Origin of the sequence: Pseudomonas nicosulfuronedens (genome assembly GCF_005877905.1) — a bacterium.
In the GTDB taxonomy this organism is placed as follows: Bacteria; Pseudomonadota; Gammaproteobacteria; order Pseudomonadales; family Pseudomonadaceae; genus Pseudomonas; species Pseudomonas nicosulfuronedens.
Map to the genome: position 1 here is coordinate 1 of NZ_SWDV01000026.1, position 41,117 is coordinate 41,117.

Annotated in this window: 39 protein-coding genes; 16 read left to right on the forward strand and 23 right to left on the reverse strand. The window is 63.6% G+C overall.

From position 1 onward, the window contains the following. From FAS41_RS19570 to ppsA, 7 genes are all read right to left on the reverse strand, one after another. Positions 1 to 301 (reverse strand): sigma-70 family RNA polymerase sigma factor (locus FAS41_RS19570; protein ID WP_138525111.1); only part of this gene is annotated, 301 nt, incomplete at its 3' end. Between the two features lie 73 nt (positions 302 to 374). Next, positions 375 to 1,199: a mechanosensitive ion channel family protein gene (locus FAS41_RS19575; protein WP_045208529.1), complete on the reverse strand. Its 825-nt coding sequence runs from the start codon at positions 1,197 to 1,199 to the stop codon at positions 375 to 377. Between the two features lie 2 nt (positions 1,200 to 1,201). Further along, complete coding sequence (locus tag FAS41_RS19580) at positions 1,202 to 1,450, reverse strand: CrfX protein (protein ID WP_138525112.1); 249 nt, start codon at positions 1,448 to 1,450, stop codon at positions 1,202 to 1,204. Positions 1,451 to 1,504: 54 nt separating this feature from the next. Continuing rightward, complete coding sequence (locus tag FAS41_RS19585; protein ID WP_138525113.1) at positions 1,505 to 2,503, reverse strand: zinc transporter ZntB; 999 nt, start codon at positions 2,501 to 2,503, stop codon at positions 1,505 to 1,507. Positions 2,504 to 2,604: 101 nt separating this feature from the next. Next, positions 2,605 to 3,093: a ribonuclease E activity regulator RraA gene (gene rraA / locus FAS41_RS19590; protein ID WP_138525114.1), complete on the reverse strand. Its 489-nt coding sequence runs from the start codon at positions 3,091 to 3,093 to the stop codon at positions 2,605 to 2,607. A 96-nt stretch (positions 3,094 to 3,189) separates the two neighbouring features. Continuing rightward, positions 3,190 to 4,164 carry an alpha/beta fold hydrolase gene (locus FAS41_RS19595; RefSeq protein WP_138525115.1) on the reverse strand — a complete coding sequence of 325 codons (975 nt, stop codon included), beginning with the start codon at positions 4,162 to 4,164 and terminating at the stop codon, positions 3,190 to 3,192. Between the two features lie 65 nt (positions 4,165 to 4,229). Beyond that, complete coding sequence (gene ppsA / locus FAS41_RS19600; RefSeq protein WP_138525116.1) at positions 4,230 to 6,599, reverse strand: phosphoenolpyruvate synthase; 2,370 nt, start codon at positions 6,597 to 6,599, stop codon at positions 4,230 to 4,232. A gap of 166 nt (positions 6,600 to 6,765) precedes the next feature. On the opposite strand from ppsA, the gene ppsR reads away from it, so the two are divergent. The 6 genes from ppsR to FAS41_RS19630 all read left to right on the forward strand — a co-directional run bounded on the left by ppsR (position 6,766) and on the right by FAS41_RS19630 (position 13,645). Continuing rightward, positions 6,766 to 7,584 (forward strand): posphoenolpyruvate synthetase regulatory kinase/phosphorylase PpsR, encoded by an 819-nt coding sequence (gene ppsR, locus FAS41_RS19605; RefSeq protein WP_017516884.1) that lies wholly within the window; start codon positions 6,766 to 6,768, stop codon positions 7,582 to 7,584. Positions 7,585 to 7,989: 405 nt separating this feature from the next. Beyond that, the gene (locus FAS41_RS19610) at positions 7,990 to 9,387 is read left to right on the forward strand and encodes a DUF3300 domain-containing protein (protein ID WP_425049174.1); all 1,398 of its coding nucleotides are present in this window, start codon (positions 7,990 to 7,992) and stop codon (positions 9,385 to 9,387) included. Between the two features lie 10 nt (positions 9,388 to 9,397). Continuing rightward, positions 9,398 to 10,291, forward strand: coding sequence for a DUF2950 domain-containing protein (locus FAS41_RS19615; protein ID WP_138525118.1), 894 nt, complete (start codon positions 9,398 to 9,400; stop codon positions 10,289 to 10,291). A gap of 284 nt (positions 10,292 to 10,575) precedes the next feature. Continuing rightward, positions 10,576 to 11,118, forward strand: a complete 543-nt coding sequence (rloA, locus tag FAS41_RS19620) for a retropepsin-like aspartic peptidase RloA (protein ID WP_024765709.1) — start codon at positions 10,576 to 10,578, stop codon at positions 11,116 to 11,118. 4 nt (positions 11,119 to 11,122) lie between these two features. Beyond that, complete coding sequence (rloB, locus tag FAS41_RS19625) at positions 11,123 to 12,655, forward strand: osmotic stress tolerance membrane protein RloB (protein ID WP_138525119.1); 1,533 nt, start codon at positions 11,123 to 11,125, stop codon at positions 12,653 to 12,655. Between the two features lie 3 nt (positions 12,656 to 12,658). Continuing rightward, positions 12,659 to 13,645 carry an alpha-L-glutamate ligase-like protein gene (locus FAS41_RS19630; RefSeq protein WP_138525120.1) on the forward strand — a complete coding sequence of 329 codons (987 nt, stop codon included), beginning with the start codon at positions 12,659 to 12,661 and terminating at the stop codon, positions 13,643 to 13,645. A 282-nt stretch (positions 13,646 to 13,927) separates the two neighbouring features. Here FAS41_RS19630 and FAS41_RS19635 read toward each other — a convergent pair whose 3' ends face one another. From FAS41_RS19635 to FAS41_RS19665, 7 genes are all read right to left on the reverse strand, one after another. Then, complete coding sequence (locus tag FAS41_RS19635) at positions 13,928 to 15,064, reverse strand: MalM family protein (RefSeq protein WP_425049027.1); 1,137 nt, start codon at positions 15,062 to 15,064, stop codon at positions 13,928 to 13,930. 55 nt (positions 15,065 to 15,119) lie between these two features. Next, on the reverse strand, positions 15,120 to 16,718 hold the full coding sequence (locus tag FAS41_RS19640) for an outer membrane protein transport protein (RefSeq protein WP_138525122.1): 1,599 nt from the start codon (positions 16,716 to 16,718) through the stop codon (positions 15,120 to 15,122). An 18-nt stretch (positions 16,719 to 16,736) separates the two neighbouring features. Further along, the gene (locus FAS41_RS19645; RefSeq protein WP_138525123.1) at positions 16,737 to 17,741 is read right to left on the reverse strand and encodes a transporter; all 1,005 of its coding nucleotides are present in this window, start codon (positions 17,739 to 17,741) and stop codon (positions 16,737 to 16,739) included. 48 nt (positions 17,742 to 17,789) lie between these two features. Continuing rightward, positions 17,790 to 18,551 (reverse strand): C39 family peptidase, encoded by a 762-nt coding sequence (locus FAS41_RS19650; protein ID WP_138525124.1) that lies wholly within the window; start codon positions 18,549 to 18,551, stop codon positions 17,790 to 17,792. Positions 18,552 to 18,639: 88 nt separating this feature from the next. Next, positions 18,640 to 19,095: a DUF6160 family protein gene (locus tag FAS41_RS19655; protein WP_138525125.1), complete on the reverse strand. Its 456-nt coding sequence runs from the start codon at positions 19,093 to 19,095 to the stop codon at positions 18,640 to 18,642. Between the two features lie 231 nt (positions 19,096 to 19,326). Beyond that, positions 19,327 to 22,050 carry a winged helix-turn-helix domain-containing protein gene (locus FAS41_RS19660; protein ID WP_138525126.1) on the reverse strand — a complete coding sequence of 908 codons (2,724 nt, stop codon included), beginning with the start codon at positions 22,048 to 22,050 and terminating at the stop codon, positions 19,327 to 19,329. Position 22,051: 1 nt separating this feature from the next. After that, positions 22,052 to 24,760 (reverse strand): winged helix-turn-helix domain-containing protein, encoded by a 2,709-nt coding sequence (locus FAS41_RS19665; RefSeq protein ID WP_138525127.1) that lies wholly within the window; start codon positions 24,758 to 24,760, stop codon positions 22,052 to 22,054. Between the two features lie 162 nt (positions 24,761 to 24,922). On the opposite strand from FAS41_RS19665, the gene pabB reads away from it, so the two are divergent. Beyond that, complete coding sequence (pabB, locus tag FAS41_RS19670; RefSeq protein ID WP_138525128.1) at positions 24,923 to 26,266, forward strand: aminodeoxychorismate synthase component I; 1,344 nt, start codon at positions 24,923 to 24,925, stop codon at positions 26,264 to 26,266. 127 nt (positions 26,267 to 26,393) lie between these two features. Here pabB and thrH read toward each other — a convergent pair whose 3' ends face one another. Beyond that, on the reverse strand, positions 26,394 to 27,011 hold the full coding sequence (gene thrH, locus FAS41_RS19675; RefSeq protein ID WP_138525129.1) for a bifunctional phosphoserine phosphatase/homoserine phosphotransferase ThrH: 618 nt from the start codon (positions 27,009 to 27,011) through the stop codon (positions 26,394 to 26,396). Positions 27,012 to 27,200: 189 nt separating this feature from the next. On the opposite strand from thrH, the gene FAS41_RS19680 reads away from it, so the two are divergent. The 3 genes from FAS41_RS19680 (at position 27,201) to FAS41_RS19690 (ending at position 29,629) form a co-directional block, all read left to right on the forward strand. Further along, a complete protein-coding gene (locus FAS41_RS19680) occupies positions 27,201 to 27,935 on the forward strand; it encodes a phosphoadenylyl-sulfate reductase (protein WP_138525130.1) in 735 nt (244 codons plus the stop codon). Positions 27,936 to 28,020: 85 nt separating this feature from the next. Next, a complete protein-coding gene (locus FAS41_RS19685) occupies positions 28,021 to 28,365 on the forward strand; it encodes a hypothetical protein (protein WP_045208573.1) in 345 nt (114 codons plus the stop codon). 79 nt (positions 28,366 to 28,444) lie between these two features. Beyond that, a complete protein-coding gene (locus tag FAS41_RS19690; RefSeq protein ID WP_138525131.1) occupies positions 28,445 to 29,629 on the forward strand; it encodes an MFS transporter in 1,185 nt (394 codons plus the stop codon). 207 nt (positions 29,630 to 29,836) lie between these two features. Here the strand turns inward: FAS41_RS19690 and cysB are convergent, their stop codons facing one another. From cysB to FAS41_RS19715, 5 genes are all read right to left on the reverse strand, one after another. Further along, positions 29,837 to 30,811 (reverse strand): HTH-type transcriptional regulator CysB, encoded by a 975-nt coding sequence (gene cysB, locus FAS41_RS19695; RefSeq protein ID WP_024765699.1) that lies wholly within the window; start codon positions 30,809 to 30,811, stop codon positions 29,837 to 29,839. Between the two features lie 167 nt (positions 30,812 to 30,978). Further along, a complete protein-coding gene (locus FAS41_RS19700) occupies positions 30,979 to 31,464 on the reverse strand; it encodes a universal stress protein (protein ID WP_138525132.1) in 486 nt (161 codons plus the stop codon). A gap of 96 nt (positions 31,465 to 31,560) precedes the next feature. Continuing rightward, positions 31,561 to 32,472, reverse strand: a complete 912-nt coding sequence (locus FAS41_RS19705; RefSeq protein ID WP_138525133.1) for a 5'-nucleotidase — start codon at positions 32,470 to 32,472, stop codon at positions 31,561 to 31,563. A gap of 17 nt (positions 32,473 to 32,489) precedes the next feature. Next, positions 32,490 to 33,437 (reverse strand): putative 2-dehydropantoate 2-reductase, encoded by a 948-nt coding sequence (locus FAS41_RS19710; RefSeq protein WP_138525134.1) that lies wholly within the window; start codon positions 33,435 to 33,437, stop codon positions 32,490 to 32,492. Then, positions 33,437 to 33,823, reverse strand: coding sequence for a YbbN family protein (locus FAS41_RS19715; protein ID WP_138525135.1), 387 nt, complete (start codon positions 33,821 to 33,823; stop codon positions 33,437 to 33,439). Before FAS41_RS19715 ends, FAS41_RS19710 begins: the two co-directional genes overlap by 1 nt. On the opposite strand from FAS41_RS19715, the gene FAS41_RS19720 reads away from it, so the two are divergent. Continuing rightward, entirely contained in the window at positions 33,822 to 34,241 is a 420-nt protein-coding gene (locus tag FAS41_RS19720) for a PilZ domain-containing protein (protein ID WP_138525136.1), read from the forward strand. The genes FAS41_RS19715 and FAS41_RS19720 overlap by 2 nt on opposite strands. Before the next feature lie 180 nt (positions 34,242 to 34,421). After that, the gene (locus FAS41_RS19725) at positions 34,422 to 35,498 is read left to right on the forward strand and encodes a 3-deoxy-7-phosphoheptulonate synthase (RefSeq protein WP_138525137.1); all 1,077 of its coding nucleotides are present in this window, start codon (positions 34,422 to 34,424) and stop codon (positions 35,496 to 35,498) included. Between the two features lie 209 nt (positions 35,499 to 35,707). Here FAS41_RS19725 and FAS41_RS19730 read toward each other — a convergent pair whose 3' ends face one another. Together FAS41_RS19730 and FAS41_RS19735 are read right to left on the reverse strand one after the other, a co-directional pair. Continuing rightward, positions 35,708 to 35,992: a GNAT family N-acetyltransferase gene (locus tag FAS41_RS19730; protein ID WP_024765462.1), complete on the reverse strand. Its 285-nt coding sequence runs from the start codon at positions 35,990 to 35,992 to the stop codon at positions 35,708 to 35,710. A gap of 23 nt (positions 35,993 to 36,015) precedes the next feature. Then, on the reverse strand, positions 36,016 to 37,290 hold the full coding sequence (locus tag FAS41_RS19735; protein ID WP_138525138.1) for a hypothetical protein: 1,275 nt from the start codon (positions 37,288 to 37,290) through the stop codon (positions 36,016 to 36,018). A 237-nt stretch (positions 37,291 to 37,527) separates the two neighbouring features. On the opposite strand from FAS41_RS19735, the gene FAS41_RS19740 reads away from it, so the two are divergent. The 4 genes from FAS41_RS19740 to FAS41_RS19755 all read left to right on the forward strand — a co-directional run bounded on the left by FAS41_RS19740 (position 37,528) and on the right by FAS41_RS19755 (position 40,152). After that, entirely contained in the window at positions 37,528 to 38,217 is a 690-nt protein-coding gene (locus FAS41_RS19740; protein WP_138525139.1) for a crotonase/enoyl-CoA hydratase family protein, read from the forward strand. A gap of 158 nt (positions 38,218 to 38,375) precedes the next feature. Further along, positions 38,376 to 38,567 (forward strand): hypothetical protein, encoded by a 192-nt coding sequence (locus FAS41_RS19745; protein WP_138525140.1) that lies wholly within the window; start codon positions 38,376 to 38,378, stop codon positions 38,565 to 38,567. A 306-nt stretch (positions 38,568 to 38,873) separates the two neighbouring features. After that, on the forward strand, positions 38,874 to 39,095 hold the full coding sequence (locus FAS41_RS19750; protein ID WP_138525141.1) for a hypothetical protein: 222 nt from the start codon (positions 38,874 to 38,876) through the stop codon (positions 39,093 to 39,095). A gap of 85 nt (positions 39,096 to 39,180) precedes the next feature. After that, positions 39,181 to 40,152, forward strand: coding sequence for a magnesium and cobalt transport protein CorA (locus tag FAS41_RS19755; RefSeq protein WP_138525142.1), 972 nt, complete (start codon positions 39,181 to 39,183; stop codon positions 40,150 to 40,152). A 193-nt stretch (positions 40,153 to 40,345) separates the two neighbouring features. Here FAS41_RS19755 and FAS41_RS19760 read toward each other — a convergent pair whose 3' ends face one another. After that, a complete protein-coding gene (locus tag FAS41_RS19760; RefSeq protein ID WP_138525143.1) occupies positions 40,346 to 41,083 on the reverse strand; it encodes an amidotransferase in 738 nt (245 codons plus the stop codon). Between the last annotated feature and the right edge of the window lie 34 nt (positions 41,084 to 41,117).

Genomic DNA, 41,117 nt, shown 5'->3' on the forward strand with positions numbered 1-41,117 from the left:
ACTGGGTAATGCACTCGTTGTAAGTGATGCTGTACAGCCAGGTCTTGAACTTCGACTTTCCCTCGAAGTTCTTCAGACCATACAGCACCTTGAGCATGACCTCTTGACACACATCATCGGCGTCCCGGTCGTTGCCCAGATAGCGCGCGCAGACGTTGAAGAGCGTGCGCTGGTAGCGGCGCATCAGCTCTTCATACGCCCGCGTCACGTGGTAGAGCTCCTCGTGGGAACGCTCCACCAGCTCCTCGTCGGTGAGCTGGCGCGGGTCATAGCGCAAGGACAGTGATTGCGGCTTGTTCAAGTCGGGTCGGGCCAGGTCAAGTCAGCGTCCGGCGCGGCTTTCGGCAAGCCGTACCGGTAATCGGTCATCATCTTCAGCGACTGGTTACACGCTGATCGAGCAGGATGCGGTTGGCGATCGACACCAGCTCACCCTCGTCTGTCAGCAGGATAGTCTTGATGGTACCAATTTCCTCGATGATGCCTTCGACATCAGCCACTTTCACCTGTTGTCCGACCTGATACAGCTCCCGCACGTATATGCCTGCGATGATCTGCCCCGCCACCTCGCGGCTGCCCAGGCCCAGGGCCAACGCAGCAGCCAGGCCGATGGTGATCAGCACGATGGCAATGATGTAGTTCAGCAGGTCGGTCTTGACCTCGAGCTGGCCGATGGCCACCGAGATGCTGATGATGATGACCAGCCACTGGGCAACGCGACCCAGGCCGTTGGCGTACTCGAGGCCGACTCCGTCGGCAGCGCCGCGCACCAGGCTGTTGGCCAACTGGGCAAGCAGGATGCCGACGATCAGCACCAGCGCCGCACCGAACACCTTGGGCAGGTACAGCGCGAGCATGTCCAGGGTTGCCGAGACGCGCTGCAGGCCGAGGGATTCCGCCGCGGAAACGAGGAATACCAGCAGCACGAACCAGTAGATGATCTTGCCGATCAGGGTCGAGACCGGCACCTGGATGCCGGCACGGGCCAGCAGCTTGGTCAGGCCGGTGCCCGCCATCAGGCGGTCGAGGCCGAGCTTGGCCAGCAGCTTGGAGAGCAGCGCATCGAGCAGTTTGGCGACGACGAAGCCGAGCAGCACGATCACCAGCGCGGCGAGCAGGTTCGGGATGAACCCGGCCAGCTTGCCCCACAGGGTGTTCATGGCGGTGAGCAGGCTTTGCGTCCAGATGTCGAATTGCATGTTCAGTCGGCCTTGTCAGCGGAAGGGGCGGAATTCTGCGCGTGGCGCGTGACGGGTGCAAGGTGCGCGGCGCCACGGCTCACGCCAATGGACAGGGCCTGGAACCAGTGCCCCATCAGGCTGAACAGATCGCCTGCGCCCACCTGGCGGTTGGCGGTCTTCAGGACACGATCCAGGCGCGAATCGTCTCCCGGCTGTTCCGGGGGCATTCGCAGCAGATCGCGCAAGGATTCTTCAAATGGGTCGTGCATACGCACCTCGCCTGTGTGAGGTGCTTGACGCCCCCATCACCTCAAAAGTCACACCTAGAGCCAACGCATGCGGCGGAAGATCCACCATTGGAAAGCCACTATCCCGAGGATCACCACGCAAGCCGCGGCAAAGCCGTAGGGTGCGTCGGAGCCGGGAATGCCGCCGACGTTGATGCCCAGGAGACCGGTCACGAAGCTCATGGGCAGGAAAAAGCCGGTAATGATACCAAGCAGGTACATGGTGCGGTTCATCCGCTCGGTAATTCGACGATGTTCGGCTTCCTGGATCAGGCTGATGCGCTCGCGCACCAACTCCAGCTCTTCCAGGTTGCGGGTCAGGCGGTTGTAGAGCTCGTTCCAGTAATCCGCGTCGTCGGCCACTGTCCAGGACGCCTTGAAGCGAATCATCTGTGAGTAGATTTCCCGCTGCGGCGCCAGGTAGCGGCGCAACCCCGCGGCACGTCGTCGCAGGGCGCGCAACTGGTGCTGGTCGGGAATGCTGCGCTCGTCCTCCTCGATGGCCTCCTCCATGGCGTCGAGCTGGTCGGCGAGGCCGCCGATCAGGGTATCGACGCGATCGGTAAGGTAGTGTGCGAGGTACAGCACCACCTCCGAAGCCGTCTTCGGTCCGCGCCCGGCATCCAGGTCGGCACGCAGGTCAGCCACCGCCTTGAGCGGACGCAGACGCAGGGAAATCACCCGTTGCGACTCGGCGTAGACACGCAGCGAGACCATGTCCTCGGGCACAGCGCCGGGGTTCAGGTTGACCCCTCGCAGAAACAGCAGCAGGCGCTCGCCGCCCAGGTCCACCAGGCGCGGACGGGTGGCCTCCTCCAGCAGGAGGTCGCAGGCGAACTCATTCAGGCCACTGGACTCGCGCAGCCACAACTGAGCCTCCGGCACACCACGATCCCAGTGTACCCAGAGGCTTTCCTCGGGCTTGAGATCCAGCAGCGGCAACTCACTGCGGGTGATCCGCCGGCCGCCGCCGTGACCGTCCAGCACGAAGCCATCGATCAATCCGCGCTCCGTGCCGCTTTCGTACTGCTGCATGCCCTTTTCCTTCGCTCAAGGTCGCGTTCGCGAGGCTCCATGAAAAATGCCGGAAGCTTTCGCTTCCGGCATTGACCTGAACCTTAGCTGGAAGGTTCGAATTATTCCGGCATTTTCAACGCTTTAGGCGAAACGATAATGCCGTTGTTGTCGGCATAGACGAACTCGCCCGGGCGGAAGGTGATGCCACCGAAGGTCACGGCGACGTTCAGGTCGCCGATGCCACGCTTGTCGGTCTTCATCGGGTGGCTGGCCAACGCCTGCACGCCCAGGTCGGTCTGCGCGATCACGTCGACGTCACGGATGCAGCCGTACACCACGATGCCTTCCCAGCCGCTCTTGGCAGCCTTCTCGGCCAGCATGTCACCCAGCAGGGCGCGGCGCAGCGAGCCGCCGCCATCCACCACCAGCACCTTGCCCTTGCCGTCCTTCTCGACCTGCTCCTTGACCAGCGAGTTGTCTTCGAAGCACTTGATGGTGACGATCTCGCCTCCGAAGGAGTCCCGCCCGCCGAAGCTGCTGAACATCGGCTCGACGACCTGGACCAGCTCCGGGTAGGCATCGCACAGATCGGGGGTGACGTAATGCATGGAGAAGCTCCTCTTGATGAAATCCGGCAGGGCTTCAGGCCTGGATGTGACCGAAAGCCGCAATGGCGTCACAGTCTACTCCCTGCCACGCCAAGCTCAAGCCTGCGCCAGAGCGCCCTGCCCCTCCGGCAATCCAGCGTGGTCCAGCCAGTGTTGCAGCAATGGCCAGACTTCGCGCTGGGCGCCCTTGCTGATCAGCATCTCGATGTGACCGAAATCCTCCGAGAAGCCCTGGCGCCGCCCCAGGCGCAGGTACTCGCGCACCTCGGAGCCAAACTGCTCCAGCAACTTGCGACAGGCCCAGGCCGGGTCCTGGACATCACCGTCGGAGGCCACGGCCAGCACTGGCACGCGAACATTCTGCAGACCGCCCCACCAGTCGTTGTCCTTCTCGCCGAAGCGACCGAACAGGCTGTACCAGTGCAATGCCTCCAGGGCGAGCCCCAGCGGCTCGTCTTCCGGCCCGCGCTTGAGCCGTGAACCAGACAGGCCGCCCATGCGCCTGAGCAGGAAGCGCCCGCCCCAGGCCACCGGGGGCAGTTTCAACGGCCAATAGGTACGACTGACCTGGCTGCCACACAGCGCTGCGGTGGCGGCCTGCCGCTCATCCAGGTAGCCGCCCCCCAGGGCGGCTGCCAGGGTTACGCCGCCCAGGGAATGGCCGATCCAGTGCGGGGCCTGCCCACTCTGCTCGACAACGAAGTTGGCGATGGCCGGAAGATCGAAGCGGGCGTAATCAGCCACGCGATTGTGATCGTAGTCCTCGTTGCGCGGCGACAGGCCGTGGCCACGCATCTCTGGAATCCAAACATCGAAACCGGAGCGTGCCAGATGGGCACCCAGCCCAATCCCCTTGGGTGAGAACCAGAAGCGTCGATTGGAGAAGCTGCCGTGCAACAGGATCACCGGCACGCCGCGGCGCCCATCCGGAAGCCCCAGACGAGTGACGGCCAGCTCGACGCTGGAGTCCGGGCTGTTGTTGGGCTTGAGGCGGTAGACGTCTTCGGTGAGGTCGCCGCGCAGTTCCGCACTCAGGAGAGCGACGGGAAAGAGTTGACTGCTGCTTTGCATGGAATCGCTTGCATAAAAAAGGGCGGGTGAAATCACCCGCCCTTTTCAGGATGGTAGAGAGGCTGTCAGGACTGGCCTTCAGCGAGGAAGAACCAGGTATCGAGGACCGAGTCGGGGTTCAGCGACACGCTCTCGATGCCCTGCTCCATCAGCCACTTGGCGAGGTCCGGGTGGTCCGACGGGCCCTGGCCGCAGATGCCGATGTACTTGCCGGCGCGGTTGCACGCCTGGATGGCGTTGGACAGCAGCTTCTTCACCGCCGGGTTACGCTCGTCGAACAGGTGCGCGACGATGCCCGAGTCACGGTCCAGCCCCAGGGTCAGCTGGGTCAGGTCGTTGGAGCCGATGGAGAAGCCGTCGAAGAACTCGAGGAATTCGTCAGCCAGCAGGGCGTTGGACGGCAGCTCGCACATCATGATGACGCGCAGGCCGTTCTCGCCGCGCTTGAGGCCGTTGGTGGCCAGCAGGTCGACGACCTGGGAGGCTTCGCCCAGGGTGCGGACGAACGGCACCATCAGCTCGACGTTGGTCAGGCCCATCTCGTTGCGAACCTTCTTCATCGCGCGGCATTCGAGTTCGAAGCAGTCGCGGAAGGACTCGCTGATGTAGCGCGAGGCGCCACGGAAGCCGAGCATCGGGTTCTCTTCTTCCGGCTCGTAGAGCTTGCCGCCGATCAGGTTGGCGTATTCGTTGGACTTGAAGTCCGACAGACGCACGATGACCTTCTTCGGCCAGAAAGCGGCGGCCAGGGTGCTGACACCCTCGACCAGCTTCTCGACGTAGAAGCCGACCGGATCGTCGTAGCCGGCGATGCGCTTCTCGACGCTTTCCTTGATATCCGCCGGCAGGCTGGAGAAGTTCAGCAGCGCCTTGGGATGCACGCCGATCATACGGTTGATGATGAACTCCAGACGGGCCAGGCCCACCCCTTCGTTCGGCAGCTGGGCGAAGTCGAAGGCGCGATCCGGGTTGCCGACGTTCATCATGATCTTGAACGGCAGGTCAGGCATGGCGTCGACCGAATTCTGGCGGACGTCGAAGCCCAGTTCGCCTTCGTAGATCAGGCCGGTATCGCCTTCGGCGCAGGAGACGGTCACGCGCTGGCCGTCCTTCAGCGCCGCGGTGGCGTTGCCACAGCCGACGACTGCCGGGATACCCAGTTCACGGGCGATGATCGCGGCGTGGCAGGTACGGCCGCCACGGTTGGTGACGATGGCGCTGGCGCGCTTCATCACGGGCTCCCAGTCCGGGTCGGTCATGTCGGAGACCAGTACGTCGCCCGGCTGGACCTTGTCCATCTCGGAAACGTCGTGGATCACCTTCACGGGGCCGGCGCCGATGCGCTGGCCGATGGCACGACCCTCGACCAGGACCTTGCCTTTTTCCTTGAGCAGGTAGCGTTCCATCACGTTGGCGCTGGAACGGCTCTTAACGGTTTCCGGACGGGCCTGCACGATGTACAGCTTGCCGTCGTCACCGTCCTTGGCCCACTCGATGTCCATCGGACGCTCGTAGTGTTTCTCGATGATCAGGGCCTGCTTGGCCAGCTCGGTCACTTCGGCGTCGGACAGGGCGAAGCGGGCGCGGTCTGCCTTCTCCACGTCGACCACCTTGACCGATTTACCGGCCTTGGCTTCGTCGCCGTAGATCATCTTGATGGCCTTGCTGCCCAGGTTGCGACGCAGGATGGCCGGGCGACCGGCTTCCAGGGTCGGCTTGTGGACGTAGAACTCATCGGGGTTCACTGCGCCCTGTACCACGGTCTCGCCGAGACCGTAGGCGCCGGTGATGAACACCACGTCACGGAAACCGGATTCGGTGTCCAGGGTGAACATCACGCCGGCAGTACCGGTTTCCGAACGGACCATGCGCTGCACGCCGGCGGACAGGGCGACCAGCTTGTGGTCGAAGCCCTGGTGTACGCGGTAGGCGATGGCACGGTCGTTGAAGAGGGAGGCGAAGACTTCCTTGGCCGCGCGGATCACGTTGTCCACGCCGCGGATGTTCAGGAAGGTCTCCTGCTGGCCGGCGAAGGAAGCGTCCGGCAGGTCTTCGGCGGTGGCGGAGGAACGCACGGCCACGGCCATATTGTCGTTGCTGCCGGCCATCTCGGCGAAGGCCTTGCGAATCTCGGCATCCAGACGCTCTGGGAACTCGGCGTCCATCACCCACTGGCGAATCTGCGCGCCGGTCTTGGCGAGTGCGTTGACGTCGTCCACGTCCAGGGCGTCGAGTGCCGCGTGGATGCGATCGTTCAGGCCGCTCTGCTCGAGGAAGTCACGGTAGGCCTGGGCGGTAGTGGCGAAGCCACCCGGTACGGAAACGCCGGCACCGGCGAGGTTGCTGATCATTTCGCCCAGGGATGCGTTCTTGCCCCCCACATGTTCGACATCGTGGACGCCGAGCTTATCGAGGGAAACTACGTACTCTACCAAGGTGATCTCTCCACTAAGTGTTGGAAAAGGTCATACAAGTCGGTGCGGCCCCACCCTGTCTGGCCGGAGCCGGAAAAATGGGTGAGAATGCCCCGGCAAAGGGCCTTGCAAACGCGGGGCCTATCATAACCAGGATTCGATCCTACCTATAAGGCCCGCAGCGCACATGAAACGAACTGCATTCTTCATTTCCGACGGCACCGGCATCACTGCCGAAACCCTCGGCCAGAGCCTTCTGGCGCAGTTCGAGAACATCAATTTCACCAAACTGACACGACCTTACATCGATACCGAAGAAAAGGCGCGCGTCATGGTACAGCAAATCAACCGGGCTGCGGAGGCGGACGGGGCAAGGCCAATCATCTTCGATACCATCGTCAATCGTGAGATCCGTTCGGTCCTTGCGCAATCCAACGGTTTCATGATTGACATCTTCTCGACCTTTTTGTCACCGCTCGAGCAAGAATTATCCTCAGACTCGTCGTATTCCGTCGGAAAATCCCACAGCATCGGCCATAACCCGCACTACATGGAGCGGATCGATGCGGTGAACTTCGCCCTCGACAACGACGATGGTGCCCGCACTCACTACTACGACAAGGCCGACCTGATCCTGGTCGGCGTCTCACGCTGCGGCAAGACGCCCACCTGCCTCTATATGGCCCTGCAATACGGCATCCGCGCGGCAAACTACCCGCTGACCGAAGAAGATATGGAGCGCCTGCAGCTGCCCAACGCGCTCAAGCCCTACAAGCACAAGCTGTTCGGCCTGACCATCGACCCCGACCGGCTCACCGCCATCCGCCACGAGCGCAAACCCAACAGCCGCTACGCCAGCTTCGCCCAGTGCGAATTCGAGGTTCGCGAGGTGGAGAACCTGTTCCGCCGCGAGAACATCGCCTACATCAACTCCACGCATTTCTCGGTGGAGGAAATCTCCGCGAAGATCCTGGTGGAGAAAGGCGTCGAGCGTCGCCTCAAGTAATCACCAACACCTTGCTCACTTTCCTGCTTGCAGCGGCTGCCCCTACCGGCCGCTGATCTTTCCGGCAGCCTTTCGCCGCTGCGCCTATCATTCTCCAGACCCACGATTTACCCGTGACCTATGTCATGGGGCGGGCATTCCACTGCACCGGCACAGGAGAGCGCCATGCGAGGATGTCAGTATCTGGTTCTGGCCGTACTACTGGCGCTGTCGGGTTGCGATTCGGACGAGCCGCCCAAAGCCAAGACAGCCACCACGAGCCCCCCAGCCGCCAATCAACCCGCCGCCGAACCAGCGCCTCCGCCGGCTCCGGCACCTGCTCCCGCGCAGCCCGCTGCAGCGCCACCCGCCCCCGCGGCAGAGCAGCCCAGCCAGGCGGTGTTCACCCCCGAGCAGTTGGACCAGATGCTCGCCCCCCTGGCGCTGTATCCCGACTCACTGCTGGCTCAGGTGCTGATGGCGACGACCTACCCCGGCAACGTGGCCGACGCGGCAGCATGGTCGAAGGCTCACCCCAAAGTCAGTGGCGATGATGCCGTCAAGCAGGTGGCAGATCAGCCATGGGACCCGAGCGTCCAGTCGCTGGTTGCCTTCCCGCTGGTACTGGCCACGCTGGGGCAGGACCCGGCCTGGGTCCAGCGCGTCGGCGATGCCTTCCTGGCCCAGCCCGACGCAGTGATGGACTCCATCCAGCGCCTGCGCCGCCAGGCCCAGGCCGCCGGCAACCTGCAATCCAACGAGCAGCAGACTGTCACCGTGAAACCGGCGCCACCGGCCACCGCTCAGCCGTCTACGGCAGGCGGCACCGAGGTGGTGCAGCAATCGGCACCCGCTCAAACGATCATCATCGAGCCTGCCGATCCGCAGGTGGTCTATGTCCCCAGCTACAACCCCACGCAGGTCTATGGCTCCTGGCCCTACCCGGCCAGCCCACCGGTCTACTACCCGCCACCTCCCGAATACCCCGTTGCCACCGCACTGGCCACCGGCCTGGCGTTTGGCGCAGGAGTTGCCATCGTCGGCTCGCTCTGGGGTGACTGTGACTGGGATGATCACGAGATTGACGTCGACGTGGAGCACTACAACAACTTCAACAGCAACCGGAACGTCAATCGCAACGTGAATCGCGAGTTCAGCCAGAACATCAATGGCAATCGGGCAGCCTGGCGCCATGACCCGACCTATCGTAATGGCGTTCCCTACCGCGACGCCCGCAGCCGCGAGCAATACAACCGGCGCCTGTCCGGTGGCGAGCAGCGCGAAGCCATGCGCGGATTCGACTCGGCCCGCGCGCAAGAGCGCTCCCGTGCACGGGAAAGCCTGACGCAGCGTGGCATTGCCCCGGCAGCGAACAACCAGCAGGCGCGCGAGCGAGCTCAGGCGGCGACCCGCGATCTGCGTGACAACCCGCAAGCCCTCCAGCGCGCCCAACAGGCCAACCGTGAACCCCGCGACGCCAGTCAGGCCCGTGAACGCGCGCAGAACGCCACCCGCGAGCTGAAGAACAACCCTGAGAACCGGCAGCGGGCGCAGAACGCCATGCAGAACCGTAGCAATCAGGTACAGCAACGGCCCCGGGCGCAGAACAACCAGCAGATCCGCGAACAGGCGCGCCAGCAGCATGCCCGCACCCAGGCTCCGCGCAACAATGCCTTCGCCGGCGCCAACAACCCGCGACAATCCCGCGAATTCGCCAACCGTGGCCAGGTCAGTCGCGCTGCTGCCAGCCGGCCGCAGGCGGCACGCGCCGGCCACACCGTGCAACGCCCCGCCCGCGCCCCGCGTGGCGGCGGACGCCGATAGGAGACGAGCCATGCCCATCGCCTCGCGCCTGCTGGCGCTCGCGCTCCTCGCCGTCCTCCCCGCCAGCCTGCTGGCCCAGGACAGTTTCCCCACTCCCGACGCGGCCGCCGACGCCTTCATCGCTGCGCTCGGCACCGAAAAAGCCGACCCCGAACGACTGGCCGCCCTGCTGGGCAAGGACTGGCAGAGCTACATTCCAACCGCCGGCATCGACCGGGACGAAGTGGACGCCTTCCTCGCCCACTACAAGGACAAGCACCAGATCGAGCAGGACAATCCCCACCTCGCCCACCTGGTCGTCGGCAACGATCCCTGGACCCTGCCCCTGCCGATCGTCCATGAGAAGAACGGCTGGGCCTTCAACGCCAAGGCCGGCGGCGAGGAAATCCGCATTCGCCGGATCGGCCGCAACGAGGAATCGACCCTGGAGGCGGTGCAGGCCTACCACGATGCGCAGATGGACTACGCCGAAGTGGACCGCAACGGCGATGGCGTCCTGGAGTACGCGCAGAAGTTCGTCAGCAGCGACGGGCACCATGATGGGCTGTACTGGCCGGAGGAAGATGGCGGCGAGGAAAGCCCGCTTGGCCCGCTGTTCGGCGACGAACTGCCGGGCGACGGCTGGCATGGCTACCACTACCGCATCCTCACCGCCCAGGGCCCCTCGGCACCCGGTGGCGCCTACGACTACCGGATCGGCGGCAGGATGACCCGCGGCTTTGCCCTCATCGCCTGGCCAGTGAAGTACGGCGACAGTGGCGTGATGAGCTTCATGATCAGCCACGATGGCGAGATCTTCTCCAAGAACCTCGGCCCGGAGAGCGACAAGATTGCCAAGAAAATGAGTCGTTTCGACCCGGACAGCAGCTGGACCGAGGTCACTGCGGAAGAAGAAAAGCCCTGAGTGACTGAACCTGTCCGGCCGCCCGCCGGTCGGACGGGTTCACGGCAGGCCCGTCACGCGCACTGGCTCCCGGCAGGCTCGCGCAGACCTGTCATGAGCCTGAAACAAATACCCTGCCAACGCGCCAACCGACTGTCGCCAGCGAAAAACCACATGATAGAATTCGGCGCGCTATTGCCTGGCGTCACCAGGCCACGCCAGCCGGCATACCGGCCAAAGCCACATGGGGTGACGACCGGGGCGTTTCTTTTCAAGGCTTTGCGGCCACTCACTCATCAAGGCCCATGAGACTCAAGCCCACTGCCCTGCTCCTCTTCCTGAGCATCTTCCTGCTTCCCGGCATCAGCGCCGCTGCCGGCAAGACCGTCTATGGCCTGAACGAATACGCCCGGATCAACGACCTGGACATCGAACTGGCCGCCAAGCTCGACACCGGCGCCAAGACCGCCTCCCTCAGCGCCCGCGACATCAAGCGCTTCAAGCGCGATGGCGAGACCTGGGTGCGCTTCTACCTGGCCACCGACACCGCCGACAGCCAGCCGATCGAGAAACCCCTGGCGCGCATCAGCAAGATCAAGCGTCGCCACGGCGACTACGATCCCGACGAGGGCAAGGCCTACACTGCACGTCCGGTCATCGAGCTCGAGCTGTGCATGGGCAAGGCCCTGCGCACCATCGAAGTGAACCTTACCGACCGCAGCGCCTTCCAATACCCGCTTCTGATCGGCTCCGACGCGCTCAAGCGCTTCGGCGCCCTGGTCGACCCGAGCCTGAAATACGCTGCCGGCAAGCCCGGCTGCCAACCCGTAGCGAAACCTGCCGAGTAATCCCATGCGCTCTCTTACCCTGCATCTGAAGGTCCTGATCGCCATCCTGCTGACGCTGGGCGTCGCGATCACCGCCTACCAGATCTTCGTCCTCGGCATTCCCATGACCGAGGCCGAGACCGACGACCTGTGGAACATCGACGCCAAGGTCGAGTTCGTCGCCACACCGAAGACTCCGGTGAAGGTGCAGATGTTCGTACCGCCGCTGACCCAGGATTACATCAGCCTCAACGAGAGCTTCGTCTCCAACAACTACGGCGTTGGCATCAACCGCTCCGACGGCAATCGCAAGGTCACCTGGTCCTCGCGCCGCGCCAACGGCCAGCAGACCCTCTACTATCGCCTGGTGCTGACCAAGCGCTATGCCGGCGCCACCGAGAAGGCCAAGGAGAAGGGCCCGATCTTCCGCGACAGCCTGCCCCTGGAAGGTCCGGACAAGATCGCCGCCGAAGCCCTGATCGCGCCCATCCGCCAGCACTCGGCGGACGTCGAGACCTTCGTCAGCGAAGCCATCAAGCGCGCCAACAACCTCAACGATGACAACGTGAAACTGCTACTGGCCGGCGACACCAGCCTGGACAAGCGTTCTCACGTGGTCGAAACCCTGCTCGCGGTGGCCCACGTGCCGCTGGAGCGCGTGCACACCATCCGCCTGGTCGCCAACCAGCCGCAGCAGCCCGAGCTTTGGCTGCGCAGCTACAACGGCAAGGAGTGGCTGTACTTCAACCCGGAAACCGGCGAACGCGGCCTGCCCAACGACCGCCTGATCTGGTGGCTGGGTGACGAGAGCCTGCTGTCCATCGAGGGCGGCAAGAAAGCCCAGGTCAGCTTCAGCCTCAACAGCAGCGAGATGAACGCCATCCGCCTGGCCAAACTGTCGGACGAGAACACCGACGCGGCCTTCCTCGAGTACTCGCTGTACGGCCTGCCGCTGTCCACCCAGCAGACTTTCCAGATCATGATCATGATCCCGTTCGGCGTACTGGTGATCCTGATCCTGCGCAACCTGATCGGCCTGCAGACACTGGGCACCTTTACTCCGGTACTGATCGCCCTTGCCTTCCGCGAGACCGGCCTGCAGTGGGGCATTGGCCTGTTCACCGTGATCACCGCGCTCGGCCTGTCGCTACGCTCGTACCTGGAACACCTGAAGTTGCAGATGCTGCCCCGCCTGTCGGTAGTGCTGACCTTCGTGGTAGTGATGATCGCCGCCATCAGCCTGCTCAGCCACAAGCTCGGCTTCGAGAGCGGTTTGTCGGTCGCCCTGTTCCCGATGGTGATCCTGACCATGAGCATCGAACGCCTCTCGATCACCTGGGAAGAGCGCGGCGCGGCCCACGCCATGAAGGCCGCCATCGGCACCCTGTTCGCCGCCGCCCTGGCGCACATCCTGATGCGCGTACCGGAGCTGGTGTACTTCGTGTTCACCTTCCCGGCCGTACTGCTGATTCTGGTGTCGTTCATGCTGGCGATGGGTCGCTACCGCGGTTACCGCCTGACCGAACTGTTCCGCTTCAAAGCCTTCCTCAAGGACTAAGCCATGTTCGGCCTGATCAAGCGATGGAAAGCCCTGGAAGCCAAAGGCATCATGGGCATCAACCGACGCAACGCGGACTACGTGCTCAAGTACAACCAGCGGCACCTGTACCCGATCGTCGACGACAAGATCATCACCAAGCAGCGCGCCATCGAGGCGGGCATCCACGTACCGGAAATGTACGGGATCATCTCCACCGAGAAGGAGATCGAACGCCTGCCGGAGATCATTGGCGAGCGCAGCGACTTCGTCATCAAGCCGGCGCAGGGCGCCGGCGGCGACGGCATCCTGGTGATCGCCGACCGCTTCGAGGAACGCTACAAGACGGTCTCAGGGCGGATCATCAGCCATGAGGAAATCGAGCATCAGCTGTCGAGCATCCTCACCGGCCTGTACTCCCTGGGCGGCCATCGCGACCGCGCGCTGATCGAGTACCGGGTGACCCCGGACCAGATCTTCAAGAGCATCAGCTACGAAGGCGTGCCGGACATCCGCATCATCGTACTGATGGGCTATCCGGTCATGGCGATGCTGCGCCTGCCGACCCGCCAGTCCAACGGCAAGGCCAACCTGCACCAGGGCGCCATCGGCGTGGGCGTGGACCTGGCCACCGGCTTGACCCTGCGCGGCACCTGGCTGAACAACAAGATCAGCAAGCACCCGGACACCACCAACGCGGTGGACGGCGTGCAGTTGCCCAACTGGGACGGTTTCATGAAGCTCGCCGCCGGCTGCTACGAACTGTGCGGCCTGGGCTACATTGGCGTGGACATGGTGCTGGACCAGGACAAGGGCCCGCTGATCCTCGAGCTCAACGCCCGTCCCGGTCTGAACATCCAGATTGCCAACGACTGTGGCCTGACCCTGCGCACCCATGCCGTCGAGGCGCGCCTCGCCGAGCTGGAGGCCAAGGGTGTGAAGGAAACCGTGGAAGAGCGCGTGCGCTTCTCCCAGCAGCTCTTCGGCCACGTGCACCCGAAGGAAGTCTGAGGCGACCTACCCCATGAAAAAGCCCGGCCATTGCCGGGCTTTTTCATGGGTGACCACAGGGAAGCAGACCCGTAGGGCGCATAACCTGGAACAGGTTATCCGCCGGATACTCTATGGCGGATAACGCTGACGCGTTATGCGCCCTACGCAACTTCGGCAATGAGCGTTGGCGTGAAACTGTAGGAGCGAGCTTGCTCGCGAACGGATTCACGGGCAACTCCGCCGCTGCCCGGTTCGCGAGCAAGCTCGCTCCTACGAAAAAACATCGCCCCCGCGCACAACTCAGCGCACCACGGCCAGCTCGAAGCCTCCCTGGTCACCGTGCTCGCGCACTTTCATCCCCGCCTCGTTCACTGCCAGGTCTTCCAGCGGACGCTTGTAGGGCTTGTTGTCGAGGGTCTGCAGGCTGCGGTCCTCGTCGGTGGTCAGTAGCAGCACATAGCGCTCGCCTTGGTTGGCACGCACCGGAATGGTCCCTTCGATGAACGCATAGCGGTACCAGGTCTCCGGATTGAGCTTGTACACCGCGTCGCTCACCAGCCGGGTCGGGCGCTTCTGTTCGTCGAGGAACAGTAGCGACGGATAGACCACCTGGTGGTTGGCGAAGCTGCGCACACGCAGGCCGTAAACGCGCTGGGAGCTGGGCAGCTTCATCGCGACGAAGTAGCTCTTGCCCATGGGGAAGTCGAAGCTCGGCGAGAACCTGTTCAGCTCCTCGTAGCGTGGCTCCTCGGCCGACAGCTCGGTGAAGTCGCCATCGCCCATCTGATCGCAGCAGCGCCGCTGCAGGTCGACGTAAAGGTCGTCCAGGGTCTTGCCGCTGCCCTTGAGCAGCGCCTTCATGGCGTCGGTCTGCTCGCCGGTGCCATCGAGCCCCGGCAGGTTGTTCGGGCGCGCCTTCAGGTCGACCTGCCGGCCCTCGGTGAAGGCGATATTGCTGCCATCCTGCTCGCCCCGACGGAACGTCTCGCCGCGCTGCTGCGCGGTGATCGGCGAGTTGCGCACCTGCCCCTTGTCATCGACCCAGGTGAAGTATGGGTTGCCATTCTCGCTGCGGACGAAACCGCGGTCCTCATAGGATTCCGCGTCGATGTACTCGGCTGAATGATCGCCGTTGGGCAGCACGTAATCGGCACGCCCGGGCGCGACCTGGCCGGCGGCATAGAAGCTGTTCTGCAGGTTGCCCTGGGCATCGACCCAGGTGAAATAGCGACGCTTGCTCTCCCCCGCCGGCTTGCTACCTGGCCATTGCGTGGCGCTGACATCGATCAGCCGCGCGCGGTCGCTCTGATCGATGCGCTTGTCCGCCTGGCGTTGCTGTTTGGCATAGCTGTCGTCGACGAAGGTGTTGTGCACCTGGCCGCTATCGTCGATCCACGACAGGTAGCGGCCGCTGGCTGCGTGCACTGGCGCGCTCATGCCGGCGGCGGCGACGCAGGAAATCAGGAGGGTCAACCTGCCCATGTCCATGCCCTCAGAAGGTGGTGCGGTAAGTCATGGCGAAGACGTAGGCCTTCACCGTGGTGCTGACATCGAGACCGGCATAAGGGTTGTACACCAGGTTGTCGATGCCGGTGCAGTTCAGGTTGCAGCTGGTGCCCGCCTTGATGCTCTGCTTGGAGACGAAGTAGTTGAAGCCCAGGTCGATCACCGTGTCCTTGTCCCACTGGTAGCCCAAGCCCAGGCCGTAGAGGTTGGCATCGCCGATGGGCACCAGTGCATCGGCCTTGTCCTTGGGAATCGCCGAGGGGCGATATTCATAGCCGGCGCGCAGTTGCAGGCGGTCGTTGACGTCGTACTGCATGCCCATGGCATAGCTCCAGGTGTCCTGGTAGCCACGGTCAAGGATGATGCTGTGGTCGGTGGCGCCGTTGGGGGCGAAGTTCTTGGCGATGCGCAGCAGGTCGAGTTCCTTGTCGAACTCGATTTCCAGCTTGTTCCAGTCGCTGTAGTCGGTCCACTTCAGGTCGAAGTTGAACTGCCACTTGTCGAACGGGCGCACCTTGATCCCGGTGGAGAAGCTGTCCGGATTGACCATGTTCAGCGTCGCCACGCCGTGCTCTTCCTCGGCGTTGCCATAGGGGAACAGCGGGCTCAGGAAGGCGCCGAACACCGAGCTCTGCATGCCGGACCAGAAGCCCTGCCAGTCCTTGGTGTAGTCGACGCGGTACTTGCCCTTGAGGTGCATGCGCGACTCGCTCTGGTAGGTCGCGCCCCAGGCGAACCAGTCGTAGGGCTCCCAGAGCACACCCAGGTTGAAGCTCGGCGAGAGGGTCTGCTGCATGTCCAGCTTGAGGTTGGCCAGCGAGTCGTACGGGCCGATCCGCCCGCCGCAGACGTTGAACACCAGCTCGACGATTTCCTGCGCGCCGGGCACGCAGGTGGTGTCGTGCAGGGTCTGCAGCAGGCCGGTGAGCAGGCCGGGGTTGCGGAAGTCGGTATCCAGCGCCATGGCCTGGTGCGAGAAGCCGATCGAAAGGCCCGCCGACAGCGTGTCGTTGACCTCGTAGCCCACCGAGGGCGAGAAGTAGGTGATGCGTTGCAGCGAGACGCGGCGGCCTTCGTAGCGCGCCGGATCGCTGTCCGAGTCTCGCGAATAGCCCAGCGCCTGGGGCGCGTAGACGTTGGTGGCGAAGGTGAACTTGGAGCCCGGCGGGTTGATCGACAGGCCCGCCAGCGGTGCCACCAGCAACGGCATGTCGGTCATGCCGCCGAGGCCGGGCAGGTACATGGTCGGGGTCAGGGTGCGGCTGTTCTCGCCAGCCACCGGGTCATCGTCCAGGCCGAAGGCAGACGAGCCGTAGTCCGGCGGTGCCTTGAAGCCGGCGCGAATATCCATGACCCCGGTGATCAGCTTGATCTGGGTCTGGCGGCCCTTGAGCTTGGTCAGTGCGGCCGGGTTGTAGTGCACCGCGTCGATGCCAGTGGAATCGGCCGTCACCGCGTTGGCCATGGCCATGGCCTTGGGGTTGCCGATGGTCAGGTCATTGGCCAACTGGGCGTTGGCGAGCGTCGCCCAGCCAAACCCCACCCCTGCCATCGCCACCGCGAGGGGCGAAATGCGCATAGTCATGTAGTGGTCGCTCGTCGGTTACTGGGCTTTCAGGCCTTGGATATCCAGGGGAAGGGAAACCCCCAGCAGTACATCCGGCGAGTCTTCGGTCAGACCGAAACCGGCGTTCACGTTGACGATGTAGTCCGGCGATGTTCGCAGGCCGAGCGAGAAGTTCATGATCGCGCTGGTCTGCTCGGGCGCTTCGACCGTGCGGTCGTTGAAGTAGTACTTGTTCTTGAACGAGTAAGCCATCTGGTAGGAGGTGGCCAGGGAAACGTCGTAGGACAGCGCGTAGGCCATGCCCATGGCGAAGTTGACCGTGTCGCCCGGCACCACTTTCTCCAGTTCTTCGCCGTACTGGTTCTGGTGGATGTCGTCGACCTTCATGTTGTAGGTGTACCCGAGCGAGCCGTAGAGCACGACCGGATCGATCACGTAGGACATGTTGGCCCCGGCGCCCAGGCTGTAGAAGCCGTTGCCGGTGGAAACGTCGTCCTGCACGTTGCCCTTGTAGGGGCTGTCGCCGGTCGGCAGGCCGAGGGTGGCGTAGAGCGTGGTGACCGGACGGCCACGGCCCGCCGCCCAGGGTTGCCAGCGCAGGGTCGCGGAAATGTCGCCCAGGCTGTAGGCATGGATGTCGCGCTCGGTGTCGTACTTGGCCACGAACGGCAGGCGCATGCTGAAGGTCAGGTTGTCCCAGATGCCGTAGTCGAAGGTGAAGGAGTTGGTGAAGGTGTGCTGCGCCTCGCTCTGGGCCAGCACGCTGTAGACGTTCTCGCCGCTGCGCACGGCCTGCAGGCGCGTGTCGCGCATCAAGGTGTAGTCGAAGCCGTAGGTCAGCTGGCGCTCACCCTTCTTGAGCAGGGTGTAGCTCTTCTCGGCGGCCTGGAATACCTGTTCCAGCGCCTTGGCGCTGTCGGCGTCGGTTTCCTTCTTGGCCAGCGCATCACGCGCGTCTTCATTTGTCGCTTCTTCGGCGATGGCGATGGTACTTGCCAGCAAGGCCAGAGCGGCAACGCACGCAAACCCCTTGAAATCCATGTTGCTATCCCCTGGTCTTGTTCTTATTCGTATGGGCCGATCGGGCGGTCACTTGCGCCGGATGTACTGCACGTCTCCATTCGTGGCGGCTTCGCCAATCTGGTTCTGGGTAATCTTGCTCATCTCCGGGAACTCGCGGAACGCCAGCAGGCTGACGGTCCGGTCGTCCACCAGGCGCAGGTCGGCCTCGCGCAGCTCCAGGGCGTTCCTGGGCTCCTGGCCGCTGGGGTAGATGACGAAGAGCACGTTCTGGTCCCAGATTTCCTCGAAACGGGCGCGGGTGAAACTGATGTTGCCCAAGGCAGGATCGGCAACGAAGACGTGGTCGTTGTAGACATCGCGGACCACGACGAAATGCTTGAAGCCGGCATAGTGGATCGGCACCAGCGCCGGGTGTTCGAGCGAGTCCAGGTCGGAGAACTCGGCACGGAAGCCGCCACTCTTGTAGCCGAGTGCGGCGGCATAACGCTTCATGTCCAGAAGCGAGAAGCCACGGCGCTGGACGATCTTGTCGGCCTCGCCGTACTTGATCAGGCCCTCCATGACCTGACGCTCTTCCAGGTTGCGACCCAGGTAGTAGTCCAGCAGCGTGGTCAGCGCCGCCGAGCCACAGCTGTAGTCGTAGGCCTGGCGAATGACGTTGCGGAACTGCACCTGACTCATCGGTTCGAGCTGGACCGACTCGCGGAAGGGACCGTTGGGCGTGAGCGGCTGCGAGATGTTCACTGTGCCCTGCTGTTGCGGCTTGGTATCCACGGCCTGGGTAAAACCGAACAGGCCCAGCAGGCTTCCCAGCAGAATCTCGAACATCCCACCCCTCTCTTCAATATTGGAAGTCAATCCTGGAAGACCCTTGCCGGCATGCGCCGGCAAGGGGTACTGCGCTTCAACCTCGGGATCAGTGACCCCAGACCTTCACGGTCGAACCAGCCAGGTTCAGGTTGGAAACGGTCAGCGAGCCAATGCTGGCGCCGTTGGTGCCAACCTTGACGGCGTCGATGGTCACATCGCCGTTCACGGTGGGAAGGCCGATGGCGAGCTGTTGGGTGGCAACAGCAGTGGTGCCGCCGACAGGGGTGATGCTGGTGGTCACCACGTCGACAGTCATCGGGGCGTTGTCGGCGATGGTCACGCTCGGCAGGTGGATGCCCTGCAGCACCAGGGAGCCGCCGCCGGTATCGGCGTCCTTGTAGGTGACAGCGCCGATGGAGGCGTTGAAGGTACCGGAAATGCTGATGCCATCCTGGCCGGTGATACCGGACAGTGCAGCGTCATCCATGGATTTCATGTCGGCATGTGCCAGGAACGGAGCGGCCAGAACTGCGCTTGCAAGAACCAGTTGCTTGATTTTCATTGTTATAACTCTCCAGTGTTCAGGTGGGGTTGCCCCAGGCACTGCAAGGGGCGTCCTACCCCGCTGCAGGTTGACCGGCTGCTGCCGATCTTCCAGACCCCCGACTTCTTCCTTAGGCGCCGCGGGTATGGATTCGTGAAGCACAAGGCTTCGCGTCCTGATCTCCAAGCTACTGACCCGCCGTGAACCTGCCAGCCCATCCAAGGGATGGCGCAAAACCAACCTTCTGACTCAAGCTTCGCTGAGCAGTCCCAGACTCTTCCCCTTGAGTACCGCCTGGGTCCGGCTACGCACGCCAAGCTTGGCGAACAGGTTGTGCAGATGCCACTTGATGGTGGCCTCCGACAGATGCACCGCCTGGGCGATATCCCGGTTCGACAAGCCCGCTGCCACGAGTCGCAGGATCTCTCGCTCCCGATGGCTAACATCTTGATTTTCATCGAAACTTTCAGGATCGACAGACAACCTGCGGCACTGCTCGCGAAGCATCTCGGCGACCCCCTGCCAGGCCGATGCACGCTTGGGTTCGGCGGCCTTCCAGGCCTCCCAGAGCGGCAGCAGCCACAGAGCATCGTCCTGGAACAGGCGTCGGTAGCCCAGGTTCCAGGCTTCCTCGAGGGTGGGCGCGAACAAGGCGAAGGCTTTTTCGCTGTTACCTTTCTGCCAATACGCCACAGAAAGTAACAGCGAAAGACGCAGCCGCCGGTCGCGCTGATAGGGCGAGGTAAAGCCCGCCAGGCACGATTCCAGACGCTGCTGAGCTCGCTCGGCGTGGCGCTCGGAAAGTGCCAGGCGCGCCTCCGCCATCACCAGCGCCGCATGGGCATCGGCATAGCGTTCGGCGTTGAGCCCCGACAGGTGCCGCGCCAGTTGCAGGCACACGCGCTCGGCCTCGTTGGGCCGTCGCATCCACAGCAACAGCTGCACCTTGCAACTCATGGCCAGTGCATGCACCCGCTCGTAGCCCGGCGACTGCAGGCCAACCAGCCATTCGTCGAGCTGGGCCAACCCTTGTTCGGCCTCGCCGGCGAAGAACCGCGCCTTGGCCATCACCAACTGGCCGCGGCTGATCAGCTCCACCGGCGTGGCGACGTCGCGCCAGGTGGTCGCCAGCGGTAGTTCGGCAAGGATCGCCGCGTGGCGATCCTGCTCGTACAGCAGGTCCGCGTAGGCCAGCGACAAAGGTCCGCCAACGCGGCTGCGCCGGCCGAAGACCCGCTCCACGCGGCTGCGCGCGCTCTCGGCGATAGTTCGACCGCGCTCCAGCTCGCCGCGCTCCTTGCAGATCAAGGCCTCGATCATGCTGACCACGACCTGCAGGTACTCGCTGTCGGCAATGCGCAGGCAATCGCGGGCGACACCGATGGCGTTGGCCGCTTCGGCGTAGTCCCCCAGCAGCGCATAGGCCGCCGCCTGGATGCACGACAGGCTGGCGCGGAACACCGGCTGGTTGCCCGGCACCAGCGCCAGCCACTGGCGCGCCACCTTCAGGCAAGCTTCCAGTTTGTCCTGGTAGAGCAGCACCAGCGCCTTCAGCACCTGGGCCACCGCGAGCAACTCCGCCATGCCGAAGTGGCGCACCTTGCCCTGCCCCTGCAGCAGCCGGACGCTGAGCTCTTCGATCAGCGCCTCGGCCTCGGCGAACTTCTGCTCGAAGGCCAGCTGCCAAGCGTAGAAAATCTGGAACACCGGGTGCTCGCGGATCACCTCGGCGGGGATGCTGCTGAGCATGCCGAGGATGCCGTAGACGCGGTTGCCGGCGATCAGCTTGGCGCCCTGGCGCTCCAGCAGGTCGGCGGCGAAGGCATAGTCACGGGCGCGCAAGGCGTACTTGATCGCACGGTCGGCCATGTCACGCCCCTCACACCAGCGCGCGGCAGCATGCAGCAGCGGTGTCGGATCGGAATTGCGCGCCAGGCGGCCCTGGAGGAATTCGGCGAACAGGTGGTGATAGCGGAACCACTCGCGCTGGTCGTCCAGCGCGATGATGAACAACTGCTCGTTCTGCAGCCGCATCAGCATATCGAGGCCATCGCGGCGCCCGGTCAGGGCATTGCACAGCTCAGCGCAGAACTCGTCGAGCACCGAGGTCTGGTCGAGAAACTGCTGCAGCGGTTCGGGCAGGCTGCACAGCACGTCCTCGGCGAGGTAGTCGGCAAGGTCGCGCTCGGTGCCGGAAAGCCCCTTGAGCAGCGCCGCGCGGTCCGGGTTGCGCGCCAGCGCCAGGGCGGCTAGGTGCAGCGCGGTAATCCAGCCTTCGGTGCGCTTGTGCAGCAGCTTGAGCTCGCTGTCGCTCAGGGCCAGGCCCTTGAGCTGCGTGAGGAAGGTGTCGGTTTCCTCGCGGGTCAGGCGCAGGTCGTCGCCGCTCAGGCAGAAGGCCCAGGGCGCCAGGCCCGGCTCGTCCACCAGGAAGCGCGGGCGGTAGCGGGTGCTGGTGACCAGCCGTATGTTGTCCGGCAGGTGCTCGATCAGGTAGCGCGCCCCATGGGCCAGCGCCGGATGGCGGATCTGATGGAAGTCGTCGAGCAGCAGGTAGAGCGGCCCGTCGAGACGGCGCAGGTCGGAGAGGAAGGCGTCGATGATGCCTTCCAGCGGCAGGGTCATGTCCGACTGCAGCAGGTTCGAGGTATTGGTGCCGAAGTCCGCCTCGACGCTGCGAATGCTCGCCACCAGGTACTGCACCAGGCGTTGCGGCTCGCTGTCCCCCTCATCGCAGGACATCCAGGCGACCCGCGCGCCACCTGCCAGCAGGCGCTCGCGGAGCAGACTGAGAATGGTGCTCTTGCCGAAGCCGGCCGGTGCGCTGAGGATCAGCACGCGCTGCTGGCGGTTGGCATACAGGCGGTCGATCAGGGCACGACGCGGCAGCAGCGAATCGCTGTCGGTGCGCGGTGGAAACAGCTTGGTGCGCAGCAGCGGCATGGGCTGCTGCGGCAGTGTGGTCAGGGTCGTCATGTCAGAGCAGACTCAGCTCGCGGGCACGGCGTATCGCTTGGGTCCGATTGCGCACCTTGAGCTTCTCGTAGATGTTGTGCAGGTGCCATTTGACGGTGCCCAGCGCCAGCGACAACTGCTGGCCGATCTCCTCGTTGGAGAGTCCCTGGGCCGCCAGGCATACCACCTCGCGCTCGCGGTCGGTCAGACCTTCTTCGAGCACCTCGGGCGACCTGCGTGCTTCCTGCCCCGGCCAGACGGTCAACATTCCGCGAATGAAGACCTGCAGCGCCGGTTGTCGCTCGGTGGACTCCAGTTGCTGCAGCAACTGGCGAATCCCCTCGCCTTCCTCGATGAAAATGCTCCGCACCCCTTCCCGCTCGGCGCCGACCAGGCATTGGCCGAGCAGGCTGTGGGAACGTTCCTGGTAGCCCAGGCGCTGGTAGCTCAGGGCCGCCAGCAGGTCCAGGCGCAGCCGTTGCAGGCCGTGCCAGCCCGGCTGCAGCATGCCGCGCAGCTGGGTGATTTCGTGCAGCGCCTCGCTGAAGTGTCCGCGCGCCTGCAGCAGCCGCACCCGGCTGATGCCCTGCACCCAGAGCACCGGGTTGAACGGCATCTGCTTGTAGTGGCTGGCCAGCTTGGCCCAGTCGATGGCCTTGAGCCGCTGCTCGGCGCGCTTGCAGCGGTCGGTGGCGGTCTCCTGGAGGATCAGGTTGATCTCCTCGCCCACCGCCATGGCAAAGAAGCGCCAGGACTGATTGCGCGAGGCCAGGGTCTGCATCAACCCCAGGGTAGCCAGGGCCTCCTTGCCGCGCCCCTGCAGGCGCTGGATGCGCGCCAGGCATTGCATGCCCTGGGCGTACAGGTCGATGGGGTTGACCACGTCGACCCGACCCAGCGCCCAGCGCAGGCGCTCTTCCAGGCCGTCCAGCTCGGTGCGGTAGTAGGCGGTCAGCGCTTCGGCGATGGCCGGCAGCGCCAGGGCCTGGGAGCGTTTGTCGAACAGCGGCATGGCCTGCTCGCGCACGCGTTCGATGAGCATCTGCGCCTGCTTGACCTGGCCCTGCTCCAGCGCCAGCACCACTTCGATGGTGCACTGCTGCATGTGCAGGTAGCGGCCGTCGAGGAAATGGTTGCGCTGCTGCGCCAGCCCCATCAGGCGGCGCGCCTGCTCCGCGTGCCCGCGGATGACCTGGGCGAAGGCGCCGATCAGCAGGATCGCACCTTCGAGAAACGCCGAGTTCTGCCCCAGCTGGCTTTCCACCTTGCGCGCCAGGGTGATGCACTGTTCAAGGTCGTCCTTCTGCAGCGCCAACACGGCTTTCACCGCCAGCGCCGAGAGGTACTGATTGCCCATCGGGCCGTTGCCGCGCGAGTCGCCCCAGCGCGCCAGCAGCTCGTCGATCATGCGGTTGGCTTCGGGCAGGCTGAGCTCCGTGGCACGGGTCCAGACGTCGCTCAGCACGAGGATCGGGTAGCGCTCGGCGATCTCGTTCGGCACGTGCTTGCGCCAGCGCGAGATCAGGTAGAGCTGGCCTCGGTTGATCAGCTCCAGGCCGCAGCCGTCGACCAGCGCGGCGAGCATTTCCGGGTCCTCGGCGAGGCAGGCGTGCTCGATGGCCAGGGTCGGCATGTGGTGATTGGTGAACCACAGGCTGGCATTGAAGTGCAGTTGCTTGAAGCGCTCCGGGTCGCGCTCGCGCAGGCGGGCGCGGAGGAAGTCGGCGAACAGCTGGTGGAAGCGGTACCACTGGCGGTCACGGTCCAGCGGCAGAAGGAACAGCTGCATGCTGTCCAGGTGTTCCAGCAGCGCCTGGCCGTCCTGGCGACCGGTCAGGGTGTTGGCCAGGTCGCCATTCAGGCGATTGGCAATCCCCAGGGACAGCAGTGCGCCCTGCACATCGGCGGGAAGACGCTCGAACACCGCGCGCAGCAGGTAATCGCCTACCGCCGCCTTGTCGCTGCTTAGCAGCTTGAGGTCTTCCGGAGCACCCGGCTGCTGGCGCAGCCACAGGCTGACCAGATGAACCCCCGCCATCCAACCTTCGGTCTGGTTGTGCAGCGACTGCAGGCAGCTATCTTCGAGTTGCAGGCCATCGCGGGCCAGGTATTCGCGGGTTTCGTCGCGGGACAGGCGCAGCTCGTCCTGGCCGATCTCCAGCAGCAGCCCCTTGGCGCGCCACGTGGCGAGGTTCAGCGGCGGCTGGGAACGACTGCCGATGGCCAGGGTGAGGCCGGGCGGCGCGTACTGCACCAGGCGATTGAGGCCGGCGAAGACGTCGGAATGGGTGATCTCATGCAGGTCGTCGAGTACCAGCAGGACCTTGCGCTCGTCGCGGGCGAGGTCCATCAGCAGGCTTTCCATGACCGCGACCACGGGCACACGCATAGTGTTGTGCACGTAGCCCAACGCATCCTCGCCAGTGCCGGGCACGGCGGTGGCGAGGGACTGGATGAGTTTCAGGCAGAAACGGCCGGGATCGTCGTCGTCGCTCTCCAGGGAGAGCCAGGCAACCTGATGTCCCTCGCTCGCACGCTTGCCGGCCAGTGCCGCCAGTGCGGTGGTCTTGCCGAAACCGGCGGGAGCCGAAAACGACAGTATCGAGGCATAAGGATGACGGTCCAGGGCATTCTGGACCTCGGGACGAATCAAATAATCAGCAGGCACCCGAGGGGGTGTTAATCTGGAGCGCAGAAGGCTGCCGGCTGCGGGCTCTAGCACTACATCCACGGCCTGTATCCCTATGTCATTATCGTTGTTGGTACGGAGCACTGTCCGCGTGGGATTCGTCACTTCTTATCAGAATGCTTTTCCTACGTAAACTGAAGAAATAGCTCTAGGATCGACACTTCAGCCGACCTGATCACCTCATTTGCCTGCACGCTGTTACCCATGCCTGACTGTTTTTTGTACCCGCTTCCTTACCGGGAAGACCCGGGCGAACGCTTCGCCCTGATCCATCGGGCACCCGGCGCCGTACTCCTGGACGCCGGTCGACCCATTGCCACACGTGGACGCTATGACCTTCTGAGCGCCTGGCCATTGGCAGAACTGGCACCAACCGCCGACGAATCGGCCAAGGGCTTTTTTGCCCGCGCAAGAGCCGCCTTGCAGAGCCTGGGCGAGGCAAAAGTCCCAGACAATCGCAGAGTGCCATTCGTCGGCGGAATGATCGGCTATCTCGGTTATGACTTCGGCCGGCGCGTCGAGCATTTGCCCGAACCGAACCTCGACGACCTCGCCCTGCCCGATGCGCGCCTGGGCCTGTACGCCTGGGCGCTGGTCACCGACCACGAGGAATGCAGCAGCCAACTGGTCTTCCACCCATCGCTGGCCAGGAGCGAGCGAGAGCGCCTGATCGCGCTGTTCGAAGGTGCTCAGGAAGATGAAGCGCTGCCGCCCTTCCGGCTCTGCGCACCATTTCGTCCGGACCTGAGCCGCGAACAGTACCGAGAAGCGCTGGAGCGCGTGCACAGCTACATCCTCGCCGGCGACTGCTACCAGGTGAACTACACCCAGCGCTTCCGCGCACCTTGCAGCGGCTCGCCCTGGCTGGCCTACCGCGCACTTCGCGAGGCATGCCCTACGCCTTTTGCCGGTTACCTGGCATTGCCTGAAGGCGCAGTCCTCAGCCTGTCACCGGAGCGCTTCATCCAGCTCCATGGCACCCAGGTGGAAACTCGCCCGATCAAGGGCACCCGCCCGCGCGGTAACACGCCCGAGGCCGACCAGCAGAATGCCGACGCCCTGCTTGCCAGCGAGAAGGACCGTGCCGAGAACCTGATGATCGTCGATCTGCTGCGCAACGACCTCGGCCGCAGCTGCCGACCCGGCAGTGTGCGTGTTCCCGAGTTGTTCGCGGTGGAGACCTATCCCAACGTTCACCACCTGGTCAGCAGCGTGCGAGGCGAACTGGCAGAAGGAAAGGACGCGCTGGACCTGCTCGAAGGCAGCTTCCCTGGCGGCTCCATCACCGGTGCGCCGAAGGTCCGCGCCATGCAGATCATCGACGAACTGGAGCCGACCCAGCGCAGCATCTACTGCGGCAGCCTGCTCTACCTCGACGTACGCGGCGAAATGGACAGCTCCATCGCCATCCGCACCGTGCTGGTGAAGGACGGCCAGGCAAGTTGCTGGGCCGGCGGCGGCATCGTGGCCGACTCCGACTGGGAAGAGGAATACGAGGAATCGCTGACCAAGGTAGGCGTGCTGCTGCGAACCCTGGAAAGTCTGTAGGAGCGAATCTTGTCCGCGAACCGGCCGACAGGCCTGCCTGAAGGGCATCGCGGACAAAGTCCGCTCCTACAAAAAGCGCCAAAAGAAAAAGCCCCGCATCGGCGGGGCTTTTTCGTCACAGCCGGTGTTACAGGCTGAGCGGGCGGTTGGACGCCTTGAGGAATTCCTTCTTCAGGTCCTCATAGGTGTGCACGGCCGGGAACTGCGGGAACTCGCGAATCACGTTGTCCGGTGCGTGGAACAGGATGCCGGCGTGAGCTTCAGAGAGCATGGTGGTGTCGTTGTAGGAGTCGCCAGCGGCGATCACACGGTAGTACAGGCTCTTGAAGGCGATGACCGACTGACGCTTCGGATCCTTCTGGCGCAGCTGGTAGCTGACGACACGGTCGGTCTCATCGGTGATCAGCTTGTGGCACAGCAGGGTCGGGAAACCCAGCTGGCGCATCAGCGGCTGGGAGAATTCGTAGAAGGTGTCGGAGAGGATCACCACCTGGAAGCGCTCACGCAGCCAGTCGACGAATTCCACTGCGCCTTCCAGCGGCTTCAGGGTGGCGATCACTTCCTGGATGTCGGACAGCTTCAGGCCGTGCTCGTCGAGAATGCGCAGGCGCTGCTTCATCAGCACGTCGTAATCCGGGATATCGCGGGTCGTCGCCTTGAGCGCTTCGATACCGGTTTTTTCAGCGAAGGCGATCCAGATTTCCGGAACCAGAACCCCTTCCAGGTCGAGACAGGCGATTTCCACGAACGATTTCCCCGCAGGTTTGACTTGAGAGGCGGCACTCTAGCCGCTCGCTCCAAGCGGCGCAACGCGCCACTTATACCCAAACACCACAGTCGACCTTCCTGATGGTTATTTAGGGGCATATCCGCCTCTTTGCTACCATCGCGCCCACAGAGCGCCTTGCGCCAATAAAACTAGGAATACCGCCTGATGAGCCTCCCGTTCGATATCGCGGAAATCGCCGCGAGCTATGCCAGCAAAGCCCCACAGGACATCCTGAAGCTTGCCTTCGAGCACTTCGGTGATGAGCTGTGGATTTCCTTCAGCGGTGCCGAGGACGTGGTGCTGGTGGACATGGCCTGGAAGCTCAACAAGAACGTCAAGGTATTCAGCCTCGACACCGGTCGCCTGCACCCGGAGACCTACCGCTTCATCGAGCAGGTGCGCGAGCACTACGGCATCGCCATCGAAGTGATGACCCCGGACCCGCGCCTGCTGGAGCCGTTCGTCAAGGAGAAGGGCCTGTTCAGCTTCTTCAAGGACGGCCACGGCGAGTGCTGCGGCATCCGCAAGATCGAACCACTCAAGCGCAAGCTGTCCACCGTGACCGCCTGGGCCACCGGCCAGCGCAAGGACCAGAGCCCGGGCACCCGCAGCCAGGTCGCCGTAGTCGAAGTGGACGGCGCGTTCTCCACCCCGGAGAAACCTCTGATCAAGTTCAACCCGCTGGCGAACATGAGCAGCGAAGAGGTCTGGGCCTACATCCGCATGCTGGAAATCCCCTACAACAGCCTGCACGAGCGAGGCTTCATCAGCATTGGTTGCGAGCCCTGCACCCGCCCGGTACTGCCGAACCAGCACGAGCGCGAAGGCCGCTGGTGGTGGGAGGAAGCTACCCAGAAAGAGTGCGGCCTGCACGCCGGCAATTTGATCAGCAAGGCCTGAGGCCTTACCCTCGGCTGACGGAAATTCCCTTGTCAGCCCGCAGCCCAGGATCGGACGCCTGCATGCCTGCGGCGGAGCCAATCCCATGCGCATCACCCTGGTGAAAAAGGTCCTGGCCGATGGCCAGGACTGCCGCAAGTGCCGCGAAGTCCACGAACGCCTGGTCAAGGGCGGCTACCTGAATCGAATCGATCGCACCCTGGTCGCCGACGAACGCAACCCCGCCAGCACCGGCTGGCTGGTCGCTGCACAGTACGGCGTAGACACCGCGCCCTTCTTCGTCGTCCGCCACGATGACGGTCGTGAAGTCGTTTACACGGTGTTCATGAGTTTCCTCCACGAGGTGCTCGAAGGCCGCGGCGAACTGCCGCTGGACTCTCGCGAAGCCCTGGCCGAACTGGCCCAGCGCGACGATCTGGATCGCCTGTAGCCGTCAACCTTGACGCTTTCTTGATGGCCGCTCGGCCAGACTGTCGCTTCCTACTACTGACGCACAAGGAAGTTTCTCCATGGCCGACGGCGCGGATCGCACACGCCCCCGTATTCCCGGCACCGTCTGGGCGCTGGGTTTCGTCAGCCTGTTCATGGACGTCTCCTCCGAACTGCTGCACAGCCTGCTACCGCTGTTCCTGGTCGGCAGCCTGGGGCTGAGCATGGTCGCGGTCGGCCTGATCGAAGGCATCGCCGAGGCTACCGCGCTGATCGTCAAGGTGTTCTCCGGCGCCATCAGCGACTACCTCGGCCGGCGCAAGGGGCTGGTCCTATTCGGCTATGGCCTCGCGGCGCTCTCCAAGCCACTGTTCCCGCTGGCCACCTCGGGCGAGACCATCTTCGCCGCGCGTCTGCTCGACCGTATCGGCAAGGGCATCCGCGGTGCACCGCGGGACGCACTGATTGCTGACGTCTCGCCGCCGTCGATCCGTGGCGCCTGCTTCGGCCTGCGCCAGTCCATGGACACCGTCGGCGCCTTCGCCGGCCCGCTGCTGGCCATCGTGCTGATGCTCTGGCTAGGCAACAATCTGCCGCTGGTGTTCTGGTTCGCCTGCATTCCAGCCGGTATCGCGGTGCTGGCCATCGTCTTCTTCGTGAAGGAACCGGAACAGGCCGAAGGTACCCACCGCTTCCGCTCGCCGATCCATCGAGACGCGCTGCGCAGCTTCCCGGCGCGCTACTGGTGGGTGGTCGGCATCGGCGCGGTGTTCACTCTCGCGCGCTTCAGCGAAGCCTTCCTGGTGCTGCGTGCCCAGGACATCGGCCTGCCAATGGCCTGGACGCCAATAGTCATGGTGGTGATGGCCCTGCTGTTCATGCTCTCGGCCTATCCGGTGGGCTGGTGGTCTGACCGCACCGATCGTACCGGCTTGCTGGCCATCGGCATGTTCCTGCTGGTGGCGGCGGACCTGCTGCTGGCCTGGGGCGACTCCACGCCACTGATGCTCGTCGGTGTCGCGCTCTGGGGCCTGCACATGGGCTTCACCCAAGGGCTGCTGGCGACCTTGATCGCCGACACCACGCCAGCCGATCTCAAGGGCACCGCTTTCGGCGTATTCAACCTCGCCAGCGGCCTCGCCATGCTGGCCGCCAGCGTGCTGGCCGGCTGGCTGTGGCAGAGCTTCGGCGCCAGCTGGACCTTCCTTGCCGGCGCGGCGCTTGCCTTCGCCGCCTTGCTGTTGCTGCGCTGGCGTGTCCGCTGAGACGCTGCCCCTTTTGCAGGAGCGAGCTTGCTCGCAAAAGGACCCGCCGGGCACTCCGACGTTGAGCTGTTCGCGAGCAAGCTCGCTCCTACCCAATGCAGCCGGCCACCATACCTGGAAACCGCTCATAAAAAAACGCCGCGACTCTCTTTCGGATCGCGGCGTTTTCCTTGCAGCTTGCCTAGGCAATGGCAGGGACGAACGTCCTCAGTAGACCGGCAGCTCGATGCCGTCGAACAGCTCGTCCAGCTCGGTCTTGTTGTGGCATTGCACGGCCTTGGCCAGCAGGTCGCGGGTCAGGTGCGGGGCGAACTTCTCGATGAAGTCGCACATGAAGCCGCGCAGGAAAGTACCGCGACGGAAACCGATCTTGGTCACGCTGGACTCGAACAGGTGGCTGGCGTCGAGCATCACCAGGTCGCTGTCGAGCTTCGGGTCGACCGCCATGTGAGCCACGATGCCCACGCCCAGGCCCAGGCGAACATAGGTCTTGATCACGTCGGCGTCGGCGGCGGTGAACACCACTTTCGGCACCAGACCGCGCTGGTTGAAAGCTTCGTCGAGCTTGGAGCGGCCGGTGAAGCCGAATACGTAGGTGACGATGGGCTGTTCGGCGAGCAGCTCCAGGGTCAGCTTCGGCACCTTGGTCAGCGGGTGCCCCTGGGGCACGATCACACAGCGGTTCCAGCGGTAGCACGGCATCATGATCAGGTCGCCGAACAGCTCCAGCGCCTCGGTGGCGATGGCGAAGTCGACGGTACCGTCGGCGGCCATCTCGGCGATCTGCATCGGCGTGCCCTGATGCATGTGCAGGGAGACATCCGGATACTGCTTGATGAAGCCGCTGATCACGCCGGGCAACGCATATCGTGCCTGGGTGTGGGTAGTGGCGATGGACAGCGTGCCCTTCTTTTCGTTGGAGAATTCCTGGGCGATCTGCTTGATGCTCTCGACCTTGCGCAGGATCTCGCCGGCGGTGGTGATGATGCGCTCGCCAGCGGGGGTGACACGGGTCAGGTGCTTGCCGCTGCGGGCGAAGACTTCGACGCCCAGTTCGTCCTCCAGCAGGCGGATCTGCTTGCTGATGCCGGGCTGGGAGGTGTACAGGCTTTGGGCGGTGGCCGAGACGTTCAGATCGTGGTGCGCGACTTCCCAGATATAGCGCAGTTGCTGAAGCTTCATGGACTTTCCTCGAAATGAATGTCGCGTCCCGCGATCAGGGGCTTGTCGTTTTATAACCATATTAATGGTTTAAGGAATAAAACTAGACGTTTTTTTTTGCCCTGCATGCCATTCGTCTAAAGCCCCACGGAAAATCCGGGCTTGTCCGACGTATCGTCACAAAGCTTTCAGCGGTGCTGCAGCATCGGCACCAGGTAGACCGGCACCTCGGCCAGTTGCACCAAGCGCGCGGCAGTGCGCCCTAGCGGCGTGTTCAGTCCGTCCCCGTGACTGTGGCTGCCGGCGACGATGATGTCGACGCCCAGGCGCTTGGCCTCGTCGAGGATCACCATCGGCGCATCCCCCTGCACCACGCGCACCGAGCGGATCAGCTCGGCGTCCTGGCGCGCCTCCCCCAGTTCATCGCGGAACCCCTCCATCACCCGCTGCTCGATGCTGCCCATGACGTTGGTCAGGCCATTGGTGCGCATCTCGTTCAACGTGCCCTCATCCAGATAGGTCTGCAAGACGGACTCGGCGAACAGCCCCAACGGTTCTACCGCGTGTACGACATACACCTCGGCTCCGTAGGCACGGGCCAGCGAAAGTGCGTGCTGAAGGACGTAGGGGGCGTAAAGACCGAGGTCGGTGGCGTAAAGAATCGTTCTGATCATGCGGCCTCCTCGACTGCCTGCGCGGCGGGGCCTATCCAGCAGCGTAGCAGGAGAACGAGAATCGCTCCGAGAAGGCCGGTTGTCGCGGCCCGGCGGCTATCCGGCGACCTTCTTCTCGTTGCTCACGCCGTGCGGGACATGGCCGGTCGCCACCACGTCCCGAGCCTTCTCGCAATGCATCGGCTGGTCGTCGAAGAACACATCGGCGGCAAAGGCTTCGAGGAAGGCGGCCTTGTCCAGGCCGCCGAGGAACAGCGACTCGTCCAGACGGATGTCCCACTCGCGCAGCGTGCGGATCACCCGTTCGTGCGCCGGGGCGGAACGCGCGGTGACCAGCGCCGTGCGTATCGGGCAGGACTCCTGCGGGAAAGCCTGCTGCACGCGGTTCAACGCCGCCAGGAAGGGCTTGAACGGCCCGCCGCCCAGAGGCTCGCGGGCGGACTCGCGCTCGTGGGTCTGGAAGGCTTCCAGTCCGCCCTGCTGGTAGACGCGCTCGGAATCGTCGGAGAACAGCACCGCATCGCCATCGAAGGCGAATCGCAGCTCGCCATTGGCTTCCCGACGGGTGCCCCCGGAGAGGATGGTCGCCGCAGCGAAACCTGCTTCCAGCGCGTTGCGCACGTCCTCCAGGTGGGTGGAGAGGAACAGGTGGCAATTGAACGCCTTTAGATAGGGATAGGGGCTGCGACCGCCGACGAAGGCCGCGCGGGAAATGCCCAGGCCGTAGTGCTGGATGGAATTGAACACACGCAGGCCGGTGTCGGCGCTATTGCGCGAGACCAGAACGACTTCGACAGGCGCGCTTTCGGTCCCGCCGTTGAGCGCGAGCAGCTTCTGCACCAGGGCGAAGGCATCGCCGGGCGGCAGGACTTCGTCCTCGCGGTCGATCTGGTACTGACGATAGGCTTCGACGCCCTCGCTTTCATAGACCTGATGGCTTTCCCGCAGGTCGAACAGCGCCCGCGAGGAAATCGCCACCACCAGCTTGTCGCCCAGCCCTTTTGCCATGCTTCCCCCGGTGTCCGTCAGCGTGCCTGGTTGCGCGCATCGATGAAACGCAGCGCGCGGTACAGCGCCTCGATCTTCGGCAGCTCGCGCCCTGCCCTGCGTGCAGCCTCCAGAGGCGCCGCGTAGATCGCGCCCAGCTCCAGCGGCCGGCGCTGGGAGAAGTCATGGTACATGCTCGGCAGATAGTCGGGCATGGCGTCGGTGGAGCTGAGCATGGCGCCAACGATGCCCTGGGGCAGCGAATGCCCGCAGGCGGCGGCACCTGCTATCACTTCCTCCATCAGCTCGGCCACCAGAGCGCGGCTGTCGGGATTGTCCATGATCGCCCGTGTACCGCTGTCGAGCAGCACGGAGAGGCCGTTGTAGGGGATGTTCCAGACCAGTTTCTGCCAGCGCGCCTGCTCCAGGTTGGGCATGGCGTTGGAGTCCAGGCTGGCGCTGCGGAACAGCGCGGCGCCCTCCTCCACGATCGCCTGGCGTGCTTCGGCCTCCTGCGCAGAGCCCGAGTGATAACCGATGTTCACCCCTCCGAAGGCCTGGTGTTCAATCACGCCCGGCTCGGCGCGGTGCACGCAGATGAAGCAGAGACCGCCCAGCAGGTGGATATGCTCGGGCAACAACGCGCGCAACTCGTCTTCCACGGCGAGGCCGTTCTGCAGCAACAGGACCTTGGCGCCTTTCGCGGCGGCCTGGGTGATCAGCGGCGCAAGGTCGGCGTTGCTGGTGGTCTTGGCGCCCACCAGCAGCCAGTCGCAGGGCGGCATCTTCGCCACGTCGGCATAGGCATTCACCGGAGACAGGCTCAGTGCACCGTGCACCTGGCTGTTCAGACGCAGGCCGTTCTGCGCGACGGCGGGAAACTCGCTGCGCAGCAGGAAATGAACGTCATGGCCGGCCCGGGCCAGCATCAGGCCGTAAAAACCGCCAATGGCGCCGGTTCCGATGATGCCGATTCGCAGATTCATCAAGGCAATTCCTCAGCAGGGCGCGCCAGGGCAGCGCGCAGGGCTTGGATCAGGGGTTCAGGGCGCAGCGGTGCGTGAACCGGGCCCAGGAAATGGCCGTCACGCACCAGGAACAGGGACGGCAGGTGGAAGACCTCGTAGCGCTCGACCAGGCCGCCACTGTGTCCGGCATCGATCCAGCACAGGCGATCCACCGGCAGGCCGAACTCCGGCAGCACCTGCCGCGCCCAGCGGCAGGTGGAGCAGCCTTCGCCAGTAAAGATCAGCAGCGATACACCCGGCAGCTCCAGCAGCCGGCGGTCGGCATCCAGGTCGGTCAGCTCCAGGGCCGGCACTATACTCAAGGTGCCAACACTATAAAGATTGCAGTCGGAGCGTTCCGTCATGCGTCAGTTCCTGCGTCACCCGTGCGATTTTCCGGTCGAGCTGGTCATCCGCAAACAGACTTTCCTGCCGCGCCAGCGGTTGCACAATATCAGCCTCGGCGGCGTCGCGTGCAATTCGCCACGGGGCTTTCGCCGGGGCACCGCCATCGAGCTGCGCATTCCCCTGCTGGGCGACTCAGCCTGCTACCCCGGCATCATTGCCTGGAGCCGCAAGCAAGCCAGCGACTATCGCGTCGGTATCGCCTTCATCGACGAAGACACCCTGTTCCGGGCGCGCATGGTCGAGCAGGTCTGCCAGATCGAGCAGTACCGACGCCAGCAGGAACAGGCCAGCGGCACCCGCCTGCCGTTCGAGACGCTGGCGCTGGAGTGGATCGCGCAGAACGCCGCCGACTTCCCGATGTTTTGCGCGGTCTGATCGGCGCCCCGCAGAAAGTCGCGCAAATGCCCGTGATCCGGGCATTTTCCTGCATCGAGCCATTGTCGAGGCGCTGCCTGAACGGTTAAGGTTCGGGTTCCCCTTAGCGACACATTTGCCTGCGCCCCATCGCACGGGGATTTCTGGCGGCCGGCACCCGTGACCTGATTGAGTACCACGATGGCTGATTTACAGATCGACGACCTTAACGTTGCCTCCAACGAGACACTGATCACGCCGGAGCAGCTCAAGCGCGAAATCCCCCTGACCGACGCCGCCCTGCGCACCGTCGCCAACGGCCGCCAGGTCGTCCGTGACATCCTCGATGGCAAGGACCACCGCCTGTTCGTGGTGATCGGCCCCTGCTCGATCCACGACATCAAGGCCGCCCACGAATACGCCGAGCGCCTGAAGGTGCTGGCCGCGGAAGTCTCCGACACCCTGTTCCTAGTGATGCGCGTGTACTTCGAGAAGCCGCGCACCACCGTCGGCTGGAAGGGCCTGATCAACGACCCGTACCTGGATGACTCCTTCAAGATCCAGGACGGCCTGCACATCGGCCGCCAGTTGCTGCGCGACCTCGCCGAGATGGGCCTGCCCACCGCCACCGAGGCGCTCGACCCGATCTCCCCGCAGTACCTGCAGGACCTGATCAGCTGGTCGGCCATCGGCGCACGCACCACCGAATCCCAGACCCACCGCGAGATGGCTTCCGGCCTGTCCTCGGCGGTCGGCTTCAAGAACGGCACCGACGGCAGCCTGACCGTGGCGATCAACGCCCTGCAGTCGGTTTCCAGCCCGCACCGTTTCCTGGGCATCAACCAGGAAGGTGGCGTCTCCATCGTCACCACCAAGGGCAACGCCTACGGCCACGTGGTGCTGCGCGGCGGCAACGGCAAGCCGAACTATGACTCGGTCAGCGTCGCCCTGTGCGAACAGGAACTGACCAAGGCAAAGATCCCGCTGAACGTGATGGTCGACTGCAGCCACGCCAACTCCAACAAGGACCCGGCCCTGCAGCCGCTGGTGATGGACAACGTCGCCAACCAGATCGCCGAGGGCAACAACTCCATCGTCGGCCTGATGGTGGAAAGCCACCTGGGCTGGGGCGCTCAGCCGATCCCGAAAGATCTGTGCCAACTGCAGTACGGCGTGTCGATCACCGATGCCTGCATCGATTGGGACACTACCGAGAAGGCCGTGCGCAGCATGCACACCAAGCTCAAGGACGTCCTGCCCAAGCGCCAACGCGGCTGACGTTCAAGGCATGAACGAAAAAGCCGGGCTGATGCCCGGCTTTTTTATTGGCTTTTCGTAGGAGCGAGCTTGCTCGCGAACGGGGTCTCCGTCCGCACCAGCGTCAAGCGGTTCGCGAGCAAGCTCGCTCCTACAAAGATGGCTACCGGACTCATCAGGTACAAAAAAGCCCGGCATTCGCCGGGCTTTTTCTATTGGCACGCTGACGGTCAAAGCGCGGTATCGGTGTGACGCTGGCGGCGCTCCAGGTAGCGCTCGACGTAGGAGCACGACGGGATGACGCTGTAGCCCTTGCGCTCGGCGAACTGCAGAGCATGTTCGGTGAGCGCGGCGGCGATGCCACGGCCGCGCAGGCTGTCCGGAACGAAAGTGCGATAGATGTCGAGCGTCTGCTTGCCCAGATCCATGTAGGCCAGATAGGCGCGATGACCATCAACAGTCGTTACGAACTGGTGGCTGGTTTCATCATGCTGGATGGACAACGACTCACTCACTTGCTCTCTCCTTCGCAGGGCCTCTACAACATGACCCGCACCTGATTGATCTTGTTCAGGCGGAGGAACATTTCCGCCGAGCCCGTCCCGATCATGACGGTGATATAGACTCGGCCGTTCTCCACCTTGTGCAGCACACCCTGATAATAGGCACCATCAAACGTGATGAACTGCAGGCGCTTGCCGGTGTACTGGGCAAGGCTTTCAACGCTAACGAACTCATATTGCTGCGTTTTGGCCTGCGACTCAACCGTTTCCGGGGCCGAAACCATTTGATATTGGCTTTCCGGCGTGAGTTTTTTCTTCAGCGGATCGACCCAGGCAAACCCCAGCGGTGTGACTGACTGCTGGTTCACTAAGACGACCGGATGCAGCATCTGGATCACATCCTTGGGTTCGAAAAATTGCAGGCCACCCCAGGCCATGCCCTCACTGGGCATCAGCTCGATACGCAGCGAACGCGGATCTTCCAGGTAACGGCCATAGGCCTCGAGCACCGGTTTGTCGACCGCGATGCGCTGCTGGCGCAGGGCCGCGTCGAACTTTTCCAGCGACAACGCGGTGTAGGCCTTCTGGTCCACGCCCAGCTTGCCACGGCAGAATTCGCTGACTCGGCGCTGGTACTGGTTGTCGTTCATTTCGACGACGACCTGGGATACCCGCGGCGGGTTCACGCGCATGTCGCCCGGACGCTCGGAGACGTTCATCAGCGTCATGCTGGTGTGCATGTCCAGCATGTCGCGGGTATCACTGCGCAGGTCGAAGGTCAGCGTCTGCGCGCCCGGCTGCATGTGGTAGGAGAACTCGATATCCGACTCGAGGGTGCGGTAGCCCATCTGCAGCAGCTCATCGACGCCAATGTTGCGCACGTCGCCGCAGGCCACTTCACTCATGGCGGTAAAGGCGCTTTTCTCTGCCGGCTGGGCGTACAGCGACCGCATGAACGGACCGTGGATCTGCAACTCAACGCCCTTCAGGTCCACTGCCATCTGCTCCGGCAGTTTGCCCTCGTCCAGGCGCTCCTTGAAGCTCAGCAACTCGCGCAGCCCATTGAATTTCAACTGGGCGTGGGAAACCTTCAGGCTGTCGCCCGCCATGGGCACCCTGATCACCACGTTCTGCAGGCCGACACGGCCGTCGAAGGACGAGGAAATGCCGCCATAGGTGATCTCCATGAACGGAGAGACGCGTGCGATGGCGTCATTCACCACGCTGCGCACCGAAAGCCAGAGCGACGCCTTGATGATGAGGGCGATCGCCACGACGGCGAAAAGGGACCACTTGAGAATCTTCGACATGGCAGGCACATCCTGGATTGTGCGAGAGCGGGACGCAGGGATAGTGGCAGCTTAACAGTACACCTGGCACCTCTCCACGAGCGCCGTCGGAATTTGCGTGCATAGCGCACAGAAACTGCCCGAATTTCGTGGCATGCCGCTGACTCACCAGTCAGTCAAAACGCTTTACGCCCCCGTCTCGCGTCAGTATGTTCTGGCCACTTCCAACCCAAGGACTGCAACCCAGGACCCTCTGCCATGAGTGAGCTGATCAGCTACCAATTCGAAGACGGCATCGCCACCCTGACCCTGAACAACGGCAAGGTGAACGCCATCTCGCCGGCGGTCATCGAAGCCTTCAACCAGGCCCTGGACCAGGCGGAGAAAGACCGTGCCATCGTCATCGTCACCGGCCAGCCGGGCATTCTCTCCGGCGGCTACGACCTCAAGGTGATGACCTCCGGCCCGGAAAACGCCGTGAACCTGGTGGCCGCCGGCTCCACCCTGGCCCGCCGCATGCTGTCCCACCCGTTCCCGGTCATCGTCGCCTGTACTGGCCACGCGGTGGCCAAGGGCGCCTTCATCCTGCTCTCGGCGGACTACCGCATCGGCGTCGACGGTCCGTTCCAGATTGGCCTCAACGAAGTCGCCATCGGCATGACCATGCACCACGTCGGCATCGAACTGGCTCGTGACCGCCTGCGCCGCTCCGCGTTCACCCGTTCCGTGGTGAACGCGGAAATGTTCAACCCACGCGACGCCGTGGACGCCGGCTTCCTCGACAAGGTGGTGCCGGCCGAACAACTCCAGGCCGCCGCCCTGGAAGCCGCCCAGCACCTGAAGAAGCTGAACATGACCGCGCACCGCAACACCAAGCTGAAAGTGCGCAAGCAACTGCTGGAAACCCTGGACAAGTCCATCGAACTGGACAAGAACCACCTGGCCTGAGCGGCCAAAGACAAAAGCCCGGCTACATGCCGGGCTTTTTCATGCCACCACTATTACCTAAACAGCAATACTGATTAAGCCTGTTTGCTATTTTTCAAAAATTATTACGCATTAACCTATAGATGAACCCAAAGCAAACCAACCCAGAGGTGTTCATCATGAAACTCAACATCATCGCCGCCAGTGTACTGGCCGCCGCTACCGTTTTTGCCGCCCAGGCCAGCTTCGCCGAAGAGTCCCCGCTGATGCAGGACCGCATGGTTCACATGACCCAGGCTGCCATCCAGCAACAACAGTCCGAGCAGTCCGCCAGCCAGGTGAACGTCGAAGCCGCTGCCAAGCAGGGCTGAAACCTTTACCCCCCTACAGCCGCCTGCAGCAGGTGACGTCATGCAGTCGAGCCCGAAGCGAAAAGCCCGGCGTGATGCCGGGCCTTTCAGGGACGATGACGCAACCTCGGCAAGGGTCAGATAGCCATGAAGCCCGCCAGAGTCCAGCAAACCACCGACAGCGCCCCGGCTCCCGCCACCCTGCGTTTGGTCGCCGCACCGCCATCTATCAATTTGCCTGATACCGGAAACCAACCGGCATCGTTATTCAATCGAAATGACCAAAGCGACACTGGGCCATCACTTCACCTAACCCGGGTCGCCAGCATGAACCGCCAAGCCCACCGCTATGCCCGCAACGGCGCCCTCGCTGCCCTGGGGCTCTATACCATCGTGATCCTGGTGGTCACAGCCCTTACCGCCGGCTTCGACGATGCCCGCCGCGCCCCGGTGGACAACATCGATCGCACCGGGCTCTTCGAACGCTTCAATCAGGCGGTGCCCGTGGCACTGCAAGGCCTCCAGGAAGCGCTCACGCCTCACTCCTGATTCCGCTTCGCTGGCGCGTCGCGCCAGGCTGGCCAACACTCAATCCCTGCAGAACGACCTATCCAGCAGCAGGGTGGGCTTGAGCATGGGCCGAGTCATCGCTTCCGCCGTCTACAGCAAGGGCCGCAAGGTTTCCGATATCCCGCTCGAGGACGGTTACCGCTGGGCGTGCCAGCCCGACCACTTCGTCTGGACCGGCCTGCAGGAGCCGACGCCGGAAGAGATGTTCAACCTGCAGCGACAGTTCAACCTCCACGAATTGGCCGTGTCCGACGCCCTGGAAAAGCACAGCAGACCGAAGCTGGAAACCTTTGGTGACGCGCTGTTCATCGTCATCTATTCACCGATTCGCGCCGATAGTCGATTGATGTTCGTCGAAACCCATCTTTTCGCCGGCATCGGCTACATCATCAGCGCGCGCCACGGCTTCTCCCAGTCCTACGCCCAGGTCCGACAGCGCTGCGAGGCGCGGCCGCTCCTGCTGGCCCACGGCACCGACTTCGTGCTCTACGCCCTGCTGGACTTCGTGATGAGCAACTACGAGCCGGTGGTGGAAGCCATCCGCGAGGAAATCGAGGAAGTGGAGCAGCAGGTGCTACGTCAATCGCTGACCCAGGAGCAGATCGAGAAGATCTACGGCCTGCGCCGCGAGGTACTCAAGCTCAAGCATTACGCCGCACCCATGGTGGAGATCTGCCAGGAGTTGCAGCGCCTGGACTTCCCCTTCATCGACAAGCAGATGCGGCCCTACTTCCGCGACGTGGCGATCCACGTGAACCGCCTGCTCGAAGACCTCACCACCCTGCGCGACGTGGCCAGCCAGACCATCGAGGTCGGGCTGGCGCTGGAGTCCTCACGGCAGAGCGTGGTACAGCGCAAGTTCGCCGCCTGGGCGGCCATCCTCGCCTTCCCCACCGCCGTGGCCGGCATCTACGGGATGAACTTCGAATACATCCCGGAGTTGCACTGGCACTACGGCTACTTCCTGATCATGGGGCTGCTGGCGCTGGGCTGCGTCGGGTTGTACATCAGTTTCAAGCAGGCGGATTGGCTATAGAGACCCTTGGGAGCCATTCGGCGACGCGGAACGCAGGATGGCGTGGAGCGCAGCGATACCCATCGAATGGTGTGCACCGGCCTGCATGGGTATCGCTGCGCTCCACCCATCCTACAAAAGCTGTTCAGCCTGGCACTTGCGCAAACGAAAACGCCGCTCAATCGAGCGGCGCTTTCAGTCAGCACAGTCGAAATCAGGCCGCGCTTTTCTTTTCGTCACGACCTTGCTGGACGAATCGCATCATCCATTCGCCGACCGCCGTGCCCTGGTGAGGGCGCGAGAGGCTGTCGATGCCGGACTGGAACACCGGTTCGCTGAAGATGTGCTTGCGCAGCTCGAGGATCGCCTGGGAATAGTCGCTCTGGAACTCCGGATGGCCCTGGAAGCACAGTACCTGGTCGCCGATGGCGTAGGCAGCGTTCGGGCAAAAGTCGCTGGAAGCGATACGGCGAGCGCCATGGGGCAGTTCGGTGACCTGGTCCTGGTGGCTGACCAGCAAGGTCAGGCCATCGCCCGGGGCCGGGGTCATCCACTCCGGCTGCTCCTCGATGCGGTAATCGTGAATGCCCACGCCCCAGCCCTGGCTCGCCCGCTCGGTCTTGCCACCCAGCACCAGTGCCAGCAGCTGATGGCCGAAGCACACGCCCAGCAGCTTGTCGCCACGCTCGTAGAGCTTGAGCACGTAGTCCTTGAGGGTCTGGATCCAGGGATCAGTGCCGAAGGAGTCCGCCTTGCTGCCGGTCACCAGGTACGCGTCGAACTTCTCATCTTCGGGCGGGTAATGCCCTTCCACCACGTTGTAGACCGTGAACTCGGCCGGAACGGGTTGCTTGGCGAACAGTTGCTGGAACATCCAGCCATAGCCCTTGTACTGATCGATGAGTTCGGGGCGGAGGATGTCGGTTTCCAGAATGCAGATGTGCAACGACATGCAGGGGTGATTCCTGGGGGGTTGGCGGCTGATA

What these genes read in the sequence shown, in the direction of transcription:
- FAS41_RS19575 (WP_045208529.1), bottom strand. Translation starts at nt 1,199, where the DNA reads ATGCAATTCGACATCTGGACGCAAAGCCTGCTCACCGCCATGAACACC.
- FAS41_RS19580 (WP_138525112.1), bottom strand. Translation starts at nt 1,450, where the DNA reads ATGCACGACCCATTTGAAGAATCCTTGCGCGATCTGCTGCGAATGCCC.
- FAS41_RS19585 (WP_138525113.1), bottom strand. Translation starts at nt 2,503, where the DNA reads ATGCAGCAGTACGAAAGCGGCACGGAGCGCGGATTGATCGATGGCTTC.
- rraA (WP_138525114.1), bottom strand. Translation starts at nt 3,093, where the DNA reads ATGCATTACGTCACCCCCGATCTGTGCGATGCCTACCCGGAGCTGGTC.
- FAS41_RS19595 (WP_138525115.1), bottom strand. Translation starts at nt 4,164, where the DNA reads ATGCAAAGCAGCAGTCAACTCTTTCCCGTCGCTCTCCTGAGTGCGGAA.
- ppsR (WP_017516884.1), top strand. Translation starts at nt 6,766, where the DNA reads ATGAAACGAACTGCATTCTTCATTTCCGACGGCACCGGCATCACTGCC.
- FAS41_RS19610 (WP_425049174.1), top strand. Translation starts at nt 7,990, where the DNA reads ATGCTCGCCCCCCTGGCGCTGTATCCCGACTCACTGCTGGCTCAGGTG.
- FAS41_RS19615 (WP_138525118.1), top strand. Translation starts at nt 9,398, where the DNA reads ATGCCCATCGCCTCGCGCCTGCTGGCGCTCGCGCTCCTCGCCGTCCTC.
- rloA (WP_024765709.1), top strand. Translation starts at nt 10,576, where the DNA reads ATGAGACTCAAGCCCACTGCCCTGCTCCTCTTCCTGAGCATCTTCCTG.
- rloB (WP_138525119.1), top strand. Translation starts at nt 11,123, where the DNA reads ATGCGCTCTCTTACCCTGCATCTGAAGGTCCTGATCGCCATCCTGCTG.
- FAS41_RS19630 (WP_138525120.1), top strand. Translation starts at nt 12,659, where the DNA reads ATGTTCGGCCTGATCAAGCGATGGAAAGCCCTGGAAGCCAAAGGCATC.
- FAS41_RS19635 (WP_425049027.1), bottom strand. Translation starts at nt 15,064, where the DNA reads ATGAGCGCGCCAGTGCACGCAGCCAGCGGCCGCTACCTGTCGTGGATC.
- FAS41_RS19640 (WP_138525122.1), bottom strand. Translation starts at nt 16,718, where the DNA reads ATGACTATGCGCATTTCGCCCCTCGCGGTGGCGATGGCAGGGGTGGGG.
- FAS41_RS19645 (WP_138525123.1), bottom strand. Translation starts at nt 17,741, where the DNA reads ATGGATTTCAAGGGGTTTGCGTGCGTTGCCGCTCTGGCCTTGCTGGCA.
- FAS41_RS19650 (WP_138525124.1), bottom strand. Translation starts at nt 18,551, where the DNA reads ATGTTCGAGATTCTGCTGGGAAGCCTGCTGGGCCTGTTCGGTTTTACC.
- FAS41_RS19655 (WP_138525125.1), bottom strand. Translation starts at nt 19,095, where the DNA reads ATGAAAATCAAGCAACTGGTTCTTGCAAGCGCAGTTCTGGCCGCTCCG.
- FAS41_RS19660 (WP_138525126.1), bottom strand. Translation starts at nt 22,050, where the DNA reads ATGACGACCCTGACCACACTGCCGCAGCAGCCCATGCCGCTGCTGCGC.
- pabB (WP_138525128.1), top strand. Translation starts at nt 24,923, where the DNA reads ATGCCTGACTGTTTTTTGTACCCGCTTCCTTACCGGGAAGACCCGGGC.
- FAS41_RS19680 (WP_138525130.1), top strand. Translation starts at nt 27,201, where the DNA reads ATGAGCCTCCCGTTCGATATCGCGGAAATCGCCGCGAGCTATGCCAGC.
- FAS41_RS19685 (WP_045208573.1), top strand. Translation starts at nt 28,021, where the DNA reads ATGCGCATCACCCTGGTGAAAAAGGTCCTGGCCGATGGCCAGGACTGC.
- FAS41_RS19690 (WP_138525131.1), top strand. Translation starts at nt 28,445, where the DNA reads ATGGCCGACGGCGCGGATCGCACACGCCCCCGTATTCCCGGCACCGTC.
- cysB (WP_024765699.1), bottom strand. Translation starts at nt 30,811, where the DNA reads ATGAAGCTTCAGCAACTGCGCTATATCTGGGAAGTCGCGCACCACGAT.
- FAS41_RS19700 (WP_138525132.1), bottom strand. Translation starts at nt 31,464, where the DNA reads ATGATCAGAACGATTCTTTACGCCACCGACCTCGGTCTTTACGCCCCC.
- FAS41_RS19705 (WP_138525133.1), bottom strand. Translation starts at nt 32,472, where the DNA reads ATGGCAAAAGGGCTGGGCGACAAGCTGGTGGTGGCGATTTCCTCGCGG.
- FAS41_RS19710 (WP_138525134.1), bottom strand. Translation starts at nt 33,437, where the DNA reads ATGAATCTGCGAATCGGCATCATCGGAACCGGCGCCATTGGCGGTTTT.
- FAS41_RS19720 (WP_138525136.1), top strand. Translation starts at nt 33,822, where the DNA reads ATGCGTCAGTTCCTGCGTCACCCGTGCGATTTTCCGGTCGAGCTGGTC.
- FAS41_RS19715 (WP_138525135.1), bottom strand. Translation starts at nt 33,823, where the DNA reads ATGACGGAACGCTCCGACTGCAATCTTTATAGTGTTGGCACCTTGAGT.
- FAS41_RS19725 (WP_138525137.1), top strand. Translation starts at nt 34,422, where the DNA reads ATGGCTGATTTACAGATCGACGACCTTAACGTTGCCTCCAACGAGACA.
- FAS41_RS19735 (WP_138525138.1), bottom strand. Translation starts at nt 37,290, where the DNA reads ATGTCGAAGATTCTCAAGTGGTCCCTTTTCGCCGTCGTGGCGATCGCC.
- FAS41_RS19740 (WP_138525139.1), top strand. Translation starts at nt 37,528, where the DNA reads ATGAGTGAGCTGATCAGCTACCAATTCGAAGACGGCATCGCCACCCTG.
- FAS41_RS19745 (WP_138525140.1), top strand. Translation starts at nt 38,376, where the DNA reads ATGAAACTCAACATCATCGCCGCCAGTGTACTGGCCGCCGCTACCGTT.
- FAS41_RS19750 (WP_138525141.1), top strand. Translation starts at nt 38,874, where the DNA reads ATGAACCGCCAAGCCCACCGCTATGCCCGCAACGGCGCCCTCGCTGCC.
- FAS41_RS19755 (WP_138525142.1), top strand. Translation starts at nt 39,181, where the DNA reads ATGGGCCGAGTCATCGCTTCCGCCGTCTACAGCAAGGGCCGCAAGGTT.
- FAS41_RS19760 (WP_138525143.1), bottom strand. Translation starts at nt 41,083, where the DNA reads ATGTCGTTGCACATCTGCATTCTGGAAACCGACATCCTCCGCCCCGAA.